General features: G+C 42.7%; 52 protein-coding genes and 2 pseudogenes. 18 read left to right on the forward strand and 36 right to left on the reverse strand.

All coding sequences use genetic code 11. The features are described 5' to 3' along the window. The 7 genes from H6G97_RS20595 to H6G97_RS20625 form a co-directional block, all read left to right on the forward strand. A partial coding sequence (locus H6G97_RS20595; protein WP_422394198.1) for an MGH1-like glycoside hydrolase domain-containing protein occupies positions 1 to 918 on the forward strand: 918 nt, incomplete at its 5' end. 336 nt (positions 919 to 1,254) lie between these two features. Continuing rightward, entirely contained in the window at positions 1,255 to 2,103 is an 849-nt protein-coding gene (locus H6G97_RS20600) for a PEP-CTERM sorting domain-containing protein (protein ID WP_190942550.1), read from the forward strand. A 672-nt stretch (positions 2,104 to 2,775) separates the two neighbouring features. Further along, on the forward strand, positions 2,776 to 4,896 hold the full coding sequence (gene glgX / locus H6G97_RS20605) for a glycogen debranching protein GlgX (RefSeq protein WP_190942551.1): 2,121 nt from the start codon (positions 2,776 to 2,778) through the stop codon (positions 4,894 to 4,896). Positions 4,897 to 4,933: 37 nt separating this feature from the next. Next, the gene (locus tag H6G97_RS20610; RefSeq protein ID WP_190942552.1) at positions 4,934 to 7,105 is read left to right on the forward strand and encodes an AGE family epimerase/isomerase; all 2,172 of its coding nucleotides are present in this window, start codon (positions 4,934 to 4,936) and stop codon (positions 7,103 to 7,105) included. Between the two features lie 291 nt (positions 7,106 to 7,396). Next, positions 7,397 to 9,058 (forward strand): FAD-dependent oxidoreductase, encoded by a 1,662-nt coding sequence (locus tag H6G97_RS20615; RefSeq protein WP_190942553.1) that lies wholly within the window; start codon positions 7,397 to 7,399, stop codon positions 9,056 to 9,058. 2 nt (positions 9,059 to 9,060) lie between these two features. Next, positions 9,061 to 10,521, forward strand: coding sequence for an ATP-binding protein (locus H6G97_RS20620; RefSeq protein WP_190942554.1), 1,461 nt, complete (start codon positions 9,061 to 9,063; stop codon positions 10,519 to 10,521). 479 nt (positions 10,522 to 11,000) lie between these two features. Then, positions 11,001 to 12,338, forward strand: a complete 1,338-nt coding sequence (locus H6G97_RS20625; protein ID WP_338421791.1) for a low temperature requirement protein A — start codon at positions 11,001 to 11,003, stop codon at positions 12,336 to 12,338. Positions 12,339 to 12,381: 43 nt separating this feature from the next. Here H6G97_RS20625 and H6G97_RS20630 read toward each other — a convergent pair whose 3' ends face one another. The 4 genes from H6G97_RS20630 to H6G97_RS20645 all read right to left on the reverse strand — a co-directional run bounded on the left by H6G97_RS20630 (position 12,382) and on the right by H6G97_RS20645 (position 16,076). After that, positions 12,382 to 13,347, reverse strand: coding sequence for a tyrosine-type recombinase/integrase (locus H6G97_RS20630; RefSeq protein ID WP_190942555.1), 966 nt, complete (start codon positions 13,345 to 13,347; stop codon positions 12,382 to 12,384). Between the two features lie 497 nt (positions 13,348 to 13,844). Then, the gene (locus tag H6G97_RS20635; protein WP_242055025.1) at positions 13,845 to 14,726 is read right to left on the reverse strand and encodes a hypothetical protein; all 882 of its coding nucleotides are present in this window, start codon (positions 14,724 to 14,726) and stop codon (positions 13,845 to 13,847) included. Continuing rightward, the gene (locus H6G97_RS20640; RefSeq protein ID WP_190942556.1) at positions 14,719 to 15,228 is read right to left on the reverse strand and encodes a hypothetical protein; all 510 of its coding nucleotides are present in this window, start codon (positions 15,226 to 15,228) and stop codon (positions 14,719 to 14,721) included. The genes H6G97_RS20635 and H6G97_RS20640 overlap by 8 nt, the downstream gene beginning before the upstream one ends. Next, positions 15,225 to 16,076 carry a helix-turn-helix domain-containing protein gene (locus H6G97_RS20645; protein WP_190942557.1) on the reverse strand — a complete coding sequence of 284 codons (852 nt, stop codon included), beginning with the start codon at positions 16,074 to 16,076 and terminating at the stop codon, positions 15,225 to 15,227. Before H6G97_RS20645 ends, H6G97_RS20640 begins: the two co-directional genes overlap by 4 nt. 192 nt (positions 16,077 to 16,268) lie before the next feature. Between H6G97_RS20645 and H6G97_RS20650 the strand changes: the two genes are divergently transcribed. Together H6G97_RS20650 and H6G97_RS52700 are read left to right on the forward strand one after the other, a co-directional pair. Next, positions 16,269 to 16,622, forward strand: coding sequence for a helix-turn-helix domain-containing protein (locus H6G97_RS20650; RefSeq protein ID WP_190942558.1), 354 nt, complete (start codon positions 16,269 to 16,271; stop codon positions 16,620 to 16,622). Between the two features lie 145 nt (positions 16,623 to 16,767). Continuing rightward, a pseudogene (locus H6G97_RS52700) lies at positions 16,768 to 16,911 on the forward strand (RNA-guided endonuclease TnpB family protein); the annotation flags it as partial. A 54-nt stretch (positions 16,912 to 16,965) separates the two neighbouring features. Here H6G97_RS52700 and H6G97_RS20655 read toward each other — a convergent pair. The 4 genes from H6G97_RS20655 to H6G97_RS20670 form a co-directional block, all read right to left on the reverse strand. Then, positions 16,966 to 17,211: a hypothetical protein gene (locus tag H6G97_RS20655; protein ID WP_242055026.1), complete on the reverse strand. Its 246-nt coding sequence runs from the start codon at positions 17,209 to 17,211 to the stop codon at positions 16,966 to 16,968. Between the two features lie 149 nt (positions 17,212 to 17,360). Next, on the reverse strand, positions 17,361 to 18,215 hold the full coding sequence (locus H6G97_RS20660) for a hypothetical protein (protein WP_190942559.1): 855 nt from the start codon (positions 18,213 to 18,215) through the stop codon (positions 17,361 to 17,363). 47 nt (positions 18,216 to 18,262) lie between these two features. Then, positions 18,263 to 18,736, reverse strand: coding sequence for a hypothetical protein (locus tag H6G97_RS20665; RefSeq protein WP_190942560.1), 474 nt, complete (start codon positions 18,734 to 18,736; stop codon positions 18,263 to 18,265). Positions 18,737 to 19,058: 322 nt separating this feature from the next. Further along, on the reverse strand, positions 19,059 to 20,195 hold the full coding sequence (locus H6G97_RS20670; protein ID WP_190942561.1) for a ParM/StbA family protein: 1,137 nt from the start codon (positions 20,193 to 20,195) through the stop codon (positions 19,059 to 19,061). Positions 20,196 to 20,680: 485 nt separating this feature from the next. On the opposite strand from H6G97_RS20670, the gene H6G97_RS20675 reads away from it, so the two are divergent. The 3 genes and pseudogenes from H6G97_RS20675 to mobF all read left to right on the forward strand — a co-directional run bounded on the left by H6G97_RS20675 (position 20,681) and on the right by mobF (position 25,996). Continuing rightward, positions 20,681 to 21,169 (forward strand): hypothetical protein, encoded by a 489-nt coding sequence (locus tag H6G97_RS20675; protein ID WP_338421792.1) that lies wholly within the window; start codon positions 20,681 to 20,683, stop codon positions 21,167 to 21,169. Positions 21,170 to 21,182: 13 nt separating this feature from the next. Continuing rightward, a pseudogene (locus H6G97_RS52705) lies at positions 21,183 to 21,344 on the forward strand (four helix bundle protein); the annotation flags it as partial. 95 nt (positions 21,345 to 21,439) lie between these two features. Then, positions 21,440 to 25,996 (forward strand): MobF family relaxase, encoded by a 4,557-nt coding sequence (mobF, locus tag H6G97_RS20685; RefSeq protein WP_190942563.1) that lies wholly within the window; start codon positions 21,440 to 21,442, stop codon positions 25,994 to 25,996. A 28-nt stretch (positions 25,997 to 26,024) separates the two neighbouring features. Here mobF and H6G97_RS52710 read toward each other — a convergent pair whose 3' ends face one another. The 27 genes from H6G97_RS52710 to H6G97_RS20820 form a co-directional block, all read right to left on the reverse strand. After that, the gene (locus H6G97_RS52710; RefSeq protein ID WP_338421795.1) at positions 26,025 to 26,198 is read right to left on the reverse strand and encodes a type II toxin-antitoxin system HicA family toxin; all 174 of its coding nucleotides are present in this window, start codon (positions 26,196 to 26,198) and stop codon (positions 26,025 to 26,027) included. Between the two features lie 29 nt (positions 26,199 to 26,227). Next, positions 26,228 to 26,431, reverse strand: coding sequence for a type II toxin-antitoxin system HicB family antitoxin (locus H6G97_RS20695; RefSeq protein ID WP_190942564.1), 204 nt, complete (start codon positions 26,429 to 26,431; stop codon positions 26,228 to 26,230). A gap of 103 nt (positions 26,432 to 26,534) precedes the next feature. Next, positions 26,535 to 27,908 carry an apolipoprotein A1/A4/E family protein gene (locus H6G97_RS20700; RefSeq protein ID WP_190942565.1) on the reverse strand — a complete coding sequence of 458 codons (1,374 nt, stop codon included), beginning with the start codon at positions 27,906 to 27,908 and terminating at the stop codon, positions 26,535 to 26,537. Further along, positions 27,901 to 28,311: a hypothetical protein gene (locus H6G97_RS20705; protein ID WP_199349506.1), complete on the reverse strand. Its 411-nt coding sequence runs from the start codon at positions 28,309 to 28,311 to the stop codon at positions 27,901 to 27,903. The genes H6G97_RS20700 and H6G97_RS20705 overlap by 8 nt, the downstream gene beginning before the upstream one ends. A gap of 10 nt (positions 28,312 to 28,321) precedes the next feature. Next, complete coding sequence (locus H6G97_RS20710; protein WP_190942566.1) at positions 28,322 to 30,085, reverse strand: type IV secretory system conjugative DNA transfer family protein; 1,764 nt, start codon at positions 30,083 to 30,085, stop codon at positions 28,322 to 28,324. Next, positions 30,082 to 31,410: a hypothetical protein gene (locus tag H6G97_RS20715; RefSeq protein WP_190942567.1), complete on the reverse strand. Its 1,329-nt coding sequence runs from the start codon at positions 31,408 to 31,410 to the stop codon at positions 30,082 to 30,084. The genes H6G97_RS20710 and H6G97_RS20715 overlap by 4 nt, the downstream gene beginning before the upstream one ends. After that, on the reverse strand, positions 31,407 to 32,243 hold the full coding sequence (locus tag H6G97_RS20720) for a hypothetical protein (RefSeq protein ID WP_190942568.1): 837 nt from the start codon (positions 32,241 to 32,243) through the stop codon (positions 31,407 to 31,409). Before H6G97_RS20720 ends, H6G97_RS20715 begins: the two co-directional genes overlap by 4 nt. Beyond that, positions 32,240 to 33,730 (reverse strand): TrbI/VirB10 family protein, encoded by a 1,491-nt coding sequence (locus tag H6G97_RS20725; RefSeq protein ID WP_190942569.1) that lies wholly within the window; start codon positions 33,728 to 33,730, stop codon positions 32,240 to 32,242. Before H6G97_RS20725 ends, H6G97_RS20720 begins: the two co-directional genes overlap by 4 nt. Before the next feature lie 209 nt (positions 33,731 to 33,939). Beyond that, positions 33,940 to 34,656: a hypothetical protein gene (locus tag H6G97_RS20730; protein WP_190942570.1), complete on the reverse strand. Its 717-nt coding sequence runs from the start codon at positions 34,654 to 34,656 to the stop codon at positions 33,940 to 33,942. A gap of 78 nt (positions 34,657 to 34,734) precedes the next feature. Next, positions 34,735 to 35,199 carry a four helix bundle protein gene (locus H6G97_RS20735; protein WP_338421796.1) on the reverse strand — a complete coding sequence of 155 codons (465 nt, stop codon included), beginning with the start codon at positions 35,197 to 35,199 and terminating at the stop codon, positions 34,735 to 34,737. After that, entirely contained in the window at positions 35,138 to 36,202 is a 1,065-nt protein-coding gene (locus H6G97_RS20740) for a type IV secretion system protein (protein ID WP_242055029.1), read from the reverse strand. The genes H6G97_RS20735 and H6G97_RS20740 overlap by 62 nt, the downstream gene beginning before the upstream one ends. Positions 36,203 to 36,218: 16 nt before the next feature. After that, positions 36,219 to 36,905, reverse strand: a complete 687-nt coding sequence (locus H6G97_RS52715) for a hypothetical protein (protein ID WP_242055031.1) — start codon at positions 36,903 to 36,905, stop codon at positions 36,219 to 36,221. Between the two features lie 16 nt (positions 36,906 to 36,921). Next, the gene (locus H6G97_RS20750) at positions 36,922 to 37,473 is read right to left on the reverse strand and encodes a hypothetical protein (protein WP_190942572.1); all 552 of its coding nucleotides are present in this window, start codon (positions 37,471 to 37,473) and stop codon (positions 36,922 to 36,924) included. Beyond that, positions 37,470 to 40,640 carry a helicase HerA domain-containing protein gene (locus H6G97_RS20755; protein WP_242055033.1) on the reverse strand — a complete coding sequence of 1,057 codons (3,171 nt, stop codon included), beginning with the start codon at positions 40,638 to 40,640 and terminating at the stop codon, positions 37,470 to 37,472. Before H6G97_RS20755 ends, H6G97_RS20750 begins: the two co-directional genes overlap by 4 nt. Before the next feature lie 293 nt (positions 40,641 to 40,933). Then, the gene (locus tag H6G97_RS20760) at positions 40,934 to 41,398 is read right to left on the reverse strand and encodes a hypothetical protein (RefSeq protein WP_190942574.1); all 465 of its coding nucleotides are present in this window, start codon (positions 41,396 to 41,398) and stop codon (positions 40,934 to 40,936) included. Positions 41,399 to 41,726: 328 nt separating this feature from the next. Beyond that, the gene (locus tag H6G97_RS20765) at positions 41,727 to 42,125 is read right to left on the reverse strand and encodes a hypothetical protein (RefSeq protein WP_190942575.1); all 399 of its coding nucleotides are present in this window, start codon (positions 42,123 to 42,125) and stop codon (positions 41,727 to 41,729) included. Between the two features lie 271 nt (positions 42,126 to 42,396). Beyond that, entirely contained in the window at positions 42,397 to 42,798 is a 402-nt protein-coding gene (locus H6G97_RS20770) for a hypothetical protein (RefSeq protein ID WP_190942576.1), read from the reverse strand. Further along, entirely contained in the window at positions 42,798 to 43,034 is a 237-nt protein-coding gene (locus tag H6G97_RS20775) for a hypothetical protein (RefSeq protein WP_190942577.1), read from the reverse strand. Before H6G97_RS20775 ends, H6G97_RS20770 begins: the two co-directional genes overlap by 1 nt. A gap of 219 nt (positions 43,035 to 43,253) precedes the next feature. Continuing rightward, positions 43,254 to 43,790, reverse strand: a complete 537-nt coding sequence (locus tag H6G97_RS20780; RefSeq protein ID WP_190942578.1) for a hypothetical protein — start codon at positions 43,788 to 43,790, stop codon at positions 43,254 to 43,256. After that, positions 43,763 to 44,149 (reverse strand): hypothetical protein, encoded by a 387-nt coding sequence (locus H6G97_RS20785; protein ID WP_190942579.1) that lies wholly within the window; start codon positions 44,147 to 44,149, stop codon positions 43,763 to 43,765. The genes H6G97_RS20780 and H6G97_RS20785 overlap by 28 nt, the downstream gene beginning before the upstream one ends. Positions 44,150 to 44,652: 503 nt before the next feature. Continuing rightward, entirely contained in the window at positions 44,653 to 45,024 is a 372-nt protein-coding gene (locus H6G97_RS20790) for a hypothetical protein (RefSeq protein ID WP_190942580.1), read from the reverse strand. Between the two features lie 230 nt (positions 45,025 to 45,254). After that, positions 45,255 to 46,034 (reverse strand): ERF family protein, encoded by a 780-nt coding sequence (locus tag H6G97_RS20795; RefSeq protein ID WP_190942581.1) that lies wholly within the window; start codon positions 46,032 to 46,034, stop codon positions 45,255 to 45,257. 17 nt (positions 46,035 to 46,051) lie between these two features. Beyond that, entirely contained in the window at positions 46,052 to 46,312 is a 261-nt protein-coding gene (locus H6G97_RS20800; RefSeq protein ID WP_190942582.1) for a hypothetical protein, read from the reverse strand. A 29-nt stretch (positions 46,313 to 46,341) separates the two neighbouring features. After that, on the reverse strand, positions 46,342 to 46,569 hold the full coding sequence (locus H6G97_RS20805) for a hypothetical protein (RefSeq protein WP_190942583.1): 228 nt from the start codon (positions 46,567 to 46,569) through the stop codon (positions 46,342 to 46,344). Beyond that, the gene (locus tag H6G97_RS20810) at positions 46,566 to 46,799 is read right to left on the reverse strand and encodes a hypothetical protein (protein WP_199349507.1); all 234 of its coding nucleotides are present in this window, start codon (positions 46,797 to 46,799) and stop codon (positions 46,566 to 46,568) included. Before H6G97_RS20810 ends, H6G97_RS20805 begins: the two co-directional genes overlap by 4 nt. A 74-nt stretch (positions 46,800 to 46,873) precedes the next feature. Further along, a complete protein-coding gene (locus H6G97_RS20815) occupies positions 46,874 to 47,305 on the reverse strand; it encodes a hypothetical protein (protein WP_190942584.1) in 432 nt (143 codons plus the stop codon). 83 nt (positions 47,306 to 47,388) lie between these two features. Then, positions 47,389 to 47,991, reverse strand: a complete 603-nt coding sequence (locus H6G97_RS20820; RefSeq protein ID WP_199349508.1) for a hypothetical protein — start codon at positions 47,989 to 47,991, stop codon at positions 47,389 to 47,391. A 251-nt stretch (positions 47,992 to 48,242) separates the two neighbouring features. Between H6G97_RS20820 and H6G97_RS20825 the strand changes: the two genes are divergently transcribed. The 6 genes from H6G97_RS20825 to H6G97_RS20850 all read left to right on the forward strand — a co-directional run bounded on the left by H6G97_RS20825 (position 48,243) and on the right by H6G97_RS20850 (position 55,332). After that, positions 48,243 to 48,494, forward strand: coding sequence for a hypothetical protein (locus tag H6G97_RS20825; RefSeq protein ID WP_190942585.1), 252 nt, complete (start codon positions 48,243 to 48,245; stop codon positions 48,492 to 48,494). Positions 48,495 to 49,091: 597 nt separating this feature from the next. Continuing rightward, positions 49,092 to 50,672, forward strand: coding sequence for a hypothetical protein (locus H6G97_RS20830; RefSeq protein WP_190942586.1), 1,581 nt, complete (start codon positions 49,092 to 49,094; stop codon positions 50,670 to 50,672). Between the two features lie 92 nt (positions 50,673 to 50,764). Then, positions 50,765 to 52,213: a hypothetical protein gene (locus H6G97_RS20835; protein ID WP_190942587.1), complete on the forward strand. Its 1,449-nt coding sequence runs from the start codon at positions 50,765 to 50,767 to the stop codon at positions 52,211 to 52,213. Positions 52,214 to 52,532: 319 nt separating this feature from the next. Then, a complete protein-coding gene (locus H6G97_RS20840) occupies positions 52,533 to 54,536 on the forward strand; it encodes a calcium-binding protein (RefSeq protein ID WP_190942588.1) in 2,004 nt (667 codons plus the stop codon). Between the two features lie 230 nt (positions 54,537 to 54,766). After that, positions 54,767 to 54,931 carry a DUF4394 domain-containing protein gene (locus H6G97_RS20845; RefSeq protein WP_190942589.1) on the forward strand — a complete coding sequence of 55 codons (165 nt, stop codon included), beginning with the start codon at positions 54,767 to 54,769 and terminating at the stop codon, positions 54,929 to 54,931. Between the two features lie 236 nt (positions 54,932 to 55,167). Further along, complete coding sequence (locus H6G97_RS20850; protein WP_190942590.1) at positions 55,168 to 55,332, forward strand: hypothetical protein; 165 nt, start codon at positions 55,168 to 55,170, stop codon at positions 55,330 to 55,332. 215 nt (positions 55,333 to 55,547) lie between these two features. Here H6G97_RS20850 and H6G97_RS20855 read toward each other — a convergent pair. After that, positions 55,548 to 56,297: putative bifunctional diguanylate cyclase/phosphodiesterase (locus H6G97_RS20855; protein ID WP_190942591.1), on the reverse strand; the 750-nt coding region annotated here is incomplete at its 5' end.

Here is a 56,297-nt window from a genome sequence, read left to right on the forward strand (position 1 = left end):
AATTCTACCTACGAAGACATTGCCAGCAAGTTTTTTGAGCATTTTTTATACATTGCTGATGCCATGAACGGCGTTGGTGAAGCTGAAATCGCGCTATGGGATGAAACTGATGGCTTTTACTACGATGCTCTACATTTACCTGATAGTCATCAATTCCCAATGAAAGTGCGATCGCTAGTAGGGCTAATCCCATTATGTGCGGTGAGCATTTTAGAACCAGAGACCTTAGAGCAGCTCCCAGGTTTTAAAGAGCGGACGCAATGGTTTCTGAAAAATCGCCCTGATCTGACCCGAAATATTGCTTGTATGCAGAAACAAGGAATTGGTGAGCGTCGGTTGCTAGCGATTGCCTATCCAGATAAACTCCGTCGCATCTTAGAAAAAATGTTAGATGCAACAGAATTTTTCGGACCTTATGGTATTCGCTCTGTTTCTAAAGTTCATGCGTCTCATCCTTACGCTTTAACCGTAGATGGTCGAGAGTATCGAGTAGATTACGAACCTGCTGAATCTAGCACAGGAATGTTTGGCGGTAATTCCAACTGGCGCGGGCCAATTTGGTTTCCGATTAATTATCTACTGCTAGAATCCCTACAAAAATTCTATCGCTACTTCGGCGACGATTTCAAAGTTGAGTGTCCCACCGGTTCAGGTCAAATGATGACGCTTAAGGAAGTATCAATTGAATTAGCTCAAAAACTGATCCAAATTTTTCTAGCAGATGGTTCTGGTAGACGACCTTTTTATGGTGGAACAGAGAAATTCCAAACAGACCCGAATTGGCGCGACCTGATTCTGTTCAATGAATACTTTCATGGAGATAATGGCGCTGGTATTGGTGCTAGCCATCAAACTGGTTGGACAGGTTTAATCGCCAAATTAATCCAGCAATGTGCAGAACAGGAGTTATCAGATTAATTTGATAGTTTTGGGAAATCACTAATTTTCAAAATGTGTGATTTTTCCCAATTCATCAAAAGTATATACAAAGAAAATTGATTTTTTACAGTTTAATTCATTACCGAAGAGGCGGAGGGGCAGTTCTTGCTGGGAGCAGGGGGAGCAATCCCTGTCCCGTTCGCGTAGCGTCTCGAAGAGAAGCCGTGAAGCGGAGCGGAACATGGGTATTAAGCCCCGCCCTTCCAGGGCGTTCTCGATTGGTCGGCTTCCTTGCTCCTTCCAATCCTCTCCCCTGCTCCCTGCTCCCTGCTCCCCGCTCCCCTGCCTCTTCTGACACACTATTTCTAAAAAATCATGCAACTCATCCATATGTCTAAACTCATCAAAGGAGCGCTTTACTCCGCCTCGGTAATATTAGCATTCAGCATCGGTTCACGTTCTTACGCAGGCACTTTTATCGTCTCCGGTGATGCTAATATCGTGAATCCGTTGGTGGCTTCATCTAATCAACCGATAAATCCAGGAAATGTACAATTTTTTACCAATATCTTGGAAGGTGGAATCAATGTTATTGTACAAAGTACTAGTAGCGGGGATGATACTGCTGTAGAAGCTATTGAATCTGAAATTAATAGCTTCTACAACAGTCTTACTGGTGTAACATCTACAATTGTTAGCGATCTAATTACTCCCGCTGTACTTTCTAGTGCCGATTTATTTATCAGCCCTTTGCCAGATGATTCCTTCACTGATGCCGAGATTGCCTCTCTAGGAAATTTCTTGGAAAACAACGGGTCTATTTTTTTTCTAGGAGATAATAATAATTTTCAACAGGAAAACGCACGGATTAACGCAGCCCTGACGAGTTTAGGTAGCAGCATAAACATCCTCGACGCCGATATTTTTGATTCTGGCTTTAATACTGCCACAGGCTCACGGATTGCATCTAATCCATTGACTGCTGGTGTCAACGCCTTTACCTATGCAGCTGCATCTGAAGTAGTCGGCGGTACAAGCTTATTCTTGGGTCTGACTAGACAAACTTTCTTAAGTGTTGAGAATACTACTCAAGTTCCTGAGCCGAGTGCTATTGGTGGTGTACTAGCAATAGGTAGCATAGGCTGGCTGATGAAGCGTAAGCTTAAAACTTCTAAAAATAAGCTAAACCACATCCAATACGGTTCGGTTAAGCCCAAAAAATAAAAATGTGTAGTTGCAGGGTTTGTTGAGTTTCGTTCCTCAACCCAACCTACAAATATTCTTAACCGAATCGTATTAGTACAATCCAAAAAGGGAACAACGCGAAAAAATGGTATTAAGAAACAGCAAGGAAAGATTAATGATTTATTAAATCCGGTGATGGATTGTTAATTTACCAAAGCAGATAAAACTTGATTATAACTTGTAAAAACTTCTCATTTTCCTTCTACATTGTATATAAAGCCTGGATGCGTTAGCCTGAGCTAACGCGTCCTAAAATTTAAATATTGTAAATAGTTAAAAATATTATTACTTATTTATTATCAAAATAATACAACCCTCATCCAAAAGTTAAACCCTTGTAACTATATTAATCATTCATTAAAATTAATTTGTATAAACTACTTAACAGGCAATTAAATTACCGAAATGAGTAGATTTAAAATTTTCACTTTAGTTGCAAAGTTTTGACTCAGTAATTACTGAATAGATGTATAAGTAGGTTTTCCAACCACTAAGCCTTCTTCAGGGCAATATTGTAGTCAACAATTAAGGGGTAATTTAACACAACTTTGGCCATTAATAAATTGCTAAAAATATCATTAATAATTTTTTGATGGCTAAAAGCGTGCTAAATGGCCCACCAGTTAAATGCTATAAGGACAGAGAGAAAGAATGACTTTAACTACAGATAGATATCAGGTTGAACTAGAAATACCTGATTACCAATTAGAATCGGGATGTTCACACCCTTTCGGTGCCATACCAGACAAAGATGGAGTAAACTTTTCCATCTTTTCAGAACATGCTACCTCTGTCGAACTCTTGCTGTTTGATCGTGATGATGCTCCGCAGCCAAGACAAATTATTCAGTTAAACCCAAAATTCAATAAAACCTTCCACTTTTGGCATGTCTATGTCAGAGGGTTAAAACCGGGCGCTCACTACGCTTATCGAGTTAATGGGAATCCTGATTTACACGGAGCAGGACACCGCTTTAATAAAAATAAGGTACTGCTTGACCCTTATGCTAGAGGAAACACCAACACTCTTTGGCAGCGCAACGATGCTTTAGGGTCAAAAGACAACCTGACTACATCTATGCGTAGTGTAGTTATTGATACATCTAATTATGACTGGGAAGGCGATAGCCCGCTTAACCGCCCAATGAGCGACACCGTAATTTATGAGGTACACGTTGGCGGATTTACCAGATCGCCTTCTTCAGGCTGCAAACACCCAGGCACTTTTTCTGCAATGATCGAGAAAATTCCTTACCTGAAAGAGTTAGGAATCACAGCTGTTGAACTGCTGCCAATATTTGACTTTGACGAAAAGAACCTTCTCCGAGAAGTCAACGGTAAAGAACTAAAAGACTACTGGGGATACAACCCCCACAGTTACTTTGCTCCTGAAGCTTCATATTGTGCTTTCCCTGATGTCGGAAATCATATCAGAGAGTTTCGAGATTTGGTCAAGGCTTTACACAAAGAAGGGATTGAAGTCATTCTAGATGTAGTCTTTAACCACACCGACGAAGGCAATCATGAAGGCCCAACCATCAGCTTTAAAGGTCTTTTTAATGATATCTTTTATCACCTAGTGCCTTGGGATAAGCAGTACTACATGGACTACTCCGGGTGTGGCAATACCGTCAATTGCAACCATCCCATAGTAGAAAAGTTAATTGTAGATTGCCTGGAATTTTGGGTGAAAGAGATGCATATCGATGGTTTCCGCTTTGATGAAGCCTCCATCTTATCTCGCAGCCAAGACGGGGTACCAATGAGCCATCCGCCGGTGATTTGGCACATTGAAACATCCGAAACACTAGCTGATACCAAAATCATTGCTGAGGCTTGGGATGCCGGTGGGCTTTATCAAATTGGCGATTTCCCTGGATATCGTTGGGCAGAATGGAACGGACGTTTTCGAGATGACATCCGGCGCTTTGTCAAAGGAGATGCAGGAATGGTTGGGGCAGTTGCTTGGCGCATTGCTGGAAGTTCTGACCTTTACCAATCGAGCAGACATTTACCAATTAACAGCATCAACTTCATTAGCTGTCATGATGGATTTACCCTCAATGATTTAGTTTCATATAACCACAAGCACAATGACGCGAATGGTGAAAACAATCGGGATGGCATCAATGACAATTTGAGTTGGAATTGTGGGGTTGAAGGAGAAACTGACAATCCCCAAATTGATGGATTACGTCGGCGACAGGTTAAGAATTTTGCAGCCATTCTCATGCTCTCTCAGGGTGTGCCAATGGTTGTGGCTGGTGATGAAGTCAGACGTACTCAAAAGGGTAACAACAACGCTTACTGCCAAGATAACGAAATTAGTTGGTTAGATTGGAATCTTGCAGAGAAGAATGCTGATATTTTCAGGTTCTTCAAACTGATGATTAATTTCCGCAAGTGCTACTGCCATTCTGCTTTACGCCGTAGTAATTTTTTCACTGGTGAAGTTAACGAGCGCGGTTTAGCAGACATTGCTTGGCATGGCTGCAAGTTGTTCAAACCAGGTTGGCACGACTCTCATGCGAGAGTTATTGCATTTACTCTCGGCGGCTTTGAAGGAGAAGCAGATATTCATGTCATGCTCAACATGTACTGGGAGGATCTAGAGTTTGAAATTCCTTCTATTAAAGATAGAAAATGGTACAGAGTCGTAGATACTGCTCTTCCTTCTCCAATAGATATTGCAGAGCCAGGGGAAGAAACTGTAGTTTCAGATAATGTCTATTCCGTTAAAGAGCGTAGCGTTGTTGTTCTGATTTCTAAATAGTTATCAGTTAATGAATTTCCAATTTGGAGTTAATTCAATGAGTAATGTAGGCTTTTCGTTTTCGGATTTGATTGCTGGGTATGTTACCGCTTTTGATTCAAGTAAGGGAGATTCTGGTACTTTTGATCTCAAAACGTCAGATGGCAGGAAATTTGAAGTAGCATTGACCTCAATGACCTATGCTGAACTAGTACGGAATTTAGATGAGCCTTTCTTTGATTGCACTAGCCAAATAAATTCAATGCTCGTGCCAAATTGCTATCTTTTCGTGTATGGCATTTTTTATCCTGAAGCAGGTGAGCACAAGTTTGAAGCTAAACACATAGTTTTTCTGGGTAGAAGAGAAAATGAGTATCTTTTTGAAAGCTCAGATTGGTGGGTCAAGCAGATACGAAGCCTTGGCGATTTTTACCTCAAAGCCCAGTTTGAAGATGGCGAAATTGATTATCGAAAATATCGCACTGGCATTGGTTTAGTTGGTTCCAAAGAAGATAGTACTCGTCAGGAAACTGACACCATTTCTCGTCTAGTTTATGGTTTTGCCACAGCCTACATGATGACTGGAGACGATCGCTATCTTGAAGCTGCGGAAAAAGGCACTGAATACCTCCGCCAACACATGCGTTTTCTCGATGAAGGCGAAGGAATTTGCTATTGGTATCATGGTGTTGATGTCAAACCAGGTGGCAGCGAACAGAAAATATTCTCCTCAGAATTTGGGGATGATTATGACGCTATTCCAGCTTATGAGCAAATTTATGCGCTGGCTGGTCCCACCCAAACCTATCGGATAACAGGCGATCCACGGATCATCAAAGATATCGACTTGACGATTAATCTGTTTAACAAGTATTTCTTGGACAAGACAGAGAAAGGAGGATTTTTCTCCCACATCGATCCGATTACTCTCAGTCCTCACTCTCAGACTCTAGGCCACAATCGCGCCAAGAAGAACTGGAACTCCGTAGGTGATCATGCCCCAGCTTATTTGATCAATCTTTGGCTAGCGACTGGCAAAGAAGAATACGCAAATTTCCTGGAGTACACCTTCGACACTATTGAAAAGCGGTTCCCAGATTATGACCATAGCCCATTTGTTCAAGAACGTTTTTATGAGGACTGGACTCACGATACAACTTGGGGATGGCAGCAGAATCGAGCCGTTGTAGGTCATAACCTGAAAATTGCTTGGAACTTAATGCGGATGAACCACCTGAAACCAAAAGAAAACTATGTGACTCTGGCAGAAAAGATTGCAGAAATCATGCCAGCAGTCGGTAGCGACCAACAGCGTGGGGGGTGGTACGATGTAGTCGAACGCACCTTAAAACCAGGGCAAGAGGTACACCGCTTTGTCTGGCATAACCGGAAAGCTTGGTGGCAACAAGAACAAGCTATCTTAGCTTACCTGATCTTGAATGGCTCACTTGATAAACCTGAGTATCAACGCCAAGCCCGTGAAGCGGCAGCTTTCTATAATGCTTGGTTCCTCGATTACGTGGCTGGGGGTATCTACTTTAATGTTCTGTCAAATGGGATTCCCTACTTGCTAGGAACGGAACGAGGCAAGGGGAGCCACTCAATGAGCGGTTATCACTCGTTTGAATTGGCCTACTTAGCTTGCGTTTATACGAATCTGCTGATTACTAAACAGCCAATGGATTTGTACTTTAAACCAAAACCAGGTGGCTTTAAGGACAACATTCTGCGAGTTGCACCAGATATCTTACCACCAGGCAGTGTGCGGATTGGCGATGTATGGATCAATGGGCAAAGATATGCCGATTTTGATGCTGCAAACCTAACAGTCAAACTGCCAGTTACTCAAGACGATCTGAAAGTTAGAGTCAGACTTCTTCCGACTCAAGTATCTTTCGACGCAACCCTGTTAGAAGTCAGTAATGGTATTGCCAAAATCTCCTTAACTGGGTTATTGGATGCTAATGGTGTGGTACATTTTCAGGAAGCGATCGCTAAAGCTACAGCACAGCCAATCACTCGTCTGGTCTTACTACTACAAGACCTGGAATGTATTACTACTGCTGGTCTACGGTCTCTGATTTTCGCTAAACAAAAACTGGGTTCTGATGTTGACCTCTACATGGTCGGCGCACCGGAGAACGTGAAACAATTCCTGATGATGAGTGCATTTTGCGATAGTGTAACCGTTTTGGATGAGTATGAAACTGTTCAGCTGGCAAGTGTGTAAGTTGCGTTAAAAAACATTTTAGTAGTCCTAATTAGATAAAAGATACATAGTTCCAACAAGGAAACGGCGGTTTATCCAAAGCTATTAGGACTACGCTCAATACAGTTCGGTTAAGGAAAGTTATTTGTTAAAAGGAGTAAAGGGAGCAGGGAGAGCGGGGGGTGCTGGGAAAGAAAAACTTCCCCAGCACACTTAGCCTCACTTGGCTAATTTTTGTAATATATTATACCAAAAACCAGTTTTTATGGCTAGTTAAATAATTACAAACATCATTCCTAGAAAGGAGCAATTTTGGTTAATCCTGTACTACTTACTGTTGACGATGACCCCGGAGTTCTACGAGTAATAGAGCGAGATCTCCGACATGAGTATGGCAATCGCTTTCGGGTACTACGAGCCGACTCAGGTGCAAATGCTTTGAGAGTATTGCAACAGGTAAAATTACGTAACGAGACAGTTGCCCTCTGTGTGGTAGACCAGCGGATGCCACAAATGTCGGGCGTGCAGTTCCTTGAACAGGCTATGGAAATTTTCCCGTCTGCAAAACGAGTTTTGCTAACAGCTTATGCGGACACCGATGCTGCTATCTCTGCGATAAATACAGCAAAGATTGATTACTATCTTATGAAACCGTGGGAGCCGCCACAAGATCTTCTGTACCCAGTTCTTAGCGATTTATTAGACGATTGGGTTTCGTCATACCGGCCACCCTTTGAAGGTATTCGCGTTATTGGCTCCCGTTGGTCGCCCAAGAGTCATCACATTAAGGACTTCTTGTCCCGCAACTATATGCCTTATCAGTGGTTGGACATTGAGGCAGAGGAAGAAGCGCGTCAGTGGGTTAGTTATGCTCAATGTAATACCACGCATTTGCCACTAGTAATATGCCCTGACGGTTCGTATCTCATACAGCCAACGCACGCCGAAATTGCTGAAAAAATCGGGTTGAAGATGCAGGCCCAAATGCCCTTTTACGACTTGGTGATCGTGGGGGCTGGCCCATCTGGTTTAGCAGCAGCAGTCTATGGAGCGTCTGAAGGCCTACGCACAGTATTGATTGAAAAAGAGGCTCCAGGGGGGCAAGCAGGGACGAGTTCCCGTATCGAGAACTATTTAGGCTTTCCCCAAGGAATTGCTGGATCGGAATTAGCTCGCCGCGCCGTTACTCAAGCTAAACGATTCGGGGTAGAGATTCTCTCGCCTCAAGAGGTAATTGACATTCGCTTGCAAGATTCTTGTCGCATCATCAAGCTGAAAGACGGGACAGAATTAAGCTGTTACGCATTGCTGATTGCCACAGGTGTCTCATATCGCAAGCTTGATGTGCCCGGCATTGAGAATGTGACTGGGGCCGGTGTATACTACGGTGCGGCAATGACGGAAGCACTCTCCTGCCAAAATGAAGATGTTTATGTAGTTGGCGGAGCTAACTCAGCCGGGCAGGCTGCGGTGTACATTTCTAAGTATGCTCGCCATGTGACTATGTTGGTACGCGGCAACTCACTGGCTACAAGTATGTCAAAGTACTTGATAGACCAAATCTTAGCAACAGACAATATCACAGTACAGTTTCAGTCCCACATCGTCGAGGCTCATGGCCAGACTAACCTAGAAGCAATTACGATCGCTAACACTAAAACCCACGAACAGGAAACCATTCCCACAAAGCTGCTGTTCATTTTAATTGGCGCAAAGCCACACACTGATTGGTTGGCTGGGATTGTGGAGAGAGACGAACAAGGGTTTATCTTAACCGGACCAAGCTTGATAGCCAATAAACAATGTTCAAAGGCATGGAAACTGGATCGCCAACCCTTCCTGCTTGAATCCAGTGTACCAGGCATATTTGTGGCTGGAGATGTGCGTAACGGCTCTGTGAAGCGAGTTGCTTCTGGCGTTGGAGAGGGTGCGATCGCTATTCAGTTCATCCATCAATATCTAAGTAAGGTGTAATTATGTTAGATGCTTTGCGTCAAGTGTCACTTTTTGCACAATTGACAAATGAGCAATTGCAATGGTTATCTGAACACAGCTGCGAACTATGTCTGGTTTCGGGAGAATACATAGCCATTGAGGGAGAACCACTAGACTATTTCTATGTGCTGATAGAAGGCGAAATTGAGTTTACCAAGAAGGTCGGCAATGCAGAAAAACACGTAATGAGTTTTGGTGCTGGAACATATACAGGTCATGAGTTGATTCTATTAGATGCTCCTCACCATCTCGTCAACGTGCGTGCCGTGAAACCGAGCTATATGTTGAAATGGGACACAGATACTTTCTGGGAAATGCTGACAACCTGTCCGTCGATTACGCGTGACCTTTTAATCATCACGGCGCAACGGGTGCAAATGTTGGAATCTATGTCACAACACCACCAAAAGCTAATTGCACTCGGCACTTTAGCAGCTGGTCTAGCCCACGAGTTGAACAACCCAGCAACAGCCGTCGTCCGAGGTGGGAAGCACTTGCACAAAATCTTTCAACAATTGCCATACCTTGGACTCAAACTCAATCACCAGCAAATGACAAAAGAACAACTGTTGTTTCTTGACAACTTGCTGCACTCAGTAATTGTACGTGCCGAAACCCCCTGTGACTTAGAAGATTTACTAGCGCAGAGCGATCACGAGCAAGAGGTGACAGCCTGGCTGGATTTACACAACGTACCTGATGGCTGGAAAATTGTTTCTTCCTTAGTCCGGGGAGGACTGGATACTCAATGCTTGGATACCATTGTGGAGCATTTATCCCCAGAATCACTCACTGAAGTTCTAGCTTGGCTCGACGCCACACTCACAGGAATTGAGCTGTTGGATGAAATTGACCAAAGTTCGGGGCGCATTTCCGAACTGGTCAAAGCTATTAAAGAGTACTCCTATATGGATCAGGCTCCGATGCAGGAGGTGGATATACACCAGGGAGTTGAAAGTACGCTGACTATTCTCGGTCATAAGCTCAAGGGCGGCATTAGTTTAACACGCGATTATGACCAAAGCTTACCGCTAATCTCGGTGTATGGTAGCGAACTCAACCAGGTATGGACGAACCTGATTGACAATGCGATTGATGCAATGAGTGGACGAGGACAAATCAGGATTCGCACAGCACAAGAAAATAAGTGTGTGCTAGTAGAAATTGCCAACAACGGTCCAGCCATTCCGCCAGAGATCCAAGAGCGGATATTCGAGCCGTTCTTTACCACTAAGGGGGTGGGCCAGGGTACAGGTTTAGGTCTAGTCATTAGTTACCGAATTGTTGAAAAGCATAAAGGCGAGATCCGCTTGTTCTCCGAACCAGGAAACACCCGTTTTCAGGTTATTCTGCCCATATCTTTGTCCGAAACAATATCTGAATGCCATCAATGCCAATTTATACCATCTGATAATACAACGATGCAATTTATACACAGTTGATTAAGGAGTGTGTGGCAATACTAGTCTGCCAACCCAAAAATGCACTTGTGAGGGCTGGGGAAAGGGGAAGGGGTAAGGGGGAATGGCACGCTTGAAAAGGGAAAATCGTTGAGGCAGCTCTTGTGCTCTTGAGCAAAGGAGCAGGGGAGAAAGAAGAAATTTTAGGCATTGCGTTCAGATATTTAGAAATTCCCCTCTGCTCCCCTGCTCCCCTGCCCCTCTGCAATCCCTACGCCGCTTACCTTTCAGCTTAACAAGCGTGCTATTCGGGTAAGGGGTAAGGGATTTAAACCTTTCCCCCCGCCCCTTATCCCCAGAGGGGGCCCCACCTTCCCCTTTACCCCGCTTTCGTCACGAAAGCGAACTACTAGTCTGCCAACCCAAAAATGCACTTGTGAGGATTGGGTAAAGGTTAAAGGGGAAAGGATAAAACACCTTCAATACTGTTCGGTTAAGCATTTTTAACTTGGAATTGGGTTTTGGGAAAAGGTTACTGGGTTTGGGTTAAAGGTTTTTCTTTCTCCTTTTCCCCTTCCCCTTTCCCCCTTAACCGAAAAGCATTGAAAACACCTTTACCCATTGCCCTTTCCCCTTTACCCCGCCAAGTTACGGAAGCGAACAGTATTGGAGTGTGTGGTATGAATAAATGGTTGAAATCTCCTGAATTACGTATTAGTGAAGGTAAGGAAGAAGAACGGCACGCGACGTGGTTGGAACTCTTTTTTGATCTATTTTTCGTGGTTGTGATTTCGGAGCTTGCTCACAATCTCAATCGGGATGTCTCATTATCGGGCTTCCTTGGCTTTTTGCTACTCTTTGTGCCGATTTGGTGGTCTTGGATTGGCGCTACGTTCTATGCCAATCTATTTGATACTGATGATTTGGGACACCGACTCCTGACCGCCTTACAAATGCTTGCAGTGGCGGCACTAGCAGTGAACGTACACGACGGGTTGGGTAAAAGTTCAGTTGGTTTCGCCCTTTCCTACGCTGTTGTTCGGGTATTGCTCGTCCTCGAGTTCTTACGTGCTGGAAAGCACATAGTTACAGCACGACCACTAACGACCCGAATCGCGAGCGGTTCTGGACTAGGGGCATTGGTTTGGCTGGCGTCGGCATTTGTACCGATGCCACTGCGATTTGGGTTTTGGATCTTGGCGCTGACAGTAGAATTTGGAATAGTATTGACAGCAGGAAAGTCTGTGCATATGGAACTGGCTCCCCACGCTTCACACTTGCCTGAGCGTTTTGGCTTATTTACCTTAATTGTGTTAGGCGAGACAGTCTTAGCGGTAGTTAATGGTGTCGCACAGCAGCAGTGGAATTTCTCACTAGCATATACTGCCGTGTTTGGCTTGAGTATTGCTTTTAGTTTGTGGTGGCTGTATTTTGACAACCTTGGTGGTTCAGCAATCCAGGCTGCTCGTGCCTGCCGCCACATAAGAGCTTATCAAACTTGGGTCTATATGCACTTACCCTTGGTGATTGGTATTGCCGCTACCGGAGTTGGGGTGGAGCACGCCCTAACAAGTGATACAGATATGGTACTGCCGTCTGCTGAACGCTGGCTTATTTGCGCTAGCTTGGGGCTATGTTTCTTTACCCTTGGAATCATCTATCTTACTGGTGTGAGCACTGACACCAGACTACGCTGCAAAGTCCGGGCGGGGTATCGCTTTGTGGCAGCAGCTGTTATTCTGATTCTCGCTGTAGCTGGCGCGGGTTTGTCAGCTATGGAGTTGATTGGGCTTATAGCTGTGGTTGGTGCTGTTCAAATTATCCTCGAGCTGCGTCAGGTTACTAGTTTTTATAAATGATTCCGAGAGATACTGTCGTCGGCTAGCTGGATGCCTAATACTTTCAAACCAAATCCTCCAATAAGGCTGTAATTCTCCCCTGCGCTTTAGTTCGGTTGTCGTCATAAATCATTAAAGTATTCAGATTTGCGTGGCGGCTCAACTTTTGGACGCTTCGCACATCGCCACTACTGGCATCCAGGGCCGCAGTAACTGAAGAATGTCTGATTTTGTGGGGGCTGACGGTTTTGGAGATTCCAGCAATACGAGCAATAGCGACGACAATCTTGCGAATTCCATCTCCTGTCAGCCGATGCCCGTAACGAGGTCGCAGTGAAATAAATAGCGGCTGTTTGATGTCTAACTCTTTACGCGCTAACAACCAATCCTGGAGTGCTTTGCAAGTTTTGAGATGTAAATCGACGTTTTCCTTTTGGGTTCCCCTTCCTTTCCCCAGGATACTCAAAGTCCGTGATTCTAAATCCAAATCCTCAATATTGCAGTAAGAAATCTCCTCTCGGCGCAGGGCATTGGCCCACAACAGCCGTAGCAACGCATAATCGCGTTTACCTTTTATTGTTTCCCTGTCTGGCATTGCTAACATTTTTTTAAATGCTTCTGGGCTGATTCCCGTCGTATCCCGATAAGGTTTGATTTTCTCGCTTTTAATATCAGCTAAAGTCCAGTCACACTTGCCCACCTTATAGGCGTAGTTAACCAGTGACTTAATCGCCGCCAATCTGCGATTTACAGTTGCTTCCCTCAACCCCTGGTCAACTAAACAAGCCTTGTAGCGCAAAACCAGAGTGACAGCAGCGTACCTGTCCATTTGCAGGAACTGCATGACCAAAGCGGGTGTTGGTTCCTGAGCGCAAACCGAGAGAAAAAATTTTTTTAAATCTTTAGCGTACTCGTGACGGGTACTTTTATTGCGCTTGCCCACCAGTAACTCTGCCAACAGGTCACGTTCAGCGGCAATGGCGAACGGATTAGCCTTATTGAGTGAATCTGATGAGTCAGTCGGCGACATACAATTATCGAAAAGAACTATTTTCGATAATTAACGTAGCACAATCTTGCAGGCGATATGCAATTTGTAGAGGAATAAAAAAGTTCAACAATAAATAATAAAGTCCAACAATTTCTGTTAGGTGCTTTACCCCGCTCCAGGCATCCGTCCATAAATCGCTCGAAAGAGCCTGTACATCGCGCCCACGCTACGTTATTACTAGAGCGATCGCCACCGGCTCATGGCGGTTACGCCATCGCTCTTAAGGCGGGGCGTAGCCGATGCGCCCACATTCTCTTAACATCACTCTCCTAATTGTTCAACTTTTTTATTTGAGTTTGGTGTCTCTGTGTTGAAAAAGTGGTAGATTGATGCCTTTAAAGCCCCAAATTGTTCAACTTATTTTTACGGGGCTTGCACCCAACCACTCTAAATCAATGCTTTGAGAGACTAGAATTGTTGAACTTTTTTATATGCTTACACAATTGTGTAGATAAACTATAGGAATCCGGTTTGAGTTACTTAATGGGGTAATATAGACCATCGTCGCCAAAACGCCAGCCACGGGAGCCGGGATCTCTCCGGCGGCTCCACGACTCAAACTCAGATGGAGTTTTATTTTCTCGCTCCTTGGAGAGGCTTAATTCATCAACGCCCAATCTTCTCGCTAGACTCTCCCCAGTGCAGGACAGAAGTTCTACTTGTCTTGCTTGGAACTGATTAAATGAAGATGAATATTGTCTTCTGCCTCCGTTTCCATTTTGCCGAAGCTGCCCAAGTGCGTTGTTCAGTTCGGCAAGGCGAGAGGCTACATTTTCTAACTTTTTTTCTAAATTATTCAGCTTTTGTGCTTGAAGAGGAGGTGATGTCGATTCTATACTCTGTTCTATACTAGTAGCGATTTGCTCTAATCTGGTTTCGATTTGCTGTAGGCGATGTTCTATACTGCTTTCTATACCTGAAGCATTGGTTATCTGGTTTGTTGAGAGCGTTTCGAGTCGGGAGATGATGTGATGTAGAACATCTTCTATACTGTTGTCTGCAACTTCTGTCTGTCCCAAGACGTGATGTATACCTTGGGCTACCAACTCTGTTGCTGAGGTGTTGAGTTCTTTTGCTTTCGCTCTGAGCGCTTCAACTAAAGATTTGGGAAGTTTAAAATTTACTGATTCCCGTTCTATAGCCATGCTTACACCCGCACTCCAGCAACACCCATCTTTAGTTAGCTTACAGCTTGTTGGGTTCCAAGCCTGCATTTGCTTTGGGGTATATTCGGCGGATAGCCCGTTTTCCCAAGTAATGGTAATTTTTTTTGTTATATTCGATACCATACCTAAGCGATTGCCGCTTGCAATAATGCGATCTCCTACCTCAAAATCCCCTATAGAATACTTACTCATCTTTATTGCTTCCTACTAAGTAAGCTTTATTCATTGCTTTCCACTGTTCGGGGGTGATGGCCTCTACTTCAGCCTTGCGTAGCTGCACTTCACGCTCATCATTAGAAGTGCGGTTTTTTCTGCTTAGACTGCGAGATTGGGCAATCTCGCTAGAAGCTTGATTAACACGCTGCTTAAACATTTCAAATTGCTTCTGTGTAACCTGCTTCCAGTCAGCGCGGGAAATCGCATCCAATTTCTTGCACAGATACAAGTCAAAGCGGGTATCTAATACGCCGTACTCCTTTAAATGATAATTGTCAAATTTGTTACAACCCTGACAAACAGGGATGCGATCGCGGTGTGGGTTGTAGTCGGAAATTATCAGCCTGACTAGATGAGCTTGAATTTGTCCCGTGTCCTGGCAACAGAAGCAATGCCACCTGGGTTGCCAAATCTCTTTGTCATCACGCTCAGTTTTATCGTTGATTGGTAACCGCTCAAATTTGGGTAGTTCAGTCATAATTCACCCTCTCTGAGCCAGCTAAATTGTTTAGTTTCGTTACACCATCTGATAAAATCCTGTTTTTCTTTATCAGTGGCGAATTCTAAGGGGTTGGCTGTTTCCTCAATGATGGCCAGCCAATCAGCACGCCGAGGATCGTTTTCCCATTTAGTGGTTTGTGCTGGGGAACTTTGCCCCTTGGACTTGTACCACTGGGCTGATAATTCCTCCCAGTTTTTCTCTATCCACTTTTGGGGCAACTGCACTGGTGGGTTTTTGAGTTCTCCTGCTCTCTTCTCCCCAAATTTTAAAAATTCGTCTCTCTCCTTTTCTGAGAGAGAGTCTAAAAAGTCTAAATAAGTCTTATTAATCTTAGGGGTGCTGGAATCTTTATCTGGCAATGGTTTTGGCTGACGCAAGTTGCGTGGCGATCGCGCAAGTTGCGTAGCGATCGCGCAAGTTGCGTCATGATCACCTAAGTTGCCGTCAGGCAACAAAGTTGTCTCATCGCAACTTGTTGTTTCATCGCAACTTGTTGTCTCATCGCAACCTGTTGCCTCATCGCAACAATGCAAGCCCTTGGTGAGAACGTGAACCTTGACCTTAAGAAGCTCCATATCGACAAACCCCTTTTCATCCAAGGCTTTGAGAGCGCGTCCTACAGTGCTGCGGTGAACTGGCTTTTCTGCGGTAGATAAATCTTTGGCAATCCGTGCTGGTGATACTTCCATTCCGGTGCTGTATGGGTCGAGAGTGCGAAGGTAGTAGAGTACATCCCTCTGTGCTGGCGTTAGTTCGCGGCAGGCTCTCAACCATTCTTCATGTTGGAGCGGATAGAACTTCCCCTGAATCTTTGTGTCTGTCATAATATGGATAAACGAGTTTTGCCCTTACCTGCTTATGCAAGTAGAGCTAGTTTGTTGTTGTAAAAATCGCTAAAATTTCACAAAACTGTCACCCCAGCACCATTAAGCCAGTGTGATTTTTGCTAGATTGTATTTCCGAGATAAATTGGATAATATTCAATAACTTGAAAAAAAGCAAGTAGTAACAGCAATATGGATAAGCATCAAGAAATATTAATTACAGCAATTAATGAAAGTGGCCTAACAGCAAGAGAGATTTCTGTTCGGGCTGGTGTTCATGAGAGCACCATCAGTAAATTTCTTGATGGTAAAAGTGACCTAAAAGCTGGTAATTACTTCAAAATCCTTCATGCTCTGCCAGAAAGCTGTAGAATTCCAGCACTAGCGAGAATAGGAGTAGTTGAGCTAACGCCTGTTCAATTAATTGAATCTGCGACACCCAGAGAGAAAGCCGAGATACTACAAGCGATCGCCGCTTGGGTATTACAACCAGGGGCTGTACCGAGAACAAATACGGGTACGAGTGACCTGCAAGTAGCCGTTTGATTGCCTGGGAATTTTTTTATCAAAAAAATTGGGTTTAAAACCTCCCCCTGTCATGCTCTGCTTTTAGAGGCGATGTTGGATGAAGGAAGAATCGCCGCCGTTTTACGGCGGTGAGTTGTCAAATATACCCCAGGCGTGATATTAGTTAAAAATGATAAAGGCGGAAGGTTCAGCCGTCTCTGCTGTAGGAGGGGAGGTAAGTCCTACTCTTGGGCGAAAGTCTAAGTTTAGGCACTCCCCTATGATTACAGAAGCCCCAACTTCAACCGTACTCGGTAAGTTGGGGTAGTTCACTACTACCAGAACTTCCTTGAAGGTACTATTAGTAGTAGATTGACATCCACTACCGGATTCCGTTTACCGTCTTTCGTGACTTATTGATGTAATCGCTCTTGATGAACACCTGTGATTTATTCCAGCGCAGTTGATAGCAGAAACTTTTGGTATCAGGACAGGCAATCACAGATGGAAAGTTAACACCGAAGATAAAACCGATGGACAGATAAACCACCAGACAAAACAAATAGAACATCACCCCAGAAAAGCCAGAACTGAGCCATCTGCCAAACCACAGCAAAGTTGATTTCAACTGATCTGTCCGTTGTTTGCTCAGTTGTACCCCTTTCTCTTGAGTCTGTAACCATTGTTGAGAATTTTTCAGTTTTTGGTCAGCCAGTTGACTAGCCTTAACTTCTGATGCCTTGTGAGCCTGAATTTCAATAGTACGGCGTTCTTCTTCTAGTCGGAGTTGGAGCCATTCTCTGAGGTTGGTGGCAAGCTGGTCAAGTGCTGAGGCGATGGGGGTAGCGTTGGGGTTTCTCCAGTAAGAATCTTCTTCCTGGGTCGATTCTGAAACTTTCCCGCAATCTTAGCCTTGAGCATATCTTCCATTTTGTGCCAAGCTTGTTGAAACTCTGGGGAACCGAATTCAGCAGCTAGATGCTTGATATATAAGGAAGGTGCATCAGCAGCATCAGACTTAGCCTTGTGGCGCATCATCTGATTAACAAGGTCTTGCCCGTTGTCCAAGAGTTGTGTCGCTGCTTCCTCAATGTTCAAATCAATCTCTGAAGAATCTAATTCATTCAATTCATCTGATTGGGGCTGTAATCCGAAACCAAAATATTCAGCGACCTGTTCAAAGGTTTGACCCTGAGACTTGATTAAATCGCAAGCTGAAATAAAGCGATCGCACTCTGCTGGGTTATATTCTTCTTGGTCTGCTAGTCCGCAAACTTGCAAAATCCGCAAAGATTCCGTAAGTGAAATTTTAGCACCAACCTGCTCACAAGCTATTGACAATAATTCGGAAATGTCTTTCGGCTCTGAAGCTGACTTTTTAGGTTTTTTTGGCTTCTTAATTCCTAAGCCTTTACTGGAGTCAGCATCAGTCGTAGGTAAAACAGCATTTTCCCCTAACAACTCTGCTACTTCCTCCTCAGTCTTACCCTCTTCAATTAACTGGCGACATTTGCGGAAGCGGTCAGCATCATCTTCAGTATATTCTTCTTTTTCAGGTATCGCAGCAAGGAGCAAAGTCCGTGTAACTTCTTCTGGAGATAGGGTTGTAGAAAGTTCGTGTTGTTGGTACATAGTTCCTCGTACTAAAGCGTCAAATTGAAGTGAAATGGTTATGGTTACTAAGAGCGAGGTTTCAAAGGATTGAACCATTCCTGTGGTTCTGGCTGTTGCTTAACAGATAAATCGTTTTCTACAGGGGACGGCACATCTAAAAGATTGTCATCTGCCTGAATAAAGAGGGCTTGTTGTTGTGGTTGAATTTCTGAAGGTTTATTGACTGGGCTTGTTGGTGATTGAGACTCAATTAAGCCCACTTCTAAATCTGCTGGCTCCTCACCTAACATTTCTTGCAGATATTGCTGGTGAAGCTTCAAGCGATAAATGCAAGAGCGAATGTTGTAATCTAAATTATCTTTAGTTCCTTTCCCAGCAGCTTGATAGGCTAACGGCAACCAATAACTCATCAAGGCAATCATCACCATATCCTTGGGAGGATAAATAGTGTCTTTAGAGTTCAAGTAACTTAGTAGGATTGCTTCAGGACTTTCTTGTTGAACTCTAGTACGCAGACGGAATTCAAAATTTTCTAGCATCAGTCGCATCCTTTGAATTGCTAGTGGAGGCTAGTAGTCCGCCAAGAAAACTTGGCGGGGTAAAGGGTAAAGGGTAAAGGGCAATGGGGAAAGGTAAAAAGCTTTTTAGTATGTGGGCGAAATAATCCGCATCATTATTCTTGGCATTTGTGGGGGAAAGGGATGGAATTTCCCCTTACCCCTTTACCCTTTCCCCAACATCTTGGCATTTGTTACTTTTGCAAGATGTCTATTGGGAAAGTAAAAAGCTTGTGAATGTTTGGTGGGCGACCATTATCATTCCTTTTCCTTTCCCCTTTCCCCTTTCCCCTTTCACCAACCCTTACCCAGTATTTTTGGGTTGGCAGACCACTAGAGCAGGGGAGTAAACTACCTGATTTTGTAAATACCGAAATAGTCCGTAAACATCTGTCAGACGTAGACACAGCGCGTCCTTTTGTGGAGGCAAATTGAAAGCTAGCCGTACATCCTCTTCTAACTCCGCAGCCCAGGAAATTTTGGCATGAGTAAATAAGTTTTTCAACTCATTACTTAAATAGTCAGATGTCCCCCCGCCGATAATCACCTGATGGATATTGGACGGGATATTGCTGATGAGCCAGTCAGATACTTTACTCCAGTATTCCTTACGTGCCATTGCAGCTACTTCAATAATTTGTGTGACTTCCTCGGCTCGAAACTCAGCCTTCTTGCTTCTAGCTAAAGATTTAAAGAATTTGGGCTTCAGCGTAGTTCCTGATTGATGGATCGCCAACAGCAAATCTTGTAGATTCTGCCCAGAAGTTCGGCTTTTGATTTTTTCTAACATCCAAGCCAAACCCAGGTTATCAGACTTGCCAGAAGATAACCCCCGCTCAAACAAGACAACTGAAATATCCCGAAAGCCAAGCATTAAAACCGCTATGTTCAACTGATTGAAATCAGCCCCCAGTTTTTTACTCCGTGTCAGCACCAGCCCCCCACCTTCAGGCATACACTCAAAGCATCCCAGATGGACAGAGAATTGCTGACCACGAAAGGAAAAATTAGACAATGCCGCAATCAAACCGCGTTCTAGTCGCTCTCTATCTTCCCACTCCCCATAGGGCAGTAGCAGCGCCAAGGATAAAGTAAAGCTGGTTCCCAGCCCCTCTTTAGTAGCGATCGCTCCCACTGCTGCCAGTACTTTGGGGATAGCATTCTCATACTTGAGTTCAGATAATTTAACACGAGCCTCAAAATGCTTTTGTGCCAGGAATCCTACTGCATAATATTCCGAGTCAAATTCCACAATAGCCTCATTTTCTGGACTAGGGCTATTAATCCTGCCTGACTCGTATAAGTCTATTGACTCTTTAGTAATACCGATTAGCTCCGGCTCCATACAGAATAATTCTGGCTTGTAAGGAACAGAAGACAGAATACGGTAAACCATTTTGGTCATGGAAGAACCAGGATCAAGACTGAGCAATAAATCCATTGTCAGTTACCAATTGATTTGAGATTGATAATTGCGAAAGAGTTCTAAGAGAAACTCACTCCACGAGTTTTCAAGAGTTTCGGCGCGAAATCATCTCTTTTTTCTGGTTAAAAACATTTGAACTGTGAATAAAGACTTGTGGAAAAACTTTGTCTGCCAAAATCTCCCAAGATTTCCCAACAGTTCCCAAAATCCCCCCAATAAAATCCCAAAAATTCCAACCGTTCCCAATATTTCCCAAATTTTAAAATCTTAGCGAGAGAATATTGACACAATTCTCATTAAACTTAACATTTTCTAAAAACTCCCAATATTTCCCATAATCTCCCAACAAATCCCAAAAGTACCCCAATATTTTCCATAATCTCCCAAAGGGTAAACCCGTCTTTTCATCCCAAAAAGGAGCGCACAGTACGCCAAAAAGTTTGGTAAGAAAAACCAAATGGGATCTAAAATTAGATTTAGTTGTGATTGGCACGTATTGAGTGAAAGAGCAATCAATTCATGAAGTTAGCCTCACAGTTTTGAAAACAGAAGTGCGTCAGATGATGGCGATGTGCTTCTGGAAGAATAGCCATCACTGGAGTAGCCACCCCTCTCGCCGAAAAAGAGATTTTCCACAGGTGGTGATTCGAGTAGCTTATTTCAAAACAATCAATTGGGTGGGTTTTAACTTTTGTAAATATCATGCAGCAGCTGTGGAGATATTTAGAAGGCTGCCACCATCTGAAAGATTCTTTTACGAGATCACCCCGAACTGTTACACAAAGTTCAAAGTTTGGTGCGTTGACGGTAAGCATTTTAAGTATGTATTAACTAAACTTTATAGCTATGCAGATATAGAAGTTGAATTTGTAATTAGTCCTTATAGAAAGGGATTAGTTGTACCTGAAGCCTTTGCACTCTTAGGGTTGACATTTTACGAAAGAGGCGTAAAGGCAGAGGTGCAGGGGTGCAGGGGTGCAGAGGAGTAGGGGAGCAGAAGGGATGGCAAGAGAATTAATAAAAAGTCACAAAGAGCTAGTAGTCTGCCAAATGGCATTTGATGCAGCGATGAAACTTTTTGAACTTTCAAAAAGTTTTCCTGTAGAGGAACAATACTCCTTGACTGACCAAATTCGACGTTCGTCACGTTCTGTTTGTGATAATTCCCATCTCCTCCCCTGCTCCCATGCCTCTCTGCTCCCCTGCTCCCCTGCCCCCATGCCTCTCTGCTCCTCTGCTGCTTTACTCTGGGGGTGGACGTGCTGACAGCTAAGAACGCATCACCTCAGAGAGCAGTAGAGTACTTCCTGGAAGGCTATTACCAGGAAGGAGAATCACGTTGGTATGGCAAAGGAGCCAAGAAACTAAAATTATCAGGTGCAGTTAATAACAAAGAGACTTTCTCTAACATTGTCAATGGGCGATCGCCTGATGGCAGTAGGCAACTAAGCGCCAGGACACTCTCATCATCTCAACGTAGAGCCGCCAGCGATTTTACATTCTCTGCCCCCAAGAGTGTGAGCCTAATGGCTTTAGTTGCTGGAGATCAGGGGTTAATTAAAGCCCATCAGTCAGCAGTAGAACAAGTATTAGCCCTGATAGAAGAACGCTATGCCTGTACTAGGGTTACAACTGATAGCGGTCGGGAAATTGTCAACACAGGTAACTTAGTCGTTGCCGAGTTTGACCACATTGAAAGCAGAGAATTAGACCCCCATCTACATACTCACGCCTTGGTGATGAATATGACTGAGGTATCGGACGGGGAATGGTACAGTACCTTAAACGATGACATTTTCGCCAATAAAAAGTTTTTGGGCATGGCTTACCAAAGCTATCTAGCAGTAGAAGTGCAGAAGCTGGGGTATGAAGTTGAAGCCAAAAAACACGGGCAGTTTGAGATTAAAGGGTTTAAGGAAGAAGACCTCAAAGAGTTTTCATTGCGAAGGCAGCAAATATTAGGGGCGATTGGTGAAAATTCTAATTGGGCAGAGCGGGAAAAAATCTGGTCAAGCACCCGCAAGCGCAAAGAGAAAATTGACCCAGAAGACTTGAAAGCGAAGTGGAAAGAAGAAGCGGCAGCGCTGGGTATTACTTTTGTGCAGCCAGCAGGGTTAAAACCAGAGTTCCAAGCTTTACCAGTGACCCAGGAAAGTTTAGAAGATGCGATCGCTCATTGTTCTGAGAGAAATGTGGCTTTTACTCAGTCAGATTTGGAAAAGTTCATCCTCAGTCAGGGTTTAGCCACAGATGTCAGAACTATTGAACCGTTAATTAAGTCCCATCCTGATTTAATCAGCTTGTCTGAGCAGCATCGGGATTACACGACTTTAGCAGCAGTACAGCGAGAAATCGCCACGATTCGCTTGATGCAACAGGGACAAGGTAAAGTGAACGTCCTTGCTCACCCAGAATTCGTTGACAGTCACTTAGAGAAAACTGCTTTGAATTCTGGTCAGCGTCGGGCAGTGCTGGAAGCTGCAACTACGACAGACCAATTCATTGCATGGCAGGGCGTAGCTGGCGCTGGTAAAACTTTTGCCCTTCGGGAATTGAAAGCGATCGCTGTCGAAAGTGGGTACACCATCAAAGGCTTTGCGCCCAGTTCGATGGCCGCGAAAGTTCTGGGTGAGGAACTGGACATCCAGGCTGAAACTGTTGCTAGATTGTTGGTTTCTGAACCGCCCCCTGTGATTCAACCTAATCAAATCTGGGTTGTGGATGAAGCAGGTTTACTTAGTGCTGCATACGCGATGTCTTTGTTAGAAAGAGCGACTCAGGAGCAAGCCAGGGTGATTCTCGTGGGAGATACAAGGCAGCTATCAGCTGTAGAAGCAGGCAACCCGTTCAAATCTTTGCAACAGGCGGGGATCAAGACCAGTCACTTAAACGAATCTTTAAGGCAACGTGCGCCAGAGTTAAAACTGGCAGTAGACCTGATTGCTGAAGGCAGGATTGAGGAGGGATTTGAACGCCTGGATGAAAACGGCTGCATTCAAAGTATGGAAGCCGAACTAAAAATTGATACGATTGCCCGTGACTACATGGCAGCGACAAAAGAGCAACGGGCGCGAACCCTAGTATTGGCTGGGACAAATAGAGAACGGTTGCAAATCACCCAAGCCATTAGGGAGCAATTGAAAGCTGAGGGGAGTTTGGGGGCTGCTACAAACATCACCCAACTCCGAGCTAAAGACTTGACCAGGGTACAGATGCGCTACACCCATAACTTTGAACTGGGGGATGTGGTCATGCCTACGCGCAACTACAAACGCCGGGGGTTAGAGAAGGGCAAACTATATTCCGTGGTGGGCAAGGATACTGACAGATTGACGCTCATTACTGATGATGGCAGCCATCTTGAGGTAAATATCGGATTTGATAAGGCCGTTTACCAGCGACAAGGGATTGAAATTGCTGTGGGCGATCGCTTGCGATGGACAAAAAACGACCGACAATTAGGGCGGCGCAATGGTCAGGAGTTTGTAGTTAAAGCCATTGAAGGGTATAGCGCCCAAATCCAGTATTTAGACAACGGTCGAATTGAATCTATCAGTTTAGCTCAGGCACAATGCTTGGACTATGCGATTGTCAGCACTACATATAGTAGTCAGGGCAAGACTGCTGACCGAGTGCTGATTGCCGCAGATAATACCATTGGGCAGGAGAGCTTTTATGTGGCTGTCAGCCGTGCTAGGTATGAGTTAAAACTTTATACCGAGGATAAAAGCAATCTGCTCTCCCTGGCGCAATCCTCTAGAGCCAAAGAAAATGCTCTCGCCCTGGTACGGCAGAAAGAACAACAAAGGCAGTACCAGCAGGCGAAAGAAAAAGAGAAGGTGGTTGTCAATGCAATTGTAACGTCTAAGCCAGAGAACATACTCCTGCGGACTGGGGAAAGGTTAAGGGGAAAGGGGCAAGGGGAAGAAGAGTTAACAGATTCCTCCTTTACCCCTGATTTACCCCTGACCCGAAACGAAGTTTTGACCACGCCTACTTTACAATCGATTCAATCGCCAATCATTAAGCAGCCAAGCGCCAGGGCTATACAAACAGAGGCTTTCTGGACTCCAAGCGATATCAGTAGCAGCCCCAACCATATTGAACTGTCACACTGGCAAGAACTAGTTAAGGGCAGTGCCATTCACCCGGAAATCGTCACTAGAAATTTCAAGAGCCTGCAAAATGACCCAATAGAACATGAGCATGAAGCTTGGGAATACCTGATGTACAGCGATAAGCTAGAGCGCTCCAATACTGGAAGGCTGTCTGCTTTTATGCTGCGGAAGTACGCTCATCTGGAAAATGGTGGTTGGTGGTGCAATGCTGGCGTTGATCCCCGCTCCTTCCTTAACCTACAGTCGGGACAGAAGCCAGAGGAGAAGATTTGGGGATGCTACAAGCCCAACGCACCCAGAGAAAACCCAGACAAACCAGGCAAATTCATCAAATACGAGCATCCCCCAAAAACCGACCTCAGCATCTTTCTTATAGATGTGCCTGATTATATTGCCGAGCGCATCTATGACAAAGCTGGGGTACAACCGACCCAGAGCGATCGCCAATCGGGATTTTGGTATTGTGTTTGGAAGCACAATATACCAGTTAGCATTACTGAGGGTGCAAAGAAAGCAGCTAGCCTATTGAGCCAGGGTTATGCAGCAATCGGACTGCCAGGAATTTACGCTGGGTATCGCAGTAAAGATGCTTTGGGGAATGAAATTAAAGCCAGACTTCATGAAGAGTTAGCCATTTTCGCTACCCCAAAACGTGAGATGACATTTTGCTTTGATTACGAGACGCGACCTGACACCAAGCGGAATATCGACATTGCTATCTCGCGCACTGGTGGTTTGCTGGAGCGCCTTGGGGCTAAGGTCAGTGTGGTCAGTCTGCCCGGAACCGAAAAAGGCGTTGATGATTTTATTGTGGCTCAGGGTGGGCTAGCCTATTATGAGTTAACCTGTAAAGCTTTAAGGCTGAGAGAATGGCGCAAGGATAATCAACGGCAGCGGCATTCACCACCAGAACCACTTAAAAAGCTGAGGAAAGATGAACGTAAACTCCAGTTATCAGCTAAGTTCGCTCAAGATGAACAACAAATAGTCAATATTGAGGCGAAAACTGGGTCAGAAGAAATCAGGGTCAAATGTGAGTCAGAATTCCATGCAAGTGCAACCCCAGTTCAGGAAAATCCTGCTCCTCCTGTTCCTGTGTTGTCTTCTTTGCCAGAGCCACCTAAAAAACTCAGTCCAGAATTACATCAAGAAAGGTCATTAATTAAGTCTGTTGAAGATGAAAACAGTCACGATAAACAACGAATTGCACGAAATTTAAATCGATTTAGCGATAAAGACTTCTTGTTGGCAGCAGAGTTTATAGTGGATTACTTCAGTACATCTGCTTCACGTCCTCCATCACAAGCTGATAAACATTCTATTCTCTCTGAGATTGAAACCTGCTGTCAGCAGATTGATAGCCTGTGGATAAAGCATGAAGAACAAAAGAAGCTGATTGAATCAGCCGATAAGAAACCAGTTTTGAGAGGTAATAAACAAATTCATCAGGTAATCATAGAACAACAATATACTTTGGAGATGATTAGGAAGAATCTCAAACAAAAAGAGCAGTTTGAGCAACAACTATCTGATTGGGAGAAGCAATCTGAGGCACATCAAAAATGGTTAAATCACCCTGATACTATTCAATTCCAGGTGATTCTTGAAGTTTTGAAAACGCCTCAAATGCTAGAACGATTGGCTAACACTAAACAAGAATCACAACAACAGAAAGTGCGGTTTAAACTTAATAACTGAATTACATTTAGCGTTCATCCATGCTACTTTATAAATCTGATTCTGTTAACTCAGCAATTTTCATCAAGGCTTTTAAAGTTCCGATTTTTAAATCTTGATTCCGATGAACTGGAATGGATAAGATTTTGCTGATTTCAGAATTTTCATAAATATGATGACTACCTGTAATTTTCTTTAAAATCCAACCTTTTTTCTCGACAATTTTACAGAGTTATTTACCAGAAATCGACTTCATACAGCAATTTCCACAATCTGAGCCGTATTTTCAAAGGATTGGCTGTTATTAGCCACTTCTAGCCATCCTTCAATTGCGTCTTTAAGGTTGCTGATGACTTCTTCCATTGTGTCACCTTCAGTAATACACCCAGGTAAAGCGGGGACTTCTGCCCAGTAACCTCCTTCTTCAGCCAAATGAATTATGGCTTTTATCTTCATGGCAATCTATATGTCAATGTCATCCTAATATGATTATAATCGTTAGCACAAAAAACAAGAGCCGACCCTAATACTTGTCGGGTATTGGAGCCTACCTACTTACTTATTGTCTTAATTTCGATGATTGAGTTTGAGATTCAGAATGCTCCAAATATTCCTCAACCATCGGACGAACTTTTTCGAGCGCTTCTACATCTTGCTCAAGAGCAAGAGATGTTAATGCCCCATCTTTCATCACATCTCGCCCATCTTTAGACTGAATTGAAATAGCATTACCCTGCTGGTGGAAATGAAAGTTTTGGCTTTCAAAGCTAATCGAACCATCTGCTTGCCTGTCTCCAAAAAGTTGCAGCATCGCTCCTACACTAGCTTCTATAGCTTTACCTTTGGTTTCCCTAATACTGGTATTGACAGCTTGAATACCTTCCTTAACAGTATTAACAGCTAAAGACTGTGTATCCTGAGCCATCTTGGTAACTTCCTTATGGATACTTTGAACCTGTCCCACCACTTTATTCTGAAATTCTTGGGCAGCAGTGTGAGTAGTTTCTTTGATACTATTTACATTATTAATCGCATTCTGGAAATCTGTTTTTACTTGGTTTTTGAGGTCATTGATTTGTGATTGCACCTCAGCTTTCAAACTAGTAATTTGTTGACTTACCTGGGTCTTAAGCTCCTCAATCTGGTTTTCAATTTGAGATTTTAATTTGTCAACCTTGGGAGTCAGAGCAGTTTTCGCTTGGTCAACTAAATTTTTGGCTGTTTGTTTTACCTTACTTTCAACTGAACCTACCCAGTTTTGCAAAGCTGAGTTTTTGATTGTGGGAGTACTGCGATTCAGGATACTTTCCAATCCCTTCTGAAGCTGCTCAATCGTCTTCTGTTGCCGCTCAACTGCTTTCTTAAAACTTTCAATTTCAGTAGATAACTTTTGAGTAATTTCACTCGATTGCTTCTGAACTTTTAAGCTATCGATTAGTATCTGTTGTTCTTGAACTTGTTTTTGTAGACTATCAATTTGCTTTTGTAGAGACTCTATGGTGATAGACTGAAGTGGAGATTGCTGAGGAACTTCAGCTTTATTGGTCTGAGCTTGAGTCTGAATTAGTTTATTATTCTGAGTCTGAGATTGAGTAATTGATAGTCCTAGCTTATCTGTAATTACCTTACCGTCCTTGGCATGAAAAACTTTTTCATTGCCAATTGTGATTCTGACAGAACCTTTTAACTTTTCCGGGTCAGAGATAGCTTTGTTTAAAGTATCCACTAACTCTGGAGTCATTGAATTGGTAAATGGCTTTTGTCCAATAGTGCCTTTATACTTAGCTTCTCTTCCTACAAAAATCGTTACATCCTTGCTTTGCCCTAATCCCTGAAACTGCCCTTTTTCTTGAATTTTCTTGAGAATCGCATCTAAAATATCGAGATAATCTTGTTGAACTTGTTTACCTTCGCTTCTGGACTCTTCAAGCATGATTCTGCCCTTTGAAAACTGAGTTTAATAATAAAGAGGGTTTGACAATTACATCAGGTAAAACTACCCCACCTAATCTATTAAGGATTTCTCTGCCTTCAATCTGAATGTAAGCCCATTGATCGTCAATTTGAACTGCTACTGATGGAGTATTATCGTCTAAATTACGTACTCTATAATCTTCTAAAACTCCATTCCTTATGAATACATCAGGACTATCAGTATATCCATAATAAATTTCGACTAATTCAGGTATGTAATTATCTGGGAAAGGTGGTTGATCCCAAAATTCACCAGCATTAACAATATCAACTCGATATTTGTTGGCTAGTGCTGCTATTTCTGAGGGCAGTTTTGCAAGCTGTTCTAGTTCATAAGCTGAAAACTGGCTTATGTTCTCCATATTAAAGCTCCTAAACACCTTTTAATTTGTCACGAATTTCTGACTTTTTATCTACCAGAGGTAATAATTTCTCTGCTTCTAACATACGTCTCTCTAACTCTTCACCCGCTGGTTCCCTCAGAGTAGATTTTGATACAAACTGCTGCTGAATTTCATACCAGGTTTTAATACTTGTAATCTCAGAATCGATATCATTCTTGGGTATCCGAATTTGCTCAAGCAGAGGTAAACCAATATCCTTCCTAGACCGAAATCCGGGACTAACAATTACAGCCTTTCCCTCTGCCAGAGAATTGAATTGGTTCACCTCAAATAAATTACGGGTACTGTTTTGGTCTGATATGGAAGTACTTGCCCCGGACTTGCCTCCAGAACTACGGGAACGCTCTTTATGTAGAATTTGTTCATCTCCCAGGAATTTGCTGAATCTCTCAGCCGCGACATCATCTTGGGGATTAAAGAAAGCTTTTGTTGCACACCCACCAAAAATTGCATTAGTTGTCTCCTTTCCATAAGCTTGTTCAAGTAGTGATAAGTTCTGTAATCCCAGAATTGAAACCAAACCATCCTCACGGTTTTGATTAAGCCAGTCCACCAGGGCTGGCAGATATAAAGTAGGGAGTTCATCAAGGGCTAACACCAGAGGCTCAGAACGTTTTTTTGCAACATTCCGACTAACCAGTAGATGCAAGATGGAAACCAGTAGAGGGGCGATAACATCTCGCTTCTCTTTATCTATGCCAAACACCACCATCTGCCGTCCCTTCAAATCCAAAGGGATATTCGTTTGACCACAGAAAGCAGCAAGAGCAGAAGGCACCATGAACCGTGTAAACAATCCGCTGGCATTACCGACGATACTAGCGGCGGTTTCTGGACTGCCGGCGACTGAGAGGAACTGGGCAAAGCTGGCTTTCACCCAAGGGTTACATTTCGCTTGCTGCAAACGTTCAATCAAGTTGGGTAAGCTGAGAATGGCTTGACACATCATCACGTCGGGGAAGCAAGTTCCTCGTACCAGCATGAAAATAGCTTGAGCCAGCTGATCCCCGGCATTGGAGAAGAAACCTTTGTCTGATTCGCCACTGGTCAGCTTAAAATTGCGATTTAACGTGACAGCCAACTGTCGCGCCATCTCAGCATCAGTTTCACTGCTTAAAAAGTCAATAGGATTTGCGATCGCTGACTCTCTAAATCCGGGGGCCAGTACAGTGACCTTGTAGCCTCGCTCAACTGCATAACCTGCCAGCTTGGGAGTTTGTCCCTTAGCTCCCTCTGTAGCTGATTCCTGGTGCGCGTATTTGAAATCGTATAAAATCACTGGCAAACCCTGGTCGATGGCAGAGCGTACCAAAGGGTTAATCATCGAAAACGTTTTCCCAGACCCAGCCCCACCACAAACCAAAATGCCACGCTGGGCATCTGGCAGGTATAACGAAGAGGAATCCTCTGGCAGATAAGTAATTTTTTTACTGTTGAGAATTTCGACCTTAGCATTTTTGGGAGTCCCTATGAACAGGGCGACTCGGTTATGCTTGCGTTCCTCAATTTGCTTGCAGGCGAGTTTACGAGCTGCTGTTTTCTCTCTACTTCCTGCCCATCGCGCTCGTGCCAGTTTAGCTCCTCCACCTCTACCCTCTAAAAACTTAGCTAATGCTAGGGCGCTTACAGATACTAGCAGCGCTAGCCCCATAGGGGAAAAGAGGGCAGTTTCCAGTCCGGGCGGAATGATTTGATTTCCAATGTCTTGTTGAGAGGGTGTTTGCGCTGTCATTGCCCAGTGCCCACGATTACTAAGTTATTTTCTCTAACAGGTATCCACGGCACTGGCCCGATAAAGTAGGGGGTACAAGTTTTACCAACGAAAGGAATATTCGCACAAATCCTCAAAAACAAGCCAAAGTCTGCTGTGCCAGTTGATTCATTCACCCCTGTCAGCACCACCTTAAAACCAGAACCATAAACAAGTCTCCCTGTAGGTTCCTGACCACCGTTGACACTGCCCAAGATGCCGAAGCCCCCTTTCACCTGTTGGGATGAACCGGATGCCCAACGCTTACCGTAGAGAGAGCCACTCTGCCCTGCTAAATCGCCTAATTCCATGTAGGCACATTCTTTGCTAGCTTCACAGGCTACAGGAACAGTTTGGCTGCTACGGTCAACGGTTCCAGTTAGGAAGTAGTTGGAATTCGCTCGGTTGTCTCCATGTTCTGCTTTACCCAGTACGAGCGATGCAACACCAACTACCCCAGTACCAGCATTAATCGGTTGTGGCATCTGATCGAAAGGAACTTGGTTTAAACCTGGAACCTGATTAATGAAACTTTGTTGCCAGCTCTGAAATTTACTAATCTCAGTACGGGTAAGCCCAGGTATCGAATCAAGGGAATACTGACCCAGATTTAGACGGCTCAGTGGCAGTTTTCCAGCTTGTGGATTGTATTCTAAAATCTGAGAAATAGTACCGCCATAGACAATAGACATCTTGCAAAAGTTACTTTTGCAAGATGTCGGGGAAAGATCAAAGGTTAAAGGGTAAGGGGAAATTCCATTCCTTTCCCCTTTACCCCTTCCCCTTTCCCCCACTTCTGCAAGAAGTCTAATACCTTCTTTAGCAAACAAGTCTCTGATAGGTTTGACTTGGCTGACATTGAGATTACCTAATCCAGGAATGGCCTTGACTAATGAACTAGGGGTTTGCCATTGCATCAGCCCCAAGTCTTTCAATGTCAAATTTGAGTCAAGTGGTACTATTGCAGATATGGTTTTGAGGCTGAGGGAAGAAGTTTGAAAAGCATCTTCTACATCTCCCAGCATGACGATAGAATCTACTTTTTGTCCCGCTGACCATGAGCGTCCAGGGTCGTAGCCAAACTTGGGGACTAGACTTTTTGGAATACTGAGATATCCTGGCTGTTGAACTGGTGGCAGATTAGACCAAGTAATCCGTGACCAATCGGGAGCTTGTACCTGATATTTACCAGATGAATAAGTTATTGTTGGCGTTTGAGAATCTGCGATCGCTCTTGGCGACACCAGCAAAGGAAGGGAAATTATAGTTGTAGAGGTTGTCAATAATATATTTTTGAAGTTAATCATCTATTTTGTCCCCAATCGAGCAATTGATTAAAAACTGATAGAGTCACCCCTGATAAAGAAGCTGCTTCTTCTCGACTTTTGCCCCGTCGTAGTAAGCGAATAGCATCTTGAGCTTTCTTCCAAGTAGGTGAATTTAGCTTGATTGTCCCGTTCCGATTAGCAATTGTTAATCCGTAAGCGATAGCATTAGCATCACTTCTTTGAGTAGAATTATTTAAAGGTAGGGTACTGATAGAAGATACAACGCTAGCAGCAGTAACATTTTGATGATTAGTAGGAGTTACTGTTTGTTGAGGAGGGGATGGTTTTTTTATTGGTGTTACTGGCAGTCGCTCCCTGGCTAATAATACAGGGTTTGGTCTTGATGAATCAGGTTTAATAACAAGGCTGGTATAAGTTGGCTTACCTGTAGAAGGAATTAATTTAAATTGGTATTGCTTTTGTCCATTAGTACCACTAGTTAGGATGGTAATCTGTGTACTCCCGTCACCACTAGAGGTTATATTAGGAAAATCAATAGGCTTAATGTGGCGGAGAAATAAAACTGTTGCTCCGGCATTTGTGCAATCTTGATTAGAAGTATTCTTTTGGCATAAATCACCATTAGAAGTGAAAGAGATACGAGAAGGATCTCCTATCCAAACTTGCTTAATAATCTCACCAGTGGGAATAAAGTTTATAGTTAATCCGTATCCACTCCAAACTTTTAAGTCAATTCCAGATGAGTTAATGCCTTGAGCATCCTGTGAATACACCACTCTAGCTGGAATAGCTAGCGCCTGAGTCGGGCTAAAAATTAGTAAACTAATCAATAGAAGAGTAAATCTTTTCATAACGAAACCGTTTGATTTACGAATATCTGAACAGAAGTTCCAGACTCAACAACAAAGGCTTTTGGCTCAGATTGTATTTGCTGTATGCGTTGTTGATTTGATGCTTGCATCCTCCGCACCATCTCATTTAAGCTACCCTCTGCAAAACCTGCTACTAAATCTTTATCATCATTGCTAGTAGTAACAGTTGATACTCCTATTGAGTTAATAGTAGATTGGCTAGTAGGACGATTTTGAATCTCAGCCGCTTTAGCTACACCAGATAGTACCGATGCCATAAAAGACCCGGAGATATCGCTACCTCTAGTAGATTTAGCTTTCAGCATTTTGCCATTTTCACCTAATATTAAAATGGAATTTTCTGGGATATTTTTTTCTTCCGTACTACCATTGACATTAATTAAGGCAGATACAGCTTGCATTTGAATCAATCCCGAATCATTTAGATTATTAGGTCTAGCCACAATATAGGAACCTGTGGGCAATACTTCAGTTCCATCAAAGGCTTTTAATGGTTTAGATAACTGAATTAAGTAATTTTGATTTACTTGACTTTCGCTACGACTACCCCATGCAATTGGGGTTTCTAATTTTCCCTCTGCACGGCTGCCTATCAAAACACGTTTGGTATTGTAATTAATATTTTGATTTGGAACTATATCTGAATCAGAGACAGGTTTATTTGATTTTTGAACTTTAACTACGCCTAAACCACCTTGTATCCCTTCTGAGTCCGGTAATTCTTCAGCTATAGAATCTGTTGTACCTGAACTGCCATAATTACCAACATTCGCAACCGCAATCCATTGCTGCATAGGGTCTAAAGATTGCTTTGGTGACGGTGTGACAGGTGTGACAGGTGTTATTACCTTGCGAGGTGCAGGTTGGCTTTGAGGCAATACCACTTTTGTAGCTTTACTAACTGGTATTGAAGGCTGGCTTCTATAAATTATTGTTGGTTGAGATTGTGGTATTGTCCGAGGTTGCGGTAGCGGTTGAGGTGGCAATCTACGCTCTTGTGTAACAACTGTTGTAGTTACTGGAGAGGGTGTTACTTTCTGCGGTTGTTCAGATTTTGGTTGAGACTGATTAAATTCGTTTAATTCCCCTTTTTGGGTGGTCAGAGCCATAGCTGTTTTAATATTGCCAGTTTCTTGCTCTGTATGACTTACATCTACTTTTTTAGCAGATTTAGACGTTTTTGAATCGGTTTGAACTTGATTTTCAACAGGGGAATTAATTGCATTTATACCAGAATTTATCATTCCAGCAAAGAACATAACACCTAGAAGAATACTGCTACCAATAACAATAAACTTCAATGAAGGATGCTGCCATGTTTGACGAGTAGTTATTATTTGTTCGGGTTCAGCAGCTTCTTGTTGTGCTTCTTTTTCTTGCTGGGTTTTCGAGGCATCATCATCAAGTATCACCCCATTCATTTCAGCAAATTTGTTAGGTTCAATATCTTTTGTTGGATTTAACATAAAATTGTACTAAATTTGGGTAAAGGTTAACGGGGAAAGGGTAAAAGTTTGATTAGTTTGATAATTATTTATGGCTTCAAGAAAGATGAAATAGCATCAAAATCAATTCCGTTTATTGGCTATAAATTTCTATCTAAATTTATTATTTTTGTTTCGAGTCTTTTATTTTCCATTCATTTATCCCTTCCCTTTGCCCTTTTCCCCAATAATTATTTACCAAGGTCTAAATCTTGAATTTTATAAATCTCCATTCCCGCTTGACGAGCGCGATATGTGGCTACCTGTAAATCAGAGGCGTTAGGTGGCAGGGGTGGTGTATCAATAGCTCTAACAAAGATGGATTTATTAAAAGAGATTGCTTTACCAACCTGATCCCCATTTTGAAAAATGACCAAATTAGCAACCATATCTATCTGCCATTTCCCCTCATTCAACTTTTCTGGCTCTCTGAGATAGCGCACAATCAAAGCTGATTGAGTAGTCCCATTAAAAATATCGTTCGGGGTGAGATTACCTAATTCTTTCAGGAATGGCGCTCTAAAGTCTTCTGATAATGCAAAGCCAGTAGCCCAGGCTTTGGTAGTAATTTTTTTATCTCCCACCTGCACACCAGAATCTAGCTGTGGTTTTTTCAATGGATCTAGTTCATCAGATTTTGGTAGAGCATTCCAACTCATTAAATTCACCATTGCTCTACCCACAAAATCAGATATCGTCTGTAAGCTACGTTCATTATGACCAGCCGGAGCTACCCTTGCTGAAGTCCCATCATTTAATTCAACTAAGGTCGGAGTTTTAGAATTAGCCAGCTTACCCAGTTGTCCTGTATTTATCATTGCCATGAGCAACAAAAGGGCTAACAAAACTGTGTTACTAATTATTAAAATGGGAGTGAAATTTAATTCTTTTTTATCAAGTAGCTGCATAATAACTTGTCGTCTATTTAATTAGTGTGATGGCAGCAAGTTTGGGAAAAGGTTAAAGGGAAAAGGGGAAAAGTTTGATTATTTTGGTGATTGATTTATAGCTTGAATTTGATTAGACAGCATACGACTCAACTCCATTGCTTGACTAGAAAGTTGAACATAGGTTTGTTGTTCTAGGTAGCTTACTTCTAATGCAACTCTTAAAAGGCTGCGAACTTCTCCAGCAGAACCTTTAGCAATATTCAAAAAATTCAAATATTCTTTACGAGAATATCTTTCAAATCCTTCTGCAATATTCGTAGGAATTGATACTGATGCACGCCTTAATTGGTCTCGCAAACCAAAATCTCTACTAAATTCTCCTTCTTTAGTTATTAAGTATATTACTTTAACCAAGTCAATACATTTTTGCCATACTTTTAAATCCTCAAAAGTTTCAATTCTTTTCTTTTCCATACCTTTAACCCTTTCCCCTTTATCTTTACCTTCTGAACATAAGTTTTGCTGAACTACTAAAGCTGGAGAATAGAGCCATCCCTCCACCTGTTCCAATTGCAACAGCTAGCAAGGGTGAAAGTATTGCCTGTACTAATTGCAGGAATAGAGGATTAGTTGAAGGGGCGTTCACAATTGAACTAGCAGCTATGCCCACAATAATTGAATAAGATATCAACACTAATGTTAAAGCTAGCCAACCGGATAACCAAGCATAAATTGGTTTGGCACCGACAGGAAGTAATGACAATACTAAAAATATGGGGGCAATGTAGGCATTCAGTAGGAATGATATTTGAACTACATATTGAAATGCTGCTTGTAATCCACTAAAAATTATATATGAAAGACCCTGTACAACTGAATTGATTGTCTCTCCTGCTATATCTAAAGGATTCCAGCTATTTTGGGAAGTAGGTAAGCCATTGTCTCTCCTGTATTTGTCGGCAGCTTGTTTGGCTTCTTGGGTCTTTTTATCAATACATTCCTTACGAGGTTGAGTTTCATTTCCCTGATCATCAACACCCTTAACAGGCTTTTTTTGACATTCTGCTATTTGTGCTTTTGCGGCTAGAATGAAAGCCTGATCCATATTAGTATTCCGAATAGCCTCTCGGAAAGTTATACCGTTTCTCGTAATATCTAATACTCGGTCATTCAAAGAGATGGATATACTTCTAAACAATAAAGAAGTATCTGCAAGTAAAGCACCATTATTCATCCCTAACATCAAAGCGACAATCAAGGGATAAATAATTTCATTAATCATATCAGTGGAAAAACCATTATTAGCTATTTCTGAATACCAACCCACTGACCAAAAGCTAATTAAAATCACAGCTACTAGTAGAGATACTGCGACAACAGCTTTATAGATTTCACTGTTTCCATTAACTAAATCTTGCCAGTCTTGGTTAAATGTAGAAACAACCATTCTAGAACCGTTTAGCGCACCTTCAACAATTTGGCTAGCATCACTAGTTCCGACATCCTGTCCTGGCTGCTGTCCACTCGCCTGAGCAAGAACAAAAAATCCCCAATTAAAAAGCATATAACCCCTCAAATTGTTATTTTTTCTTCTCCCAGAAGCCATCATTAAAAGCAGCAGCTTCTATTATTTGTTTTGCAGCGCCTCTATTTTCAGCTTCTTCTTTACGTGCTTGCTCTGTCATTCGCCCAGACATATCGGCTAGGTTAATATTTGCAGCTGCTAAAGCACGAGTTTGCTTTTGGGCTTCTCCCTGAATTGACTTAGTAATGACTACTCCTTGTAAGTTTTGAATAGCCATCTTTTTTAAAATGTCTTGGGTAACAATGTCAGATTGGGCAGTATTGGCATAGTCAGAAGATGTAGCTAGAGCATTATTCGTCATCTCTGCCTCTTGTGCCTGCACTTTCTGCCCTTCTACTCCTAAAGTTGATTGAGATTGACCCAACGTATATTGTTGATGCCATTCATGTTGAGCATCTTGCCCTTGAATTTCTGGGTCTGTAGTAACTAAATCTGATTCCTGCTTGCCAATAACTTCCCTGATTTTATCTCCTGCTTTTAATGGGTCTGGGATACCTAAATCACCTATTGAGGATTCAATAGCTTTCTTCAAGTCACCGTTGAGTTCACCCCATCGATGACTAAATTCATTGCTGTACTGATTAATGTAAGTCTTCAGGCTATTGAATACTTGTTCAAACTGTTGGAGGAATGATTGTTCATGTCTGTCTTGTGTATCTGCTTTAACTGGTGATGATGACATGATTAGTAGAAGCAGATTAAAACATACTAAAGGAGGGAGTGAAATCAAAATCGCTTTTTTGAGAAATTTCATACAAGTTATCCAGAGATACAGTAAATGGTTTTGGAGAACAAGAAGTAGTAACTGTTGCTTGATTTGGTTGGAAAGACTTCGCTACTACCATTAGAGGTTGAGGGCTATATTTCAAAGTTTTTTTGGAAAGACTTTCAAAAAACTTTCCGTCATAACGTGGATGGCTGGGAATCAAAGCTGCTGGAGTATTGTAAATCAGAATATAACTTGCTCCTGGCTCAAAAGGAGAATTATTACCAGGTCTTTCTATCTCTTTATTAAACTTGCCCTGATGCAAAACATCAGCGTTGTAAACCGAATAAAGAGTTTTACTATTATTTACATAATCTTCAGCAATATCTAAATCTTGCTGGCACGCTTTCTGTTGTTCAGCCAAAAATTTTTCATGCTGTTCTTGGTTCCATTTCCAGACTTGAAAACTAGCTATTGATGACACTACACCTAGAATTGCTAAAAGGATTTTGTAATGAGCCACACCAACAAAAACATTTTTCATAATGTTTTCCCTTGCTTAATGCACTCTACATAATATTTAGAAAACTCAGAAACCCATTCAAACTTGTCTGAATACATTGCTTTAAATCGGTCACGGGCAGCTTGTTCTTCCCTACTATTGGCAACCAAAGCCAACATTGGATAGGAGGGATAGTAACGACACCGAATATATTTATTGTTATAATCCAGTAACCAGAGCGTATACAGTTGCTTGATATTCGGGCGGAATGATTCGTTTTTCTCAATAACTTCTCTAGGGATACCAAGGATATCAGAAACACTCGCAGCCGCACCTGGAACTATGCGCCCAATCATTCGACAAGGCATATTTTGTAATATTTGTTCTCCTGCTTCAGACTTGGCAATGGAAAGAACATCTTGACCAGCAAGTATAACGCGACACCCGGATTTCCGAGCGGTGGCACATTTGCGTCCCACCAACCGAGATAAGGCTGAAAACCGCAGCAGCACACTGGACTCATCCATGAAAAAGGCACTATTAGGAGAAGAGAGTGATTGTCTGGAGGCGGCAATATATGCACTCATCCCGAACACCTCTGCATCTTTACCAGATTGCAAATTAGTCAGAGCAAAGGTAATTAATTTGGCATCGGTTTCAAAAGTTGATGGTTTACAGATTGCATCGCCAATGGAGCTAGCTTTCCAATACTGAAGACGCAAGCGGATATAGTTTAACGCCCTATCTACATTTTCATCTTCGTAACCTAAATCAATATATTCTTTGGAGAAAAAAGCCTCCATATCAACCAAAGTTGGAGTATTTGCCCAAGCCGCAGACCCCAGTCCTTCTCTTTTAGCCGACTCAAATCGCTGTTGAATTAGAGGGTCTTCGTAAAATGCCTTGGTTCCTAATGGAATGAGAGATTCGATTGTTTGGGCTAAGAAACCATCAAATGATTGTGAACCTAAAACCAACTGAAGGACTATTAAATTGACATCGTTTCTATGGGCTTTGGTTCGCTCTGACCTTTGTTCTGCTGGAATCTTAGTTAAATCCAGCGGTTGCACCAAATTGTTAGATTCTTTGGCAATGTCGAAATAAAAGCCATTGTGGTATGGCGTATAGTCTCCAAATGTACCTGTACCGTCATCGTTGGGGAGGTCAATCATCAAGATGTGCATTCCTTGTGCTTGACACTCTGCAATGATGGAGGAAACTAATACTGATTTACCTGAACCAGTTGTCCCAACTACCAAAATATTCTTGGTCTTCGATAGGTCGATTTTTACTGGCGAGTCTCCCTCATCTGCTATTAGCTCAAAACCTTGTTCGTCAGCAGCAGATGTTTGGATAACGTTAGTTAAACCTAAAATTTCACTGGCGAAAAAGGTCAGCCGGCGATTGTATGGACGCAACAGTATTGGTTCTTGCCGTACTAGTAATGTTTGCAACCAAATCAACCAAGCATATTCAGCTTCACGAGTTAACTCAGTCGGTTGATTAATGTAACCAGATATCAATCTGCAAGCATCGTCCACTTGAAGAGGTGTGTCTCTGTACACCAACACCACTAGACTTAAATTTTCTGGGACATCGCCCGTGTAAAGCTTTTGTTGAGCATCTACAGAGCGTTCAACATTAATCTGAGCAGATACATCAATGGATTTGCGCTGTTGAACGTTTAAATCTAGTGTCCTAGACCGGCGTGTAATCATCTGTTGAGCCGAGCGAGTCAGCCCCCGGTCTGCGGGACTAATTTCGGTGATGATCTCAACATCAAAAATACTATCGCGTGAAAATACTTCCCACAAAAATCGGGCTTGCCCCTTGATAGAACTAAAGACTTCAGGCTTTCTGGACAGAACCATCACCCCAACATATTTTTTACCGTTCTTTTGAGTAGGCAGACACACCCAACGCCGATCTGCAAAGGGGACACCATTATTTAGCAGAACTGACGTGAGATGAGGTTCATCAATTATTTGTAAGGGTTTTTCAATTAAGGCATTCTCATTAATCTCTTCCCTAATTCCCTGCTCATCAAAGACTAGAGTATGAGGGATTTTTACAACTTTTGCTCCCACATTCTGACAAAGTTCCTGCCATAACTGTTGTTCGGTCTTCGGTTGGGGCATAAATCCCATTTCTGATAGAATCTGCTGATGCCTAATTGATACATCAATTGCTTTATTCAGAATTTGGCTGAGATGTTTTTTAGTAAGTTCGCTACCTCCGGTACTGGTAAACCGCTTTTGGAGGAAATTACTCAACTTGACTAAGGCTTTGTCTATATGGTCTAATGCTTCTGTTCCATGCGGCGAAATTGTAAATGTCGTATAAATGTTGAGACAAATATTCTTTCGGGACTGCTCACGAGTTAATTGTTGAGTACGTGCCAATTGTCCCCAGTCCAAAAACTCACTTTCTCTTGAGACTGGATTCTGCAAGCGGCTCATTAAATAGTCTTTACTATCGCTGTAGTCACAGAATGAACTCCAACGGAAAGTAAACTTCTCACCTTGAGGAATCTCTTTGCACCCATTCTCAAATGCAAGAGCGATCGCTTCTAATTGCTCTGATGAATTGAATAGGGGATGAATACCTGTACAGCTATAGCCAAAAACTAGTTGTAAAGTATTATTGTTCTCGCTAAGGAGCTTGCGACTGAGTAAATAAGCTCCCACTATATAGGAATCTCTTTTTAAGCGTACTAGGGTTGTTAAATCCAGCCAATCTTCAAAAGGATTCAGTTTTTTGGGCTTTGATGAACGACTGACTTTAACCTTTTTAGCTCCTACCTTCTTTTTTGCTTGGGGCGAGGAATATTTAGCATAACCTCGTGTCCAAGCCGGAACAATGGGGTACACTTTCGACCAAAATAGATGGGGTTTTTCTCCTGAGAGAACAGCAACGGTAATACTAGCCCAACAAGCAAAAGCTATGCTCCAAAAGATATTTACACCAATAATTAAACCCAACAATCCAAAGACAACGCAAAATACTGCGGCACTTACTGCAAACTGTGTACCTGAGAAAGGGCCAAACCTTGGACTCTCTCCCAGTGATTGATTAACCTGTTTTATTTCTTGCTTGGCTGATTTCACCATATATGTTATGGGAATTTCACAAAGTTGCAGAAGAAAGAAATATTGTGTGATAAAAGCCTGCTGATAAACCACAGGGATAAAGGAAAGGGTAAAGGGCAAAGGGATGAATTAGGTCGCCCACCATACCAAAAAGCTTTTTACCTTTTCCCCCTTCCCTTCTTCATAAATAGTGTTAATTAGAGGCTTTTATCAAACATAAGTACTAGTAGTCTGTCTGCCAAGTTTCCTTAGCTATTTAAAGAGTAAGGGCTAAAGGGGTGTATTAATACGTTTCGGATAAGCACTCTTCACAATTGAGTGCGGTCTCTTAACTGGTTTTGGGGTAAAGGGTAAAGCATATATTCAAAACCTTTCCCCTTTAACCTTTCCCCTTTACCCAAACTGTATTGAGACTATTGGGTGCAGCCAGCATTATTGGCTCCAAACAGTAGAGATTGAAACACGAAAATAATGATTACAAACACAAAGGTAAATAATGGTTGTTGAACAACATGTGTCACCTCTTCACCTCTACCGTAAGCTGATACTGATTGCACAACGGTATAAATGAAATAACCAAAAATTACTAGTGTGAGAGAAGTAAACAATATAGAAGGTAATGCCTGAAATAATGCATTGGTAACGCCACCTTGAGAAGCGCTAGTAACAATACATGTCATCGCACTTTGAGCGCCAGAAAATATTGATTGAGCTTTGGCAGATGATGATTGAAATATTGTGAAAAGGGTACAAGTAGTAGCAACGATTTGCTGGCGATATTTGAAAGCTAACCGCCCTACTAATTGTCGAGTTAGTTCAATTTTCTTATTTCCGTCAACTTCCGCATTGTCAGATAAGACAATTCTATCGTATTTCATAAGTAAATACGTAAGTTAAGTAGATGTGTGATTATCTATCAGCAGAATCCAACAAACATACATTTCAAATACTTGAATAACTCTTTGCCAAAAATTGGCAGAAGTTAGTTGATGACTTGAAAAATAGTTTACAGCTATTCAAGTATTCATTAGCAGTTTATTAATCTCATAAAAACTTTAATTCAATATTTTGCCTTGAGAGTATTATGCAAATATAACTTTAAGTCTCTACATATTTAGTTACAACTCCTGTTGAATTTGGCATATTTTCTCCCAGTACAGAGATGACAATATTAGAGTTTTATGCATTATTAAGAACGCTGACTTTCTAAGGTATCAATGTTAGCAGCCAAAACTTAATCCGTAATTCCCAAGCCTTAATCCAGACTTGGTGATTTTTCAGTCCCCCTAACTGCACCCAAACTGAAGAATGATGAACTGAAGCGGGATCGATACTTCTACCGTAGTAATTATTGTGACAGCGATAGCAGACATTAATGCAATCCCAGCCCGGAATTTCGTAGCCAGACACAGAAGCACTGGGGAAGTGCAGCAGACAGATTCCCAAGATACGGCGCAATAGCGAGCGCCGATAATGCAAGTGATGTACCACCGTCGCCCGTCCATGCAGAGGATTGTTGCTACATCGCGGCTGTAACTTGTAGACCTGGCGGCAGATCCTTGACCAATTTGAGGCGTACTCAAACTTGGTAACGGACTTACGCATAATTGTGTATCCTGTTTAATTTAAAACTGAGTAACCTGTTTCTTCATTCCCCTCAACCAGTTCAAACCGGATCAACTCCAGTAGCGCTTCTCTGAGTTGATTACGTCCTGGTGTTGATTCACTCCAGCGTCGGGATTTACGAATACTTTCAAAACTGACAGGCTGTGTACCAACTCTAGATGCAACAGGCGATCGCTAAGAAGAATTTTAAGTGCAAGGACATACTTACCTCAACTCCCAATATGGTTCGCTTAAGAGGGAAAGGGAAAATTCAAACCTTTCTCCTTTTCTCCTTACCCTTTTCCCTGATCACACTTGATTGCCAAGAGTGCTTATCCGAACCGTATTGCCTCGACTCTGTACAGTAAAACACCTTAGTAGTCTGCCAACCCAAAAATGCTGGGTGAGGGCTGGGTAAAGGGGAAGGGGTAAGGGGTAAGGGATTTAAAACCTTTCCCTCTTCCCCTTTACCCTTTACCCCGCCAAGTGAACTTGGCGAACTACTAGTGGATGGCTGTACTTCGCTTGGTTGTTGCCCTGCTGCAAATAACATTGCAGCAACTGCAATCGTCATCATGGCACTCAAACTACAAACACTAGTGACTAATGTGACTTCTAACTTTTCGGGTGATGGTCGTCTAGAAGAAGGTTTAATCGCAGGAGTAGGCTGCATCAGAACCTCCGAGTATTATCCACTACCAAGTAAAGATGCCGTGGTTCTTCGTATTGTTGGTTAATTTCCCGGATCATGGCAATGCTCATCCCTCCCACTACTACGCCCAACAGGATTAAAGCTGGATGAAAAGCCAATGCTACACCAACTCCCATCACCTGACCTACTATTCCTGAAACTCCTACATTCATCAAAGCTCCGCCTACAGCATTGCTCAAAAAATTAAAAGCGTGCATTTTTCTCCTCCCTAACTTTTTTATTGATGAAGTAACAAGCTAAAAATCCTCCTAATATTGCCCCCATTGCACACCAACCCACAATTGATAAAAGGCTGGTTTGGGGCTTGGGGATATTAACAGTTGGTGGTTGTGCTATCCACGCTCCAGTGATAGCTCCACCAACTGCCCCTAATCCTGTGAGCGTAATCCCCCAATTTGCCGCATTTTTTACAGTGTCTACTGCTGCGTCTCGTTCTGTAAGAAATTTGAGAGCGGTATCTCTGGCGGCGATGTTGATTGTTTGATAGTAGTCTCTTCCTGCCTCGCTGATGAGTTTGCAGTCAATAGCATTGTTGTTCTCTGTTGCGGTAGCACATAACCGCTCAGTTCCTCGAAAGGGGCATTAAAATCCCACATACTATCCAGCCCCGTCTCAAATTTCTCTGTATCCTTTATCTCTTGTTCAGCTAACACCATCGCAGTCGGCATCGCTGTTAAACGCATCAACTCTTCGCGTAAGAATCTTCCTCCTTTCACGCGCATATTTACAGCAATTTTAGTTAACTGTTGGCGATATTCACCACCTACTTCTGTGTACAGATTACCAACAATTTTCTCAGCTTCGGGATTGTGATTACGCTGAAAAAATTGTTGGAGTTTTGGGTCGCTTTCTTCGAGGAGTTCATTCCCGTTCTTTGCACCTAAAAAGTCAATCAGTTGTTTGAGTTCAACTGCATATTGTGTTGCTAATTGCCGAAGAGTTTTTTTCGCCATTTATTTTGTCTCAATTCCAAAAAGTGTTCGTAGCTAATTTGGTAATTAATTTCGAGAAAATCGGGAAATCTTAACCCTGCATCTAGAATCAATTCTCCATACTTTGTCCGTCCCATCCTTAGCCCCCAATGCACTTTCCCATGCTTAGGGACATAGCATCCAGCGAAGTAATAATCCAATTCTTGAATTTCTTGGGGTGAGTAGTAATGTTGGTGTCTTTCATCCGTTCTGTACCCTAAGAACTTCCGCCACTCATAAATCGCATTGCGAGATACCCCGTATCTTTGCTCCAAAAATGGTAACGAATTCTCTAACGTTATAATCTGCGCTTCATTCACCGTTTTACATAACACAAGCACAACTCATAGTTAACCCTTACATTAGTCATTCTTCAGTTTTGTAAACCTTAGTTATTTGTTAAGTAACGCTTTAAATTTACGATAAAATCTGGCTTGAAGAAAGTCAAGCTTAAAATGGTGTACTTTTAAACCAGTTTTTTTCAAGTGGTGTACATAGTACACTCTTTTTAGCAATTCTTTACAAAGCCCTTTCTTCTTCTAGTGATGCCAATACTTTTCGGGTTTTTGGGGAAAGGGAAAAGGGGAAGGGTTTCATATTTACCTTTACCACTTCCCCTTTAACCTTTGGCCAAAAGAGAGATTGTTGGATTTATCCGAAAAGTATTGATAGGATGCTAGTTATAAAATTGGTGAAAACGAATTAATCGCATTTAATCGTATAGAGATAAAATCGCTCAAAAAACCAGGAACATTTGGGAACGCTCCTGGGAACAAGCCTAGAACTAGAAAAACTACAGGGATATTTTGGGAACAGTCTGGGAATGCTAAAAGCCTTGCTTTATCTAGACTTTAGGTTTTAGGGAACGTCGGGAATCCTGGGAATGTGTTCCCGAAATCAGCTCTAAATGCAGTTTTGCTAGTTCTCTTTTTGTGCGTTCAGTTTGTGTTCGTCGTCCACACCCCCATGATTTGACTGTATTTATATCTACCCCCAATCTATGAGCTATCTTTGCATAACTCATTTTGGGATGTTTGAGACGAAAAGTTTGTAAGTCTAATCCTTCTAATTCTCTTTGAGATGCTTTTGTGGAGTCAATTATTGGTATCATGTTCAAAACCTTCTCTAGCTTATTCTGAGGTGAGAGAATAGAAGAAATACAGTCTTTTAGGGCAAGCAATAACTTTTTTTTGGCACTAGCAAATAATCTATTCACGCATACTGCAAGTGAACACAAATTCATCACGGTATGCGAGTAATTGGAAGAGATATGCAGGGTTTACTGCTATCATCTACACCTAGTAGTTCGCTTTCGTGACTTGGCGGGGTAAAGGGTAAAGGGGAAGGGGGAAAGGGTTTAAATCCCTTAACCTTTCCCCTTTCCCCTTTCCCCAGTCCTCACTTAGCATTTTTGGGTTGGCAGACTACTAGTTATATAGGTCATGTTTACTTAAGAGCTACGGTGACTTTTTGTTCAAGTACTTGTTGGATCCATGTTTGAATTGCTGCTGCTTCATCTGAGCCATCAGCTACTGCATTAACTACGTACTTTGTGTAAGAGTTAGCAGCATGATTCGGGTGGACAAACTTATCACCTGCCCAAGCCAAGCACATAGTCTTCACTAATTCATCAATATTGGTAGAGTCAAGCTCACTCGGACTAGTAACATTTCGAGAATGCAGCCATTCTTTGACTAAATCCAATGGATAATTTAAAAGTGTGCGAATTTCTTTGACTCGCAAATCTTTTGGATTGATTGATGGTGGAGTTACAGCTTGTTTTGTTGGCTGAACTAAAGAATGTTGATTGTCTTTGCGGGGTCTAATATTATTCTGCGCCTGTTCAATCTTTTTAGGAGTAGCTGCACCTTCAGCATCATCATCTTCATCTGCTGTTACCGATAAAATTGCACAGACAGCATAACGACGCGCGTAGGTCAAAGCTGCACCTAATTTCTGAGAATCACTTATTTCAGGTAAGGGATAGGTACTGGTGATACTCTCTCCAGATTCATGAAAAATATGAGTCCGTAGTACGGTTTTACCTTCACAGATTTCAGTAGTTTGAATTATTACTAATCCATGTTTACCCAATGCAGGAGTGACAGCATCTAATACAGCATCTAGTGTTGCGTATTTATGTTTGTAATGAGGATTAGTGCGGTCTTTTTGAATTGGATTAAACTCTGCCTTTGCTTTAATTAGAGCTTTGATTAATTCTTGCATTGTCCGGCTCCAAATTTTTACCAATCAGTTTCGTTAACATTGCTCGACACTTTTTTGCTAGATTTAGCTTTATTTATCTGAAACTCTGAAGCTTTCAATACAGGCATTGCAGCAAGTTTTACTGAAGTTTTAGCTTGTTGATAGAGAAATTGTGTTATTCCATCAGCGTCTTCCCCATCCTCTATTTGCGCCCATAGAGAGCAGCCTACTTCCAGTGATTCGTAGTCGCCAAGATTGAATTTTTTAGAGTAGCTAACAGAGACAGTAGTGAATTTCATAAGATGTTGGATTTGCTAAATATTGGTTTTCAATTTTCTTCGTTAGTATCAACCATCTCAATGCTGAGTCTTTGACATAAATCACTAGCTTTTACACCAACAAGACCTAGTTCAATTTCAGTAGATAATTCTTCTATGATTGAGTGAAAGCCAGGGTCTTCATCATTGATTTCCACCTCAATCAAACCTGCTTCATTTGATATAACAGTTGCCCAACTTGGCAAAAATTGAGGAATACTCGTTGCATAGAGTTTCATACTTCTGCCTCCTGATTAAATTTGACCTCAACGATTTCTTCCACGCACCCCATTGCCTCACTCAAGTAGTGCAGAACATCGCCCAAATGAGTTGCTGCTTCTGGGTCAATCTTTTTATCAGCAATTAACAAAAGCCAATTTTCATCTTGGGCAATTGTCTGAATCTTTACGTAGCATGAGTTAAATTCTTGTAGGATTTCTATGGGTGAGATTACTACATTCACTTTCATCGCGTTGTTTTATTTTGATAAAATTTAGCTTGGCTCCTCGCCATACAGGTGGGTCTTCCTGCCCACCCGTTTCCTTACGCTGCAACCAAATCTTTCGCTTGTGGAACGTACCTCCTCAACCGCTCCCAATCCTCACTCGTGAGTGAATCGAATTCTTTATTCAATAATTCTTCTTCTGTGAGCGGTTGCTCTGTAGTTGCTTTTGATACCCTTGCCACGTTCAAAAATTTATCCAGCCCAACTGCTGCATCAACCGACTCTGAATATCGAAGAGAATCCACTCCGTTAGACCAGTGGGTGATGTGTTGAAATATCACCCCAATCATTGAATCAGCTTTGTAAACACGATAATTTCTGGGGCAAGCTCCATTGACATACACGAGTTTGTATCCAGGGATTTCCATGACCTCTGCATTGGGATCTGTTGGAAGCAGCAGAATTTTCTGTTGGCAGTCATCTAAACCCGGCTCTGAAAGTGTGAGGTTACTTGCTGCACTTTGTGTCATGATTGTATTTATCTATCTGTACTTTTATATTTCAGGCGATTGCAGTTGTCTTGGACTGCGATCGCCTTTCTCACTTTCAGCAACTAAACCACTACTGTCGCCCTGACTCCCAACGACGCAATCACTTGTTCAGCACTCGGAGCCACACGATTGAGTCCGTACTGTCTGGGTCTTGCGTACCAACCCTCTTCATCCCAACCAACGAACCCAACGAACTTGCCCTGGTGATAGACTTTCGTACTGAATACTAGATAGTCAATCTCACCGTGGTACAAACCAAAAATAGTGCAAGCTTCTTTTAACTCGGACTCCAAGCGCTGATTCCGTTCCCGTGGTGTTTCTGGTAGAGTCGCTTTAACTTCTGCCACTCTTGTAGCGAACCAGTTGCGGTCAAAGGGTAGCCGTCCGCCATCCACAAACTGCACCCATACTGTGATTCCACCTTCTATCCAGATGGTACGGACTGATTCGGGTTGGACTTCGATAATCTCGCCAATGATGCGACGGTCACGAGATGTCAGGGGGTCTTGGGTTGGGGCTACAACTTCGGCTTGGGTTTCGATGTGGCTGTATAGTTCTGCTTGGGCTAGGGCTTGTTCATCTTTGGAAGGAGCATTGGCAACTGTGGTTATTTGATTAAGCTTAAAGCTTGAAGGTGCTTGATGTGTGCAAACGAATTGCGTCATAATAAGGATCTCCTGCCTCTACATGGGGTTAGGTTTTCACAAAAGGCGATCGCGTAAGTTTCTCAGGCTAGAGCGGTCGTCTTTTGTTTTGCTATCTTTAGTATAGGCTAAAAGATTTCCTTTATCAAACATTAATATAGGCTAAAGTATAGGCAAAACGGGTAAAAGTCCTATTTTATAGGCAATAACTAGGCTGACGAGTAGAATTAGGTATAGGCTAAAAGCTATGATTGAGCAGAAAAGGACATACTATGCCAAGAAATCTTGCGGAAGGGGAAACCCAAATGAACTTTCGCATCCCAGAAGAAAAGAAAATTGCTTTCTTAAAAAAGGCCAAAGCGAGTGGGACTTCTGCTAGTAGACTTCTACTAGAGTTCATCGACGGTTATTTAGGAATATCGTCAAGTAGTGACGACGAAATTGACAACATCAAGAAGAAAGTAGCAGAGCTTGAGGAGTTTAAGGAACGTGCTGAGAAAATCCTGGGGGAATTAGCAGCCTGAGAAGCGCCTCGGAGCAACTCAGGCTATCACGCGAACGGATTCGCCAGTTTTTAGAATTTGAAGATGAAGAAAAACCCCCTGAAACATAGCTTCGGGGGTTTTGCAGTTAATGAGACCCCTGCCAAACAAAGGCAGGATTTATCACTATAGGCTAGCCTAGCAACTAGCCTATAAAAATTATATACTAGCTATTGATTTAATGATTTCCCTTGTATAGGCTAAAATGAACCTATATCTAGAAGCTAGGTAAAAAATGAAATGAGAAACTTAAAAACGGATGTTACTCGACTACAAAATTTTCAGCGAACAATTAGTGCTGCGCTTGACCGTATTAGTCCAGTGTTGGATTACCTTGTGAGGCAGTCCGACAATAGAGCAGGAAACGATCAACCTGAGTAATTATTACCCCTGCTCCTTAGTAAAAGCGATCGCCGCCGACCAAAGCAATGCGATCGCCCGTTCAATTCATTCACCACAAAGTGAACTAACTATAATGCTGACACATTTTTGGAAAAATCCATCTTACAGCTACCCTGTTCACTTTGGTTAAACTGCAACACACCAACTTTCAAGCATTTACCATAGTGAGCAAGAAATATGCTGACACTAGACAGAGAACAGACAACAGCACTCGATTACAGTGTTGTCAACACCAGCATTCAGGAAACCTTCACTGCCATCGACAGATTTGAGTGGCAAGCATCTGATGAACTGCGGCTGATGCGAGACAAAGGCTATTACCAAGATGGTGGACACCTTAGCTTTGAGGATTATTGCGAAAGCGAGTTGACCAAACACGGAGGATATCGCCGAGTCAGAGATTTGCTGTCTGCGAAGAAAGTAGTTGATACCCTGCCAGAGGAACTCAGGGAAAAGATTACTAAACCATCCCAGACACGCTCCTTACTCCGGTTGGTCAAAACTCCTGACAAGTTAGAGCAAGCTGTTGTGATCGCAGCTAAAGAAAAACCCTTCCCCACTGCCGCCGATTTCGCCAAAGCAGTGCAGCAAGTTGCACCAACAATTAAACGCTCCACAAAAAGCGAAAACCCTAAAACGCAATTGTGTAATTCTGTCACTGTTTCACAACAGTCACACCCTCATTATGGTGAATCAGGAGTGATTGAGGCAGATGCACCGAATCATTGGCAGCAGATTGTGACCTTTGCTGATGGCGAAAGGATGTTGGTCAACAATGCTGATTTAAATGCCGCTAGCGTTCCATTCCCCAGAGAACGCACTTACCCCGCAGAATATACGGAAGCGATCGCTGCTATTGAAGAACGCCATAAACAGGAGTTAGAGCGCTTACAGCAGGAATTGAGAATTGGACTACAGTCAGAAGCCACCGCCAGAGCCGAAGAACAAGTAAGTGAGCAAATCCAATCCTTGCAAAATCTGTACAAGCAGCAGAAGGAGCAGAATATCCAGTTACAGCAACGGCTGGATGAAATGGAATCGCTACGGCAGTTGGAGATTGAAAACCAACAGCTTAAGCAGCGCATTCAGGATTTGGAAAACGCTGTAGAGCAACGTCCCTCGCAACAGTGGGGAAATACCATGACCCAGCAAGCGACCAAAGTTTTAAACAAGCAAGTGAAGCAAGCCTTAGAGAAAACCATTGATTTGCGATCGCTAGCTGTTGAACCCCCAAAAGAGAATGCCCAAGAATGTCTCCGACTGATGGGTATGGCATTGAAGAATCTCGCCAGTGCCATGAACAACACCCAAGCACTCGAAGCCGCAGCAATAATTCTGGGAAGTGAACCAACACCACAGGCGATCGCATATCGAGCCGAGCAATTAGAAATGTTGCCCCAGGCGGTTAGTGATATTAGGCAGGTACTGTCAAAGCCTGGGTGTACTTGGCAAGAGTTTTGGAATGTTGCCCAAGAGTACGAGGTAATTAAATTGGATTACCGGGCTGAACTTTCCATCCAAGAAACAGAACTAATTACTGCTCTCCAAAACGCATCCTCTCAACCGGACACTATTGGCGTTGGTTCTATTGTGTCTCATGCTGACCCATACCGTACTTTGTATGTCGAGAGGGGCGAGGTGGTGCAAGATTTGGGCGAGGAAGTGGTGGTTGCCTGGGATTGCTGGAAGGAGCAATCGAAAAAAGCTGATAGCTATTTCCGAGATGAATTGCGGTTTTGGCAGGACGAGAACCAGTAGATAAAAACTCGCTTTGAGAATAGCTAAAAAACTTAAACGCGGCATGGGTGCAATGTCGCCCACATTGTCATGGTCAAATTTAGGAGGGGAATATGACTACAGCGTTAAAAGCAATCAATGGTGGCAGCAAACAGCGTAATGACCGCAAACAAGCAGATGCAGACAAATCGATTAGACCACATTGCAAAGTATCGATTGAGGATATCAACTGGGTTCGTCAGCAGCCTCCATCTGTGCAGCAGCTTTGGTTAGATAGCGTGGCGGCTGAACAGTTTGGTGGTTCTGCCCATAAACTCGATACTAACCTCACCTACAAATCTTTGCAAAAAGCAGGGGCAGCGTTAACTGCCCAAGGATTGTTTCAGTTTGAGGAAGTATTTGGTCGCTTGCCTTCCGGCAGACCTGGGTTGATTAGCTACCGTGTCCGTAACCTTCATGGTTATTACAATCGCTTTTACTGGGAATCGTCCACGTCTGCGGAAACCAATTCTTGTGACGAAAAAGCCGTCCACGCCGGGGATAAAGTAAACCTGCCCGGACGGAATGAAAATCACCCCAAAGTGGAACAAATCCAGCCTGATTTGGAATCATTCCAAAAGAATGGTCAAAAAAGTGAGGTATGCTGCGGGTTTCAAAAACCTAACAACGTTTTTAACAACCCGTTAACTACCTACCAACAACCAACTAAGGTTGTTGGGATGGTAGTTGGTTCTGACGCGCCAACTAAAAATCTGCGTGTTGAGGAAACGGCTCATGCGCCCTTGGGGGGCGCGTCGCCTTCACATATCGAAAGCGCGTCAGAACTTGAAGAATTGCCTACGGCAATGGACTGTACATCGCTGGCGCTTGTGGATGCTGCACAAAGTAATGCTGCTTCGTTGTTAGCTGAAAACCAGAATTGTGGTGTTGAGCCGGAAGATTATCATGAAGATACTTCTCCCGCCGCGCCCGTCGCTAAAAATGAATTTTCTTCCAAGGAAGCGATCGCTAATCAAACACGGAGGCAAGCAGAACAAAGTAATTCCGCTTTATTGTCAAGAGAAAATCAAGTCTCTGGTTTTGAGCCGAAAGACTGTGATGAAGGTGCTTGTTCCGCCGCGCCCGTGTCATTAAGTCAAAGTGAGATATTTGAATGGTTGGATAGAGCAAACCTTGGAGAATGCCCCCCATTGTGGGTAATTCAATATTTGCTAGACAGCAAGTATTACGCCAGCATGAGGGCAACAATCAGCAAGTTTGAGAAGCAGTGGAATTTATCTGTAGTCAATTACCAAGTGCAAAAATCTAGTGAGGCGTTGTTTACCGCCGTTCGCGGAGCGTCTCGTAGAGAAGGCATCACCATTAGATCCAAAGTTAGACTATTGCGAATGGAGAAACTGAAGATGGCTTCTCTGGTTGGAGAAAATCCTGGTTTTGACTTCCTCCAGCAATGCTGTAATGATGACCCTGCTTTGCAGATTTTGATCAAGAAATTACTGGTGAAGTTTCCGCAGTGGGGGGTTGCGGTTGTGGATGGGGAATTGATTCGGTGGGAAGGGTAGCGTGAGCGATAGCTTAAGAACTTTATAAAGTAAAGTTTTGTAAAGTTTTCAAGTTCTTGCGAAAAACCGGAGTTTTCAGGTGAAAACCTAGTAGCCTAATTAATAGCTAGTAACTTGATTCATGCTTAACCTTGGTTCTGCATTTATATTATGCCTAGCCGATTAGCTTAGAGCCTGTCAAGAAACAACTTTTACAATTTGCAACCTAAAGAGCTTACTGAGAAAACATTTCTAAGTAAAAAGAAGGAAGGTTGTTTCGTGACAAGCTCTAAGTAAAAACTGAAGCTATTAACAAAATCGATTGAGTTAGGTAAAGGTTATGGCAAATATCATTGGAACCAACGGTAATGATACGCTAATAGGCAGCGAGTTAGCAGACACGATTAATGGTCTTGCAGGTAACGATAACATCACAGGGAACGAGGGCGACGACGTTCTAACTGGTGGTGGTGGCAAGGATCAATTTGTTTACAGCTACTATGGCGGCACTGATACTATCACTGATTTCGCTGGTGTCGGTAAAGGAACAAACCCGACAGCAGTAGTTATTGCGGAAGTAGACACCCTGCAATTCCAGGGTGATGGCTTTACTGCCCAGAATTTGCTGCTGACCCAGAATGGCAAAAATCTAGAAATCAGCTTTGAAGGGGATGCTTATGAAACGAGGTTTTTCGGTCCCAAAGTCATTCTACAAAACTTCAAATTAGAAAACTTGGAGAATCTGAAAGCTTCGGGAGCAAAACCAGCTGTTGGTAATATCCTGTTTGACGGGCAAAATAGCATCACCGACAGCTTTAATGTCCTCGATTCCAACTCTACTGATACTAGTTTGGGCATCAAGAACATAGTAACTTTCCTTAATGACCTTAACAATAACATTACGGGGTTAGAGGACTCAAATGATGTAGTTAATGGTCAAGGCGGGAACGACAAAATCGATGGCTTGAGTGGGAACGACTTATTAAGAGGTGGTGCGGGCAATGACTCCCTTGTTGGTGGCGCGGGGAATGATACTCTCGTTGGTGGTGTAGGCAATGAATCCCTGGTTGGGGGCAATGACTCCCTCATTGGTGGTACTGGTAATGATTTTTTGAGGGTTGAATTTTCAACAGGGGATAACACCCTCAACGGTGGTGCTGGTGACGATACCTTAAATGCTGGAGCAACATCTGGCGATAACTTACTCTTGGGGGGTGATGGTAATGATTTTCTCTTCACCTCTGGTATTTCTTCTCAGTTTTACAAGTATTTCCCCTCTTCAGGTAATAACATCCTCAACGGTGGCACTGGTGATGATACCTTAAATGCTCAGTCTCCATCAGGCGATAACTTACTCTCTGGGGGCGATGGCAATGATTTTCTCACCGTATCTGGCATTACTACTTCTCAAGGGGAGCCTAATTTTAACTCATTTGGCAATAACACCCTTAACGGTGGTGCTGGTAACGATACCTTAAATGCTGGGGAATCATCCGGCAATAACCTACTCTCTGGAGGCGATGGCAATGATTTTCTCACCATATCTGGCGTTTTCTTCGGGGACAAAACTGGGGGTGATGGAGAATTTTCCATTCCTTCTTCAGGCAATAACACCCTCAATGGTGGCACTGGTGATGATACTTTGCGTGCTGAGTATGTAACAGGCAATAACTTATTCTTTGGGGGCGATGGCAATGATTCCTTCTATCTGAGCACCACATTGCCAGAGAGTGCTCCCTCTTATTTCGTAACTCAAACGGTAGATGGGGGTAAGGGGAACGATGTGTTGTCTACCGATTACAGGAATGCTACGGGAGGGATAACAACGACATTCAATCCTACTACTAACATTGGCTCAATTACAGCGGGCACGTATCAAGTCAGTTACAAGAATATCGAACGATTAGATATCACAGGTACACAGTACGATGACTTGATTGTGGGGAGCAATGGAAATGATACCCTCAAGGGTGGTTTAGGCAATGATATCCTCACAGGTGGCAAAGGTAATGATAGCCTAATTGGAGAAGCTGGTACTGACACCTTTGCTTTCAATAATTTCAACGAAGGTGTTGATAGTATTGATGACTTCAACACGACTAATGAATTGATTCGGGTATCGTCCGCTGGTTTTGGTGGCGGATTATCATCTGGTACACTCGAGGCAAATAAGTTTACCATCGGAGCATCTGCAACTACAAGCAATCAACGGTTTATCTACAACAGCGCTACAGGTGGATTGTTCTTTGACCTTGATGGAAGTGGATCTGGGTCTACTCAGGTACAATTTGCACAATTATCTGGTGGATTGTCAGTAACTGAGAAGAATTTTGTGGTTGTTTAATCGGAATTAGCACTCGGACATTACCAAGTGCGACGGTTTGCGAAATGCTATTTTTAGCATCTCGCATTCAATTGCTCAATGCAAGTCATTTTGGTAAGCGATAGCGATTTTTATGCAGATATTAAGATATTGCCATACGATTATATAATTTAAATCTCAAGCAATGTTGAATAGCTTAAGCAATAAATCGCCCCCAAACAATCGCCACATTCTTGCGAAAATTTTGATTTTTGAATAGTGGCTTTGATATCTTTACAGATGCACAAGGCAAAAATACTGCCTATGCACTGTCTGGTTCAGTTCTTTACAGTATTGATTTATCTACTGGCGTTGCATCTGAAATCGCCGATGTCCCTAAAGGTACATTCATTGGTTTAGCCGTTACATCTAAGTAGCTATCCCCAAGCCCGACTGGTGAAAAGCTCAAACGCATCTGCTCTGCACTTGATGATTAAAATATTAATCGAAAGCAGAGCAAGCGTCTGAGAAACAAATCCTGAAAAACGGTCGCATGATGCGATGGTAGCCAATACGGTTTGGTTAAAGGGGAAAGGGAAAAGGTATTGGTTTTGAATACATCCTTTACCCTTTTCCCGCAAACCCATTCCCCAGACCACAAGGAAAGTGAAAAATGCTTATCCGAACCGTATTGCTTACACCCCTATACTCTTACCCTCCTTACACCCAATCTCGTCATTTATACCCTGCCACAGGTTTCCATTGGTCTTACATTACTCATTTTCAATCAATCTTAGCGATCGCAATACCTGCTCAGTTTCTCATGTTTCATATCTAGCAAACTTTTTGGCGTTTTCCAACCGTCGAACTCACGTAACTAGTAGTCTGCCGACCCAAAAATGCGCTTGTGAGGACTGGGGAAAGGGGAAAGGGTACTGGGTTTGGGATTTAAACCCTTTACCCTTTACCCCGCTTTCGTCACGAAAGCGAACTACTAGAAGCACTGACAAATGTTTGAGTAACTTCTAGGAAGATATCAAGCTCAAAAAATAGTTACCACTGAGTATTGGTGGCAATTAATGCTGTCGCCGCTAAACTATCCAATGGTTCAGAGAAAAAATATCCTTGGGCAGATTCACACTTCAACTTTCTCAAAAGTGCTAGTTGCTGTTGTGTCTCCACACCTTCAACACTGGGCGAAATACCAAGTTTGTTTGCCAATGTAATGATGATTTCACAAACTTCTAAATTTCTGCTGTTTGCGTTCATCAAGGTGATAAAAGAGCGATCAATTTTCAATATATCAATCGGAAAGCTAGAAAGACGACTTAATGAAGAGTAGCCGCTCCCAAAATCATCAATTGATAATGCAATGCCCATCTGCTTGAGTTTTAAGAGGTTAGCACTGGTTTGATCAACGTTTTCCATAATTATGTTTTCCGTGATTTCTAGCACGAGACATTTGGGAGCAAGACCAGTAGAGTGCAAAATTTTTTCAATCTGCTCAATCAAATCCGGCTGAGAAAATTGCTTAAGGGAGAGATTGACATAAATTTTTTCGGGCAAGTTGGTACCCTGGCTCACCCGCCAAGCTTGCATCTGGCGACAGCACTCATGCAACGCCCAGTTGCCAATAGAGACAATTAGTCCAGTTTCTTCTGCTAGGGGGATAAAACTTGCTGGAGGCAGCAAACCACGTTCTGGATGCTGCCAACGCAATAGTGCTTCAAAACCTAAAATAAAGCCAGTAGTAAGCGAAACAATCGGTTGGTAAAAAACGCGAAATTCTTCGCGTTCAACTGC

The organism is Nostoc flagelliforme FACHB-838, assembly GCF_014698065.1.
GTDB lineage: Bacteria > Cyanobacteriota > Cyanobacteriia > Cyanobacteriales > Nostocaceae > Nostoc > Nostoc flagelliforme_B.

What these genes read in the sequence shown, in the direction of transcription:
- H6G97_RS20600 (WP_190942550.1), top strand. Translation starts at nt 1,255, where the DNA reads ATGCAACTCATCCATATGTCTAAACTCATCAAAGGAGCGCTTTACTCC.
- glgX (WP_190942551.1), top strand. Translation starts at nt 2,776, where the DNA reads ATGACTTTAACTACAGATAGATATCAGGTTGAACTAGAAATACCTGAT.
- H6G97_RS20610 (WP_190942552.1), top strand. Translation starts at nt 4,934, where the DNA reads ATGAGTAATGTAGGCTTTTCGTTTTCGGATTTGATTGCTGGGTATGTT.
- H6G97_RS20620 (WP_190942554.1), top strand. Translation starts at nt 9,061, where the DNA reads ATGTTAGATGCTTTGCGTCAAGTGTCACTTTTTGCACAATTGACAAAT.
- H6G97_RS20630 (WP_190942555.1), bottom strand. Translation starts at nt 13,347, where the DNA reads ATGTCGCCGACTGACTCATCAGATTCACTCAATAAGGCTAATCCGTTC.
- H6G97_RS20635 (WP_242055025.1), bottom strand. Translation starts at nt 14,726, where the DNA reads ATGAGTAAGTATTCTATAGGGGATTTTGAGGTAGGAGATCGCATTATT.
- H6G97_RS20640 (WP_190942556.1), bottom strand. Translation starts at nt 15,228, where the DNA reads ATGACTGAACTACCCAAATTTGAGCGGTTACCAATCAACGATAAAACT.
- H6G97_RS20645 (WP_190942557.1), bottom strand. Translation starts at nt 16,076, where the DNA reads ATGACAGACACAAAGATTCAGGGGAAGTTCTATCCGCTCCAACATGAA.
- H6G97_RS20650 (WP_190942558.1), top strand. Translation starts at nt 16,269, where the DNA reads ATGGATAAGCATCAAGAAATATTAATTACAGCAATTAATGAAAGTGGC.
- H6G97_RS20660 (WP_190942559.1), bottom strand. Translation starts at nt 18,215, where the DNA reads ATGTACCAACAACACGAACTTTCTACAACCCTATCTCCAGAAGAAGTT.
- H6G97_RS20665 (WP_190942560.1), bottom strand. Translation starts at nt 18,736, where the DNA reads ATGCTAGAAAATTTTGAATTCCGTCTGCGTACTAGAGTTCAACAAGAA.
- H6G97_RS20670 (WP_190942561.1), bottom strand. Translation starts at nt 20,195, where the DNA reads ATGGATTTATTGCTCAGTCTTGATCCTGGTTCTTCCATGACCAAAATG.
- H6G97_RS20695 (WP_190942564.1), bottom strand. Translation starts at nt 26,431, where the DNA reads ATGAAGATAAAAGCCATAATTCATTTGGCTGAAGAAGGAGGTTACTGG.
- H6G97_RS20700 (WP_190942565.1), bottom strand. Translation starts at nt 27,908, where the DNA reads ATGCTTGAAGAGTCCAGAAGCGAAGGTAAACAAGTTCAACAAGATTAT.
- H6G97_RS20705 (WP_199349506.1), bottom strand. Translation starts at nt 28,311, where the DNA reads ATGGAGAACATAAGCCAGTTTTCAGCTTATGAACTAGAACAGCTTGCA.
- H6G97_RS20710 (WP_190942566.1), bottom strand. Translation starts at nt 30,085, where the DNA reads ATGACAGCGCAAACACCCTCTCAACAAGACATTGGAAATCAAATCATT.
- H6G97_RS20715 (WP_190942567.1), bottom strand. Translation starts at nt 31,410, where the DNA reads ATGATTAACTTCAAAAATATATTATTGACAACCTCTACAACTATAATT.
- H6G97_RS20720 (WP_190942568.1), bottom strand. Translation starts at nt 32,243, where the DNA reads ATGAAAAGATTTACTCTTCTATTGATTAGTTTACTAATTTTTAGCCCG.
- H6G97_RS20725 (WP_190942569.1), bottom strand. Translation starts at nt 33,730, where the DNA reads ATGTTAAATCCAACAAAAGATATTGAACCTAACAAATTTGCTGAAATG.
- H6G97_RS20730 (WP_190942570.1), bottom strand. Translation starts at nt 34,656, where the DNA reads ATGCAGCTACTTGATAAAAAAGAATTAAATTTCACTCCCATTTTAATA.
- H6G97_RS20740 (WP_242055029.1), bottom strand. Translation starts at nt 36,202, where the DNA reads ATGCTTTTTAATTGGGGATTTTTTGTTCTTGCTCAGGCGAGTGGACAG.
- H6G97_RS52715 (WP_242055031.1), bottom strand. Translation starts at nt 36,905, where the DNA reads ATGTCATCATCACCAGTTAAAGCAGATACACAAGACAGACATGAACAA.
- H6G97_RS20750 (WP_190942572.1), bottom strand. Translation starts at nt 37,473, where the DNA reads ATGAAAAATGTTTTTGTTGGTGTGGCTCATTACAAAATCCTTTTAGCA.
- H6G97_RS20760 (WP_190942574.1), bottom strand. Translation starts at nt 41,398, where the DNA reads ATGAAATACGATAGAATTGTCTTATCTGACAATGCGGAAGTTGACGGA.
- H6G97_RS20765 (WP_190942575.1), bottom strand. Translation starts at nt 42,125, where the DNA reads ATGCGTAAGTCCGTTACCAAGTTTGAGTACGCCTCAAATTGGTCAAGG.
- H6G97_RS20770 (WP_190942576.1), bottom strand. Translation starts at nt 42,798, where the DNA reads ATGCAGCCTACTCCTGCGATTAAACCTTCTTCTAGACGACCATCACCC.
- H6G97_RS20775 (WP_190942577.1), bottom strand. Translation starts at nt 43,034, where the DNA reads ATGCACGCTTTTAATTTTTTGAGCAATGCTGTAGGCGGAGCTTTGATG.
- H6G97_RS20780 (WP_190942578.1), bottom strand. Translation starts at nt 43,790, where the DNA reads ATGGCGAAAAAAACTCTTCGGCAATTAGCAACACAATATGCAGTTGAA.
- H6G97_RS20795 (WP_190942581.1), bottom strand. Translation starts at nt 46,034, where the DNA reads ATGCAAGAATTAATCAAAGCTCTAATTAAAGCAAAGGCAGAGTTTAAT.
- H6G97_RS20800 (WP_190942582.1), bottom strand. Translation starts at nt 46,312, where the DNA reads ATGAAATTCACTACTGTCTCTGTTAGCTACTCTAAAAAATTCAATCTT.
- H6G97_RS20805 (WP_190942583.1), bottom strand. Translation starts at nt 46,569, where the DNA reads ATGAAACTCTATGCAACGAGTATTCCTCAATTTTTGCCAAGTTGGGCA.
- H6G97_RS20810 (WP_199349507.1), bottom strand. Translation starts at nt 46,799, where the DNA reads ATGAAAGTGAATGTAGTAATCTCACCCATAGAAATCCTACAAGAATTT.
- H6G97_RS20815 (WP_190942584.1), bottom strand. Translation starts at nt 47,305, where the DNA reads ATGACACAAAGTGCAGCAAGTAACCTCACACTTTCAGAGCCGGGTTTA.
- H6G97_RS20820 (WP_199349508.1), bottom strand. Translation starts at nt 47,991, where the DNA reads ATGACGCAATTCGTTTGCACACATCAAGCACCTTCAAGCTTTAAGCTT.
- H6G97_RS20825 (WP_190942585.1), top strand. Translation starts at nt 48,243, where the DNA reads ATGCCAAGAAATCTTGCGGAAGGGGAAACCCAAATGAACTTTCGCATC.
- H6G97_RS20830 (WP_190942586.1), top strand. Translation starts at nt 49,092, where the DNA reads ATGCTGACACTAGACAGAGAACAGACAACAGCACTCGATTACAGTGTT.
- H6G97_RS20835 (WP_190942587.1), top strand. Translation starts at nt 50,765, where the DNA reads ATGACTACAGCGTTAAAAGCAATCAATGGTGGCAGCAAACAGCGTAAT.
- H6G97_RS20840 (WP_190942588.1), top strand. Translation starts at nt 52,533, where the DNA reads ATGGCAAATATCATTGGAACCAACGGTAATGATACGCTAATAGGCAGC.
- H6G97_RS20850 (WP_190942590.1), top strand. Translation starts at nt 55,168, where the DNA reads ATGCTTATCCGAACCGTATTGCTTACACCCCTATACTCTTACCCTCCT.